We start from the raw sequence: 56,361 nt of genomic DNA on the forward strand, positions 1-56,361 counted from the left end.
CCGGAACCGCTCCAGTCTCCTTAGGTGCTCAACGAGACTTGGCATTGCCCGGGCACGTTGCGCACCGGGCTCGGGTTCGGGTGGACATCGACGCGCTGGACGGCGTGTTGCGCGCTGCCCTGGACGAGCTCGAGTGGGATCGCTGGCCGCTGCGGCGGAATCCGTTGGCGCGGGTGGAGGGCGACAGCCTGCGCTACGCCAAATCCGGTGACGGCAGCTCGGACGTGGTCACGGTGCGGCTCACCCCGCTGATCACCGAGGTCCTGCGGCTGCTGGCCGGGCCGCCGCTGCTGGGCGCGGAACTGCTGATGGCGCTGCGGAAGTGGAACTCTTCCCTGCCTGAGGACAAACTGCGCCCATTCCTGGCGCGATTGGTCGACAGCGGGCTGTTGCTGCGGGCCGTGGACCTGATCGAGCCCGGGGTGGAACCCGCCGAGCGCGCGGCCGCGATACTCGAGCAAGCGGGTGCCACGGCGCGTGCCGACGCGCTGCGCAAGCTGCACCACGAGGGCTGCGGGGTGCACGAGCTGCGTCCGGATCTGCTCGGCCGGTTGGATTCCGCCTGGCAGGCCGCGGGGGAACACATCCCGGCGCTGGCCGGGACCAAGCAGGCCCAGCGGTTCGATGTCCAACTGGCACTGGGCATGACCGCGGCCACCCTGGACCACCGCACCGTCGATGAGCTGCGGGACACCGTCCTGCGACTGGCGAAGCTGTCCGGTGCGAATGATGGGGACGGGCTGGAGGCGGTGCCGGAAGCCTTCCACATGAACGAGTTCCGAGCCGCGTTCCAGGCCCGTTACGGCGACGCCGAGGTCCCGCTGCTGGCCGCGTGCGACCTGGAATCCGGTGTGCTGAAGTCCTGGCACCGCACGGTGTCCGGGCTCGCCACCGAAGCCGGAGTGCGCGCTGAAGGTGATCCCACGCCATCGCCGGTGAACCCGAAGCTGCTCAGCGTGCTGGACCGATGGCTGCAGGACGGAGCCGAGGGGTCTGGTGTGGACATCGCTGACTTCCCGACGGCCGGACGTTCCGGCAGCCGGGCCGTGCTGGCGCTGCTGCTCGACGACTACCGGGGCCGGTACCGAAGCATGCTCGTCGGCGGCGTCGGCCGGTCTCCGCTGGCCCTGATGGCCCGGTTCGCCCTGGGAAATCCCGAACTCCAGCGGCGCTTCCGGGAGTGGATGTCCACAGATGACACCGATGACACAGATGACACAGATGACACCGAAGACACAGATGACACCGAAGACGGCTCCCGGCCGATCCACGCCGAGCTCGTCTACCACCCCGGCGGCCGGATCGGCAACGTCCTGGTGCGGCCCCGCATCCTGGACGACGCGATCGCACTGACCGGCGGCACCGGCGGCACCATCGGGCTGGACCGGTTGCTGATCCAGTTGCGGGGCACCGAGTTCCGGCTGCGGGACTCGGTCACCGGCCGACCGGTGCTGGTCGAGTTGAACACCGCGCACAACGTCGACTTCTTCGGCCTCGACCCGGTGTACGCGGTCCTGGGCCACCTGGCCTCCGCTGGCGGGGTCGGCTGGGCCTGGGGCGCACTCGCCGCGCTGTCGCACCTGCCGAGGGTGACCAGCGGCGCGGTCATCGTGGCGCCCGAGCAGTGGCGGCTGACCTGGGCTCGGCTGCGCGCGGCGCGCGGCGCGGAGGATCCCGCCGCGGCCGTGCGCGACCTGCTGCCCGGCATCGGCGACCGCCGGTGGGTGGGCATCGGCCAGTACGACCAGGTGCTTCCCGTGGACCTCACCCACGCCGCGTCGGTGCGGGCCGCTCTGGCGCGGGAAACCGAGGCCGAGCACGTGCAACTGGTGGAGATGCCGCAGATGGAGGCGCCGGCGGTGCGCGGACCGGACGGTCGGCACGTGGCCGAAGTGGTCGTCCCGCTCGGGCCGATGCGGCGCACCCCGCCGTCCGCGGGCTCCGGGCAGGACCGGTTCACCGCGGACCACGGGAAGTCCTGGGGGTACGCGAAATACCACTGTGGACAGTCCGCAGCCGATGTGATCATCCAGCGGGCTCGGCGGCTGGCCGCCCAGCTGGACGAGGCCGGCACCATCACCGACTGGTTCTTCCTACGCTACGCCGAGGGCGGCTACCACCTCCGGCTGCGGATGCGGCCGGCACGGCAGGAGCTGCGGGCCACCGTGCTCGCGGCCCTCGATGAGCTCGGCGCCATCCTGCAGCGGGAAGGCCTGGTCGGCCGGGTCGAGATGGACGACTACGTCCCGGAAATCGCGCGCTATGGCGGGGCGGAGGGCCTGCCGCTCGCCGAGCGGCTGTTCACCGCGAGCAGCGATCGGGTGGCCGGGTTCCTCGCCACCGGGCCGAGCGAGGAACAGCGGCTGTACCAGGCCGTGGCCGACATCCTGCACTGGACCTCGGTGCTGTTCGACTCGGCCGACGGCGAGCACGAGTTCCTGAAGCTCTGCCGCGGCGGGCTCGGCGCGACCTTCGCCAGGACCGGCAACGCGCACGGCAAGTTCGCCAGGGCGCACGACGCGGCCCTGACGGAGCACCTGAGCCGGGCCGAACCCGACGAGGACGTCGCCAAGGCGCTGACCGAACTCGCGGTGTCCGCCCGGGCACGGCTGCCCGAGCGTCGGGCGTGGCCGGTGCTCGGCTCCGCGCTGCACCTGCACTGCAACCGGATGTTCGCCTTCGACGCGGTGCGGCTGGAATACCTGGCCTACGAATTGGCGCTGCGAAAGGTCCGGCAGCACAAGGCACGGGCGCAACGGCCCGGGAAAGGGGAGTGAGCAGGTGCGAGCCGCCGAGCTTCTGCGACTGGCCAGGACGCTGTACGACGACGCCACCGAGCGCGTCGAGGCCGAACCGAGCTTCCCGTTGCTGCTGGACCAGGCACTGCTGGCCGTGGAGTTCAGCCGCGCGCTCGACGAGGACTTTGAACCGAGGCGCTGGCTCAGTCGGGCGCTGGGCATGCTGCGTTCGGCGGGCGGCACCGGGCCGTGGCTGTACCGCGGGGCCGCTCAGGCGGGGTGGACGGCGATCCAGGTCGCGGACTTCTGCGGCACCGAGGTCGCCGGCCTGGCGCCGATCGACGAGATCGCGCTGCGGTGGATCGTGGACTACCCCGAGACCATGGACGTCGACCTGCCGATGGGCCTGCTCGGCCTGGGCGTCTACGGGCTGGCCCACCCCGACGCGGCGGCGCGGGAAAAGCTGACCAGCGGCGTGCTCGACGTGATCGACCGCCGGGCCGAACGGGACGAGGACGCGCTGTTCTTCCGCGTCAACGACACCGAGCCGCGGCAGCGGGAGGGCTCGGTCGGCTGCCGGTTGCTTGGGATGGCGCACGGAGCCGCAGGGATCGTGTCCTACTTGGCCTCCGCCGCGTTGTCCGACACGGGCGCGGCCGCGCGGGCCCGCATGCTGCTCGACGAGGCCGTGGCCTGGCTGCTGCGCTGGCGCAGCGACGACTTTCCGCACGGGGCGTTCCCGCACCGGGTGGAAACCCGCTACCAGCCGGCCCGACCGACCTGGTGTTCGGGCGATCCCGGGGTCGCGCTGGCGCTGTCCGTGGCGGCACGGGCCACCGGATCCGCGGAGCTCACCGAGCTGGTGCGCGCCGTGGCCGCGAAGGTCGTCAGCCAGCCCCCGGAGCACTGCCGGGTGCTGGACGGCTGCATATGCCACGGCGCGGCCGGCATGTGCTGGTTCGGCACCAGGATGCACGCCGACTTCGGCGTCCCCGGGGCGGCGGAGTTCGCCGCGCACTGGGCCCGGCATCTGGACCGGGAGCGCGCGGCCGGGCCGCTGCGGTACTTCTGCCCCGCGGGCATGATGCCCAACGCGTCCTTCCTGGAGGGCGATGCGGGCGCGGCGCTGGCCCTGCTGCACGCGGCGACCGGCGTGCCTCCCCGTTGGGAGGAACTTCTGCTGGCTACCCCGATCTCGCCGCGGAACCGATAGCCGGCATGCCGAGATCACATCAGTGGGCCGTGCGGTTGCTGCGCGATTGCCGGCAGCACCGTCGGCTGACCGTCGTCGTCGTGGCCTCGGCCGCGCTGGGCACCGGGCTGGCCGGGCTGCTGCCGCTGATCACGCGGGCCGGAGTGGACGCGGCCATGGCCGGACAGACCGGGACCGTCGGCCCGTTGGTCACCGCGCTGCTCGGAATCGCCGTGGTCCAGTTCGCGGCCTCGTTCGTCCGCCAGTTCTCCGCCGGCAAGCTCGCGCTGGACGTGCAACACGACCTGCGCATCGCCGTCTTCGGCTCGTTGCAGCGACTGGACGGACAAAAGCACGACGCGCTGCGCACCGGCCAGGTGATGTCCCGGGCGAACCTGGACCTGCAGCTGGTGCAAGGGCTGCTGGCGATGGCGCCGCAAGCACTGGGCAGCCTGGTGCTCATCGTGGTTTCGCTGGCCGCCATGCTCTGGCTCTCGCCGTCGCTGGCGATGATCGCGCTCGCGTTGCTGGCTGCCTCCGCCGGGGTCACCGCCCGGGCAAGCCGACGGCTGTATCCGGCGACATGGGCGGTGCAGCAGCGTAGCGCGGAGATCTCCCAGCATGTCGAGGAAACCGTGACGGGCGTCCGAGTCGTCCGGGGATTCGCCCAGGAACAGCGGGAGACCGGCACGCTGCGCGCGCTCAGCGAGCGGCTGTTCGGCGAGCGCATGCGGGTGGCCCGGATGCAGTCCGGCCCCGGGGCCTGGCTCGGCATCCTGCCCCCGCTGGGGCAGGTGGCAGTGCTGCTGCTGGGCGGCTGGCTGGCCGTCCGCGGCGGGGTCAGCGTCGGTTCCTTCCTGGCGTTCTCCAGTTATCTGATCATGCTGACCGCGCCCGCCGGAACACTGTCCAATGTGGTCCTCGTAGCTCAGCAGGCGCGCCCGGCGGTGGTACGGGTGTACGAGCTGATCGACACCCACGCGGAGGTGCGGGACGCGCCCGACGCCCGCGATCTGCCGGACGGACCGCTCGGCGTGACGCTGGAGGACGTCGAGTTCGGCTACACCCGCGACGAGCCGGTGCTCGCGGGCCTTTCGCTGCGGGTGCGTCCCGGTGAAACCGTCGCCCTGGTGGGCGGTTCCGGGTCCGGGAAGTCGACCGTGGCGCTGCTGCTGTCCCGGTTCTACGACGCCACCGGCGGCCGCATCCGGATCGGCCCGCCGGGAGCCGAGACGGATGTCCGCGCGGTGCGGTTGGACGCGCTGCGGCGCGCGGTCGGCGTCGTGTTCGAGGAGCCCTTCCTGTTCTCCCGCAGCATCGCGGAGAATATCGGCTACGGCGTGCCCGATGCCGGCCTGCCCGCGATCCGCGCCGCGGCCAGGGCCGCCGGAGCCGACGAGTTCATTCGCGCGCTGCCCCAGGGCTACGACACCGTGGTCGGCGAGCGCGGGCTGACACTGTCCGGCGGGCAACGGCAGCGCATCGCGCTGGCCCGCACCCTGCTGACCGACCCGCGCGTGCTCGTGCTCGACGACGCGACCTCCGCGGTGGACACTGCCACCGAGGCGCGGATCAATGCCAAGCTGCGCTCGGTAACGGCCGAGCGCACCACTCTCGTGGTCGCACACCGCCGTGCGACCCTCGCGCTGGCCGACCGCATCGCCGTGCTGGATCGCGGCCGGGTGGTGGACGTCGGCACCGAGCGGGAACTGCGGGCCCGCTGCCCGCTGTTCACCGAATTTCTGGCCGCATCAGCCGACCGGATCGACGAGTCACCGGCGACCGGTGACCTGTGGCCGCACCCCGAACTGGTCCGCAGCGTCCTGGACGACCCGGCCGCGGTCGACGCCGCCGAGCACGACCCGGACCTGGTCGCCCAGGCGCACCGGCTACGCCCCGCCGCCGACCGGCCAACCGCCGCCGCCGCCGATCCGCCGGACGACGACCGCACCGGTTTCTGGCGCATCCTGCGTCCCGCGCGCTGGCTGCTGGCGCTGGCCTTTGTCCTGATCGCCGCGGACGCGGTGGCCACCACCGCGCTGCCCGCGCTGATCCGGTTCGGCGTCGACCACGGCGTGCTGACCAGGCAGCTGCTCGTGGTGTGGGCGGTCGCCGGGGTGGCGCTGGTGGTCGTGGCGCTGAACTGGCTGGTGCTGTTGCACCAGCTCAGGGCGACCACGCGCGGCGGGGAGAGCGTGCTGCTGGCAATGCGGATGCGCAGCTACCGCAAGCTGCAACGGCTCGGTCTGGACTACTACGAGCGCGAGCCCGGCGGCCGGATCATGACCAGGATGACCGAGGACCTTGCGGCGCTGTCGTCCTTTGTGGAGGGTGGGCTCACCGTAGGCGTGGTGAACCTGGCGACCGTGCTGGTCATGCTCGTCGCCATGCTGCTGATCGACGTCGGGTTGGCGTTGACCGGCATGGTGGTGCTACCGGTTGTGCTGGTGGCCACCCTGGTGTTCCGGCACTACTCGAACCTGATCTACCACCGGTCGCGGGAACGGGTCGGCGAGGTCAACGCCGACCTGCAGGAGAACGTGGCCGGCCTGCGCACCTCGCAGGCCAACGGCAGGCAGCAGCGGGCGACCAGCCGGTTCGCCGGGCTGTCCAACCGGTACCGGCAGACCAGGGTCGGCGCGCAGCGGTACATCGCGCTGTACTTCCCGTTCGTCACGCTCATGGCCGAGACGGCGACCGCCCTGGTGCTCGGATCCGGCGTGCACCGCGTCGTCGCCGGCACGCTGACGCCGGGGGTGCTGATCGCGTTCCTGCTCTACCTCACGCTGTTCTTCGCGCCGTTCCAACAGCTGTCCATGGTGTTCGACAGCTATCAGCGGGCCAAGGTCGGCGTGCGGCGGGTCGGCGAGCTGCTGGACACGCCGATCTCGGTGCCGCAGGCGCCGGAGGCCGTCCCGGTGCCACGGCGGTTGCGCGGCGAGATCGAACTGCGCGGCGTGGGCTACCGCTATCCCGGTTCGGCCGCCCCGGCCGTGTCCGGGCTGGACCTCCGGATGCGGCCGGGGGAGCGGATCGCGCTGGTCGGCGCGACCGGATCGGGGAAGTCCACAGTGGTGAAGCTACTGGCCAGGATGTACGACCCGAGCGAGGGCTCGATCACCGTCGATGGGATCGAACTGCGGGAGTACGACATGACCGGCTACCGGGGCCGCCTCGGTCTCGTCCCGCAGGAGCCGCACCTGTTCAGCGGGGACGTGGCGGCCAACGTGCGCTACGGCCGCCCCGGCGCCAGCGACGCCGAGGTGACCGCGGCGGTGCGGGAGGTCGGCGCGCTGGACGTGATCGCCGCGCTGCCCGGCGGATTCCGGTTCCAGGTCGGCGAACGCGGCCAGCGCCTGTCCACCGGGCAGCGCCAGCTCATCGCGCTGGCCCGCGCCGCCCTGGTGCGGCCGGACATCCTGCTGCTGGACGAACCCACCGCCGCGCTGGACCAGGCGACCGAGGCCGCAGTGCTCGCCGCGTACGACCGGCTCTCGCTGGGCCGCACCACGGTCCTGGTCACCCACCGGTTGTCCACCGCGGCCCAGGCAGACCGGATCGTGGTGCTGGAACAAGGCCGGATCGTGGAGACCGGTACGCACGAACGACTGCTGGGCAGGAGCGGTGCGTACGAACGGCTATTGAGGTTCCCCCCGAGTGGTGGACAGGGGGTTTACGGGGATTCAGGCAGCTGCTCGGAGTGAGCTCTCGTAGTCCTCGGGACTGAGCATCCCGATTGCGGAGTGCCTCCGGCCAGCATTGTAGAAGCGAACCCAATTGTCAACTGCGACAACGAGTTCCGTCTGTGTGGCGTAGGTATGCCGGTAGTAGTGCTCGTGTTTGAACGTGGACCAGAACGATTCCGCAGGGCTGTTGTCCCAGCAGACCCCAGTCGCGCCCATCGACCGGCGCAGCCCGTGCCGGAAACACGCTTTCACCGTTAGATGACCGGTGTACTCACCGCCACGATCGGAATGCAGGATCGTGCCACGGCACCGGCCGCCCCGGGTAGCGACGGCGGCGTCGATGGCCTCGGTGACCATCTCCGAGCCGATGTGCTCGGAGATGCTGTAGCCGAGCACCTTCCGGGAATGCCCGTCCCGGACCGCGCACAGATACATCTCACTCTCACCGCAGGACAGGTAGGTGATATCGGTCAGCCACACCGCGTCCACGCGGCCCTGGTCGAACTCCCGATCGACGAGGTCCGGCGGGAACGACGCCTTCGGGTCGGCCACGGTGGTTTTCACCTTGAACGTGCGCGGGCTGATGCCCTCGATCCCGATGCCGGCCATGATCTTGGCGACGGTCTTCTCGCTGACCACCTCGCCCCGCGCACGCAGTTCGGCGGTGATGCGGGGTGACCCATAGGTGCCGCCGGATTCTTTGTGTACTCCGGTGATTTTCACCTCGAGGTCAGCCCGGCGCTGCTTGCGTGGTGTCAACCTCCGCGCCGCCGCGCGTTTGACATACGCGTAGTAGCCCGACGCGGACACGTCCAGAAGTCGCGCCATACGACGCACCGAGAACGGCCTGGCGGCGTCTTTACTGCCGTCGGTGTCGGTGTCGGTGTCGGTGTCGGTGCGGGTCTCGGCGAGCGTGTCGGGGCCGGCGTACTTCACCATCAGATCGAACCGTTCGGTTTCTTCTGCATCGCGGCAAAGTACGCCGAGGCTTTTACCAGGAACGCGTTGTCCTTCTCCAGCTCGGCGACCTGTCTACGCAACCGTAGCAACTCGGCGCGTTCCGCAGCCTCCAAAGGCTTTTCCCCGTGAGCCTCGGCCGCGGCGATCCTGCGCCGCTCATCCTTGACCCAGTTACTCAGCAACCCGTCGTTGAGACCCAACTCACGAGCCACTTCAGCGATCGTGCGGCCGGAATCGATCACACGATGCGCAGCCTCGACCTTGTACTCGGCCGTGAACGACCGACGCTTACGAGGAGGCATGAGGACATCCTTCCAGCAGGAACCAATCCTGCCAACGTGGTGTCCACTACCCCGGGGGAACCTCATATGGCGGCACGGCATCGAAAACGGCGCCGTCAAGGCATAAGCCTCAGAGGCCATCGCAGCACAGCTTGCGCGGCGGTGCCGTTCGGGGCCGTGCGTACTTTGGGCTGCTGTAGCAAGTGGGTTTTGTGTCCCTGCTATTGGATCTAAGGGGCTGTCACTGAGCCGGTACGCACAAATACGGTCAGGTCACCTCTCCGCGACGGGAGGACGCTCCCAGACGCGGAGAGGCACCGGAGAGGAACGGGTAGCGGGCTTTGACGAGACTTGGCTGCGGGTGGCCGGCACGCTGCACTGGGTGCACTGCGCCCGCACCGACTTTCCACTGCGGCAAAACACGGCAAGCACTTTTTCGAAGTTGTCGTCACGCTTGCCGGGGGCCAACCCTGGCTCCCCACAACTGCCTGATCGCAGTTCGGCGACCCGACCACCGGGGTCAGCCGAACGGTGTGGCCAGAAGCGGGATTCGACGCAAGTCTTCGACAGTGCAGTACAGGCCAGCGAGAGCGCAGACAGCGCGCATACAGATATCGTAGTCGGGTTCGCCAGGATCGAGATAGTCGTGTTCAACGGTGCCGGCTGCGTCGAACGCTACACGCAGCTCAGGCGGCAAACCGGGCAGATCCGCCTCAAGATTGAGGTCATCGACGTTGACCCACGCAAGCTGCTGCCCGTCAACGGTGTAGGTGAGGCTCGCGTCTGCGTTGATGGAGAACATGCTTGTGGCCGCTACGCGACCGTTGGCAGACAGTGACATCGTGTCATCGTGGGATGTGAACCCTGCGGCGTCGTAGACGAATGTCCACGCACCGATGCGTCCTGCCAGCAGCGTCGCACAGGTGCCCTGAGGTTCCCCCCGAGCGGTGGACAGGGGGTTTACGGGGATTCAGGCAGTTGCTCGGAGTGAGCTCTCGTAGTCCTCGGGACTGAGCATCCCGATCGCGGAGTGCCTCCGGACAGCATTGTAGAAGCGAACCCAATTGTCAACTGCGACAACGAGTTCCGTCTGTGTGGCGTAGGTATGCCGGTAGTAGTGCTCGTGTTTGAACGTGGACCAGAACGATTCCGCAGGGCTGTTGTCCCAGCAGACCCCAGTCGCGCCCATCGACCGGCGCAGCCCGTGCCGGAAACACGCTTTCACCGTTAGATGACCGGTGTACTCACCGCCACGATCGGAATGCAGGATCGTGCCACGGCACCGGCCGCCCCGGGTAGCGACGGCGGCGTCGATGGCCTCGGTGACCATCTCCGAGCCGATGTGCTCGGAGATGGTGTAGCCGAGCACCTTCCGGGAATGCCCGTCCCGGACCGCGCACAGATACATCTCACTCTCACCGCAGGACAGGTAGGTGATATCGGTCAGCCACACCGCGTCCACGCGGCCCTGGTCGAATTCCCGATCGACGAGGTCCGGCGGGAACGACGCCTTCGGGTCGGCCACGGTGGTTTTCACCTTGAACGTGCGCGGGCTGATGCCCTCGATCCCGATGCCGGCCATGATCTTGGCGACGGTCTTCTCGCTGACCACCTCGCCCCGCGCACGCAGTTCGGCGGTGATGCGGGGTGACCCATAGGTGCCGCCGGATTCTTTGTGTACTTCGGTGATTTTCACTTCGAGGTCAGCCCGGCGCTGCTTGCGTGGTGTCAACCTCCGCGCCGCCGCGCGTTTGACATACGCGTAGTAGCCCGACGCGGACACGTCCAGAAGTCGCGCCATACGACGCACCGAGAACGGCCCGGCGGCGTCTTCACTGCCGTCGGTGTCGGTGCCGGTCTCGGCGAGCGTGTCGGGGCCGGCGTACTTCACCATCAGATCGAACCGTTCGGTTTCTTCTGCATCGCGGCAAAGTACGCCGAGGCTTTTACCAGGAACGCGTTGTCCTTCTCCAGCTCGGCGACCTGTCTACGCAACCGTAGCAACTCGGCGCGTTCCGCAGCCTCCAAAGGCTTTTCGCCGTGAGCCTCGGCCGCGGCGATCCTGCGCCGCTCATCCTTGACCCAGTTACTCAGCAACCCGTCGTTGAGACCCAACTCACGAGCCACTTCAGCGATCGTGCGGCCGGAATCGATCACACGATGCGCAGCCTCGACCTTGTACTCGGCCGTGAACGACCGACGCTTACGAGGTGGCATGAGGACATCCTTCCAGCAGGAACCAATCCTGCCAACGTGGTGTCCACTACCCCGGGGGAACCTCACCCGGTTCGATGCCGAGGGCCGCGGCCGGCAGGGAGGTCCACTTGTCTGGCTTGCTTCGGGGCAGCTCGCACGGCCGGAACAACCGGGGCTTGGCGCCTAGCGCTTCCAACGCGTCGGCAGGTTCGAGGTCGCGGACCACGTGCACGGCGTGGTTCGGGTCGTCGCTGGCCAACTCGCTGATCCAGATGGGGCCTCCCCCGGCATCCAGCGTGCTCGGCGGAAATCCGGGCGTTGGCATGATGACCTCGTTTCCGGGCTCGTGCGTGCTACCGCCAGGTATTGTGCACTGCCGGAACCACCAAGAGTCAAAGGGGAGAGACGGACGCTCGGGGACTCCCTCTGCCGACGCGCGACTCCCGCCCTCCGCCCTCCGCCCTCCGATCAGCTTATCGAAAGTTCTGGTGACTGTTCGTGGTGGTCGTCGGGTGGAGCAGGTGGTCGCGTAGCGCAGTCGGCGGCGTTGGTTGACGGGGTTGCGGAACCCGTAGGCTTTGGGGTCGGAACCACCACAATCCGGCCACCCTCAGCTCATCCTGACAAAGAGGGGCTGGCCGACACCAGCCCCGCGAAACACGCACCGTGATCACCCGCCCATGACACAACGTCACCGATGATCACTCAACCCCGATTAACTTCGAAGAGCCGATAACGAGGGCTGATGCTTCCCGCCGCGTAGCGCTGGTGCGGGGAGCCCCGGCGATTTCGTGCGAAATCGACACCTCGCCTGAAGGGGGAACGCCGATTTCGCGTACACGGTTACCGGTTTTACACGCAACCCGGGGTAGGTTTCCGCAGGTCACCACACAGACAGAGGCCCCGGACCATGATGGTCCGGGGCCTCTGTCAGTGTCGAGTAACTGTGGGATCTTCGGCGCGACCGCTTCCGCAACCTTCGTCGCGTCAGCACACGGATCGTTGGTCTTTCCGGTTTCCGGGTCGGTGTAGGTGACCTGCACTGTCACCGACCCGCCGCCAGCTTCGAGGATCTGGCGACAGACACCCTTGTCCGTCGATCCGTTCGTGATACCTACGAGACCCTTGCGACCCGTGACCGTGTTCGGCTCAAGCTTGTCGAAGTTGCTTCGGCGCTGCTCCCAAGCCGCAAGATCGTCCTTCTCGGACTTGGTGAGCCCCGGCACGAACGGGTGTCCCATGAACTTGCAGCCCACCTCCCCCAAGCCCTTGTCCGCGTCCTTCTTCACGTCCGGATCAACACCGAACGAACGCAACTCTTCGGGCGTTAGGACCGCGCACGGGTCGAAGCTCGCCAGTGCAGAAGACTTCGGGGCCTCGCCCGTCGAAGTTGCTTCGGAGCTGCCTCCTGCGCCACCACATCCAGCAAGAAGGAGCCCACCTGCCGCGAACAGGCCGAAGGCAACGGCGGATCGTGTCCTACGCATGGTCCTCATCAGATCAGAATCCCCTACTTGCGGAGGTTGCGGGCGTGCTCTTCGTCGGTGTTCTGCATGTCGCGGGCAGAGTCACGGTAAGCCTGCGCCATGCCCTTGAGGATCTCCTGCATCTTCCGCGCCATCGCGATGAGTCCGGTTTCTGGATGCTCGACCTTCAACCGGAATTTCTCTTCCAGCTGACGGCCGATGTAGCAGTCGCCGTAGGCACCATGCGCGATGAGATCATCTGTATCCGCGACCAGAAAGGCCAAGTTGTCTGCCTTCTCGTCGTAGACCTTCGCAACCCGCTCGGCCGCCTCGGGGTCCATCACCAACTGGCCAGCGTCCACCGCCGCGCGTAGCCCTTGTGCCTGCTGCTGTAAGCCGCCGAGTTGACCTGCCATTAGATTCGAACCCGATTGGTCCTGTCATGGCGTAAGCGTCTCTCCCCTCCGTTTTCACCGCACCGTGAGCGACCGTATCGAGACCTAAGGCCACAAATAGGCGTTTATTGAACGCCGAGGGGGAATGCGTTCAATCGCGCTGTTGCTGCATTTGGCGTGCTACGTCATCCCACAACCAGCGGTGGTGACCTGTCGGCAGCGTCAGCGACGGCTGTAGCAGACCCTCACGCACGTACCGGGCCAGCGTGCTCGGCGTGATGCCCAGCCGCTTAGCCACCTGGCCGGTTGTCAGGTACCGGTCTGCCTCGCTTGCCACGGTTCGAAGGTATGCACCCGTTCAGGTGGCCGCTTGCCATCTAACACGTTTGCCACGATCACGGGTTATACTCACGTCTAGCACGATTGTCCGATTTAAGGATGGTTGGCGATGGCAGCACCGATCGAGCGCGCCAGCGCGCACCGGCCAACTGAGAGGTACCCAACGGCCCTAGTCGAGGGGCGTAGGTGGCTGGTCTGCCCTCTCGGCGGGCCGAAGTGCGGCCGGGTGCTTGCCGACATGGGGCAAATAGCGGTCGACGCTATGGACGTCCACGTTCAGATTCACGGCATACCCCACCGCTGCCCGAGCTGTGGTTGGTGATCAACGGTAAAACGTCCTTGCGCCTGGCTTTACCTCGGTGGCTTCACTTTCCGTTGGGGACGCAAAGACCCTGCGATCGATGTCCTATGCGAGGAACCCGATACCGTCCCTATTCATGAGAGCCATCATCGAGCTCACGATCCCGTGGCAGCGTCACCAGGTGACTGGAAGGCGGTGCAGGCCGTAGATGGACATGGCCTCCCGGCGTGGCACTTCCTTGGGCGGCACAGCAAGTCGCAGCTCGGGAAAGCGCCGGAGCAGTGCGGTGTAAGCAATGCGCAGCTCGATCCGGGCCAGCTGGTGGCCGAGGCAGAAGTGCGCGCCGTGGCCGAAGGACAGCTGCCCGGGCTGGTTGCGGGTGATGTCCAGGGCGTCCGGGGCCGGGAACTGGGCCGGGTCGCGGTTGGCTGCGGGCAGCGAGAGCATCACCGCCTCACCGGCGGCGATCCGGTAGCCGTGCAGGTCGATATCCTCCCTGACCACCCGAAGCATGCCGAACTGCATGATCGTCAGGTAGCGCAGCAGCTCCTCGACCGCGCCGTCGGCCCGTTCCGGACCCGCCTTCAGGGCGGCCAGTTGCGCCGGATGGCAGAGCAGGGCGAACACCCCGAGCGAGAGCATGTTCGCGGTGGTCTCGTGCCCGGCGACGAGCAGCAGGAACGCGATGGAGGTCAGTTCGGCGTCGGTGAGGTCGCCGGCGCCGATCAAGCCGCTGAGCAGGTCGTCGGCGGGGCAGCGGCGCTTCCGCTGGACCAGGTCGGCGAGGAAGCGGCTGATCTCCGCCGACGCTGCGGCCACGCGCTCCTGGCCGGACGCCAGATCCACCATGGTGGCGGTGTTGCGCTGGAAGACCTCGCGGTCGGCGTAGGGCACGCCAAGCAGCTCGCTGATCACGAGGGAGGGAACGGGCAGCGCGAAGTGCTGGACCAGGTCCACCGGACGCGGCCGATTTTCCAGCGCGTCCAGGCATTCCTCGGTGATCGCCTCGATCCTCGGGGTCAGCTGGATCATCCTGCGCTGGGTGAACTGCCCGATCAGCAGCTTGCGGTACCGGGTGTGCCGAGGTGCGTCCATGCGGACGAAGAACCCCGGTGCCGCCGGTTCCGGCCGAGGCTGCCCCGGCGGAAGCTTGCGCAGCTCGTGCCGCGCGCTGAAGCGGTTGTCCGTGAGCACCTCGCGCACCACCGAATAGCCGGTGATCAACCAGCCGGTGGTGCCGTCCGGAAAGCGCAGCGGGCTGATCGGCGCCCGCTCGCGCAGCGACCCCAACTCCTCCGGCGGGTTGAATACGTGCCGCCGCCGGATCGGCAGGGCCACCGGTTCCGGCTCGATCGCGGTCACCTTCCGGCTCCGCGACGACGCCGCTGGCGTTCCACCGCCGCCAGCGCGGTGACCAGCGTGGGATGGTAGCAGGTGCGGAAGACGTAGGTGACAGCCCGGTCCTCGGTCCGCTGCGCCAGCACCTCGGGCCGAAACGGTGGCCCGGGAATCGCGCCGCCATCCAACTGCGCGGCCGCCAGCCCGCGCCAGCCTTCCAGGACCGCCGGGGCGCCGGAGATGCCCACGATCTCCGCGCACAGCAACAACTCGGCCGTCAGGTCGAAGTGCTCCGCGGCCAGGAAACCGGCCAGCATGCTGTGCACCGCCGCGGCCAGCTTGTCCCGCTCGGCGGCGTCACGGAAGGGCAAGCTCCGCGCGGCCATGTCGGTGGCGTAGAACAGGATGTGGGTGAATTCGTAGGCGTCTTCCTCGGTGGCGGACGCCGGATCGAGATCGGCCACGCCGCACGCGCCGTAGAGCTCGGCCCGTTCCGGCATGGCATGGCGGAGTTCGCACAGCTCCAGGGCGTAACCCACTTCGAGACGACCGCGCGCCGAACCGATGTCGCTGCCGGGATCGCCGTACAGGGCATCGACCAGCTTTTGCGCCGCGGCGAGCGGCTCCCGCGGGCTTCGGCCCAGCCGATGCATCAGGCCGAGTAGCCAGAGCCGGTACGGAAACTGGATGTCCACTTCGGACAGATCGGTGCGGAACTCCTCGTGGTGCACGACCCGATCCGCGATGTCCAGTGCCGCCTCGACGAACTCGTCGTGGTGCGCGGCCTGCGGCCCTCGACGCAACGACCGGCACAGCAACAGCAGTTCCAGGATCGTGGTGCCGGGAAACGCGCGGGGCGGGAAATACGCGTCCCAGGTGTCCGGTTCGAACCACACCAGATGCACGCCGAGCCAGTCCAACGCTCCGTCGAGGACCGCGGACTCGTCGAAATCCTGGGCGATGGGCGCATGCCGCACCACGACCGCGTCCCGCATCCGACAGCCTCCCAACCCGCCACCAACGACAATCCCAGCAACCACGCTAGCCGTGCACCGCTGCCGGAACATCGGTCTGGAGAACGAGCCAACCTCCTCCCCGAGAACGATTCCGCTGGCGGCAGGAGTCCGCATCGCAGCATCCGTCACCCGGGGTGGGTGCAATTTCGCGAGAAATTGCGCCCACCCCGGGTGACCACCGATCGTGGGTGATGCCGTGTCCGGAAGGCACTGGGTGATCGTGTGGCTTCCGGTCAGTCGTTGAGCAGGCCGATTGCCACCTCGGCCATGAGCTGTGCGCCGAGGGTGCAGTCCTCGGGCAGTGACCACTCGTCAGGGGAGTGCGAGACACCGTCACGTTGGCTACGGACGAACACCATCGCGGTCGGGCAGATCGTGGCGAGTTGCTGCGCGTCGTGCCCGGCGCCGGACCAGAGCCTGCGCCCTGGCAGGCCGTGAACCTCGATCCGGCCGAGCCACCCGGTCCACCACGGCCGGATCGAAGGTCGCGGGCGCGGTTCGGGACATTCGCTCGCAGGTGGTCAGCTCGCAGCCGTAGGTCAGGGCGACGTCTTCGGCGAGATGGCGGATTGCGCTTTCGGCCTTCGCGAGCACCGCCTCCTCCGGGGCGCGCAGGTCGACTGTCAGGGTTGCCGCTGCCGGCACGACGTTGACCTGTTGCGGGAGGGTGCTCACGTTGTTCCCGCCCGCAACAGGGACTCGGACGCTGGCGACGTACCGGTCCAGCAGGGCCAGGATGTCGGCGGCCGGACTTTCCGCTACCGACCCCACGCGCCGCCGCGGCGAAGGTCGCCACCTGGCCGTGAGTGATTTTGGGCGCCGTAGCACCGAAAAACGCTCACGGTCCTGCACCGCTTCGGCTTGCTGACGACCATGTGGGCGGCAGGCAACACGATCGCGTACCTGGTCGGCGAGGCGCTTCTCCAGCTCGGCCCGGACGCCTGGCGGTGGATGCTGCTGTCTCCCGCGATCCCCGCAGCCGTGCTGATGGTGGCCCGCTTCGGCACACCCGGGTCGCTCCGCTGGCTGCTGTCCAAGGGGCGCACCGAGGAAGCCAAGGTCGCGTTGCGCAAAGCACCGCCATAGGCGTGTTCTTCGCGGTCGGCTGCATGATCGCAACACTGGTGGCCAACCGGCTCAACCGGCTCAACCGGCGAACATTGCTGATCTGGCCGTTCGCTGTGGCCACCGTCGCGCTGCTGCTCCTCGGCCTGATGCCCACCGCTCCGACCCCGATGATCGTGACGCTGTTCGTGCTCTACGCGCTCGCCATCGGCGGTCCGACGATCCTGCAATGGATCTATCCCAACGAGCTCTTTCCCACCGCAATCCGGGCCACCGCCGTGGGCCTGGGCACCACGGTCACCTACCCTGCCACATACCAGCCCGGTGCGAACACCACGTTCGCTGCCGACCGGGACCTCTACGGGCGCATCGGCAACGCCTCACCGGATCAGCGGATCCAGGTCGAGTCGTTCATCATTCCGCCGCGCTCCGGGCGGGCCTGGGAAGTACCGGCCGACGCTGTCTGCCGGATCGTTGCCGTCGACGGCCCGCGGGTCGGCGACCTCAACGTGTGGCACCGGCACAACCCGCGTGAGCGGATGTGGGCGTACGAGGACCGCTACTTCATGAAGGCAAGCCCAGCACAGCGTGGCGACTTCCTGGAGTTCTTCGATCGCGCTGGCAGCAACACAGAAAAACGACAACACACTGGTCATCTCCGACACCGCATGGCCGGGCTACGAACAAGTGCCCCGTACGGTGATCGACGGCTACGCCACATTGTTCGGTGAGATCGAAGCACAGCTCCCGGACGGAGAGCTGCCCGAGAACCCACCGACGCGGCTTGCCTGCTGCGCTCGCTGCGGGCAGGCGCGCCGACGGAGGCCCCGGCACGTCTCGGCGAACACTCGAGTGCCTGCTCTGGTCACCGAGGGGGCTACCGCGGCAGGGTGACCATGAGGTCAATTCCGCCCCTCGGTACTAGCTTGTTTTATAAGCGGCGGCAGCCGCTTGCGGTGTGGGACTCAACGGGTACAGCCGCGGGTTCTCAGGGGCTGTACCCGCCGAAGGGCTCTCGGCGAGGACAGCCCCGACGCGGTGAATTGGCATTCATGATGTCGGGGAACATGCGCGAGAAGGCCTCTGAGGTTCCGCTACCCACACCGCTACGCAAACCACTTTCGAAACGGCCTTAGCTGGCGTGCGAAGTGTTGTCGTGCTCGGTGGCCCAGGCTGCGATTTGGGAGCGTGAGGTGAAGCCGAGTTTGACGAGAATGTTCTCGACGTGGGCTTCGGCGGTGCGCTGGGAGATGACCAGATTGCTGGCGATTTGCTTGTTGCTCATGCCTTGGCGCACGAGTTCGGCGATTTCCCGCTCGCGTCGGCTAAGGCGTGCGCGCGCCTCTTGCCGGGGAGCGGGCTCGGTGCGTGGCGGTTTGCCGCGGGCGTAGGCGATGGCTTGTTCGAGGCTGACGTCCGCGCCTTGGGCGTAGCGGTGACGGTACTGGTCGTCGCCGAGAGCGTGGCGGGTCCGTTGTTCGCATTCGTCGTGGTAGTGGCTGAAGAAGGTCAGCAGTGGTGCGCCGGCTTCGCGGCGGATGGTTTCGGCGGTGCCGAACAGCTGGGCGGCGTCGTCGTGGCGGTTTTCGCTTGTGGCTACCCATGCGAGCGTTTCGGCGCACAGTCCGGTGCAGTGGTGGTCGTTGAATTCCTGCAGGAGGTCGAGGCTTTCGCGGGCGAGTGTGGCGGCTTGTTGTGGCTGGCCTTGCCGCCAGGCTTCGACGCCGAGGCCCCAGAGGGCGTAGGAGCAGCGCCAGCTTTCGCCGTATTTGCGTGAGAGCGCGAGAAGTTCCTCATATGCGGCGGTGACGCGTTCTGAGTCGCCGTGCAGCGAGGCGCTGGTGCCGAGGACGACTAGGTCGGTGGAAAACCAGGGCAGGTTCCCAAAAAACCGCAGCCGGGGGATCACTTCTTCACAGAGCTTAATCGAATTTGAGAAATCGCCTTGCAGTGCCGCCCTGAGGGCTTCGGTAACCCGGAGCAGTGCGGCCGTATCCGCGTCGTGATCGGCAGTGAGCGTGCGGGCCTCGCTGATGAGAGTGGATGCTGCGGGAACATCGCTTTGCAGAAGGGCGAGGTAGCTGGCACTAATGAGCAAACGCAGCCGGTAGCCGTCTTTCTGGTTGCCATGCTGAAGGATTCGGTCGCACCAGCGGCGGCCTTCACTGGTGAGTCCGCTCACGCGCCAGTAGTCGTGGAGGGCGTCGGCGATGCGCGTTCCGGCGACGGTACCTGTCGGCTCGTTCAGGCAGAATTCGAGTGCGGTGCGAATGTTGGCGTGTTCGGTTCGCAGGCGTGCAAACCAACGGGCTTGATCGGGACCGAACCAGTGCTGCTGCATCTGCTCGGCCAGGTTCAGGCACCAGTCCCGGTGCCGTTGGCGAACCGGCGTCTCCTGGCCGGAATGTCGCAGCATGTCGCGGCCATACTGCCGGATCGTCTCCAGCAGCCGGTACCGGGCCTGGCCGCCACGGTCATCGCGGAAGAGGATCGACTTGTCCACCAGTCCTGCCAGTGCGTCTAGAACCTCGGCTTGGGTCAGGTTTTCGTCCGCGCAGACCGCCTCGGCACCGTCGAGATCGAAGCTGTCGGCGAAGACAGAGGTACGTGCCCACAGCTCCTTCTCGTTGCCGGAGCACAGATCGCAACTCCATTCGATCAGGGCGCGCAGTGTCTGATGTCGCGGCAGCGCGGCCCTGTTGCCGGTAGTGAGCAGGCTGAACCGGTCGTCCAGCCGTCGCAGGACCTGCTCGGGGGACAGCACTTTCAGGCTCACCGCCGCCAGTTCGATTGCCAGGGGAATGCCGTCCAGTCGTCGGCAGATGCCGGAGGCGACATGTCCGTTGCGGTCATCGAGGACGAAGTCCGGCACGACCGCTTTCGCACGATCCGAAAACAGCGCGATAGCTTCGTAACCGGCCAACGCACTGGGCCTAACATCGCTGTCGGCATCCGGGCATTGCAGGGCGGAGACCGGCAGGATGGACTCGCCGGCGATGCCGAGCGCCTGACGGCTGGTGACCAGGATCCGCAGTTCAGGACACCGTTCGAGCAGGGCCGCCACGGTGAGCGCGCAGGTGTGAAGCACATGTTCGCAGTTATCGAGCACCAGCAGCAGACGCCGGTCCGCGACATGATCGGCTACTGTCTCGGCGGTCCAGCGTGTGGACTGATCGTGAATGCCCAGTGCGGACACGATCGCTTGTGGAACGAGCCCCTCGTCTTCCAGGCCCGCGAGTTCGACCAGCCAGACACCGTCGGGGAAGGCTCGCCGCATGTTCCACGCGGCGCGCGAGGCCAGCCTGGTCTTGCCCACGCCGCCCACGCCGGTCAGGCTGACCAGCCGGGAGGAGGACAGCGCCTGCCTGACCTGGCTCAGCTCTTTGCGCCGGCCGACGAAGCTGGTGAGCTCCGTCGGCCATTTTCCCTGCAAGCGCGGCGCGGACACGTCGGTCATAGCTGTTCCAGGCTAGCTCGGCGGCTCGTGAGAAACCGGCCGCAAGTACGCAGGTGATCTACGGGCTGGTCAGCCGTGCGCGTGCAGCGGTTTGCCAGGGCGAGGTGGGCCTCGCCGAGGGCTTCGGGCTGGTGGGGGCGGGCGTGCACGAATTGTAGATTAGCTGGGCTTCGCCGACGCGCTCGCCGACCAGGTGCGGTCCAAGGACCGGGCCGTCGGCGGCGCGCACGAGCCGCAAACGAACCCTGCCGAGGTGTGACGGCGTTGTTTCAGCCGTCGGACTTGGACTCGGCCCGGCCTGCCCAGAGCCCACGCGCATGCTCTGAGTGTCGCATCATGACTTCGACCGCGTCTTCGGTCCGGCCCGTTTCGACGGCGTCGAGGAGTTCGTCGGGTTCCCGGATGGATGCCACCGATACCTGTGTGCCGACCAAACGGTCGAGACCGTAGAGCCGTGTCTGGTCGCGGAGTTGGCCGACGATATCCACCAGCCGAGGGTTGCCGAGTTGCGCCAGCAGGGCCAGGTGGAGCTGTCGGTCGATGCCGAGGTAGCCGATCAAATCGTCGGCGAGAACGGCTTTCCGAGCCCGATCGGCGAGGTCACGCAGGGCCGTGAAGCCTCGACGAGGCCGTGCGCGGTGATCTCGCGGACGGCGATGGATCGAGTCGAACGGGCAACCATTCTGCCTTTTTCCCTCGTTCGCCCCGCTGTGGTGTACTGCCGAAGTACCAGGCAAGTTTAAGATTTCAACCCTATCGGTCGGCGAGTCACCTAATGCTAATGGGGGCGCTATTCGGAAGTGGGAAATCGATCTTTGCCGCTGGGTGGCGGCGTAGGCGTCGAGGCGAGTTCTGCGTAAACATATGAGAATACGCTGGACCAAACTTCCTGCGGCAACTGGCTGATTGTCGGCGAAGGTGGGTACGGCGGGATTCTCGGGAGTCCGAAAGGCGACTCCTTCTTAGTTGCTCCAATCACAGAAAGATCCTGATATGATCACGGACACTATTCCTTACGGGCATCTTCTTTTTGCGCACGGCCATGCCGCGGAGGCGGAACGGTTGACTGCATTGGCGGCCGCGTTCGACCCTGACACCATTCACCGGCTCGAGAGGCTCGGTATCCAGCCCGACTGGAATTGTTTGGAGATCGGTGCGGGCGTCGGTACGATTGCCGGCTGGCTGGCAACCCAATGCCCTAGCGGCCGTGTCGTTGCCACGGATCTCGACACCAGTCTGATTTCAGACGAAGGGTGTCCCCCGAATTTGCAAATTATCGAGCACGATGCGTCTGTCGATGATTTCCCCGAGGGCAGCTTCAATCTGATTCACTCCAGGTTTGTGTTCGAGCACCTCGAAGAGCGTGACGCCGTGCTCGCCAAGGCCGTCCGCTGGCTGGCCCCAGGTGGCTGGCTCCTGCTGGAGGACACCGGGCCGTTCCCGTTCGATTCATCGCCGAATGAGTTGTACCGCAGGGTCAGCAAGGCCGTGCTGTCGATCGCCACCAAGCGAATGGGAAGCGACTACGAATGGTCGCGAGCGTTCCCGTCTCAGTTGCGCGCGAACGGGCTGGTCCACACTGGTGTCCACGCCTCGAGTCACGGTGTTGGAGCCACTCCGATGGGCCGTGCGTGGCGGCTGACTGCCGAACACATCGCGGCCGACCTGGATACAGACTTCGGGATCACCGCAACCGAGCTCGCGGCTTTTGCCGACCAGATCGAGAGCCCCTCGTTCGATGACCTGTGCATCGCGAGCATCGCAGCCTGGGGCCAGAAACCTCCCGTGGCAGGTTTGCCCAGCCAGCGATCCTCTGGGTGAGCGGGGTGCTGGTCTCCGCGCTCGTGGACACCGCGCAGACACTGTGCCGAATCCGGTCCTCGCGGAACCATCCACCCACGTTCCTGTCTCGTCTCATCTTGAGAGTAGGCAAATGGACCTTGAACTGAAGGATCGAGTAATACTCGTGACTGGGGCATCTGCCGGCATCGGACGGGCAACTGCCGAACTGCTCGCGGTGGAGGGAGCCACGGTTGTTGGCGTGAGCCGCAACCCGGGGCCGAGCGACCCGGATCGACAGATCGATCACGTCATCGCCGATGTGACCGACCCGCAAGCAAGTGATCGCATCGTCGAAACAGTACTGGAACGCCACGGCCGCCTCGATGGACTGGTCAACAACGCCGGTGGGTTGGACCTCCGAAGCGGCTTCCTCGACATCACCGAGGAACAGTGGCTAGACATGTTCGACTTGAACTTCCATGCCGCGCGGCGCATGAGCAGAGCCGCACTACCGGCACTCCTCACATCTGGTAACAGCGCGATCGTCAATGTCTCCAGCTCTTCTGCGCATTTGGGGACAATGCTGAATCCCGACTACGCGGCTGCCAAGCTGGCACTGTTGTCCCTGTCAAAAACCTTGGCCGCCGAGTTCACCGGCAAAGGAGTCAGATCAAACGTGGTCACTCCTGGATTGACCAGGACGGCTATCTATGAGAGCCCCGGCGGTTTCGGGGAGAAAGTGGCAAAACTCCGCGGTATCGAATTTGCTGGCATTGTCGACTACATGGCCACTTCGGTTCGTCCGCAACTGACGAAACGGGTAAGCGAACCCGAGGACGTCGCTCGCGTGATTGCCTACCTTGTCTCTCCATTGGCAAGCCAAGTTACAGGTGCGGAATGGGTAATTGATTCCGGCGTACTCATGCAGGTCTGAGCAGGCGGCAAGGTCGTCGCGGGGTTTCTCTTTGGCAGCCCGGCCAGCAGGATCTGCTGGCCGGGCTGGTCGCCTTCCAACCGGCCCGGCTGTGCGATCCAGGTTATGCGCCGTCCATCCCGGCGTGGGCCATGGTCGAGGCGCGTTCGATAACGACGGGCTGGGTGTCGATGGTGCGGTCGGCGGTTGGCCGGCCGGCGAGTTGGTCGAGGACGGCGTCGACGGCGGCGGCGCCGAGGGCTTGCAGGGGCATGCCGATGGTGGTCAGTGGGGGCGCGAGGTAGTCAGCGAGGGGTAAGTCATCGTAGGCGATGATCGACAGGTCCTCGGGCATCCGCCGTCCGGAGGTGCGCACCGCGTGCATGGCGCCAACGGCCTGGCTGAGGGTGCTGGTGTAGAGCGCGGTGATACCGGGGTGCGCCTTAAGTAGCCGGGCGGCGGCGTCGGCGCCGCCCGACTCACTGAATTCGCCCCGCTCGACCAGACCGGGGTCGAGACCAAGTGCGCGCGTCTGATCGACGAATCCCGCGTAGCGGGCCCGGGCCGGCTCGAGGTCGACAGGCCCGCTGACCATGCCAATGGCGTGGTGGCCGAGCTGGTGTAGGTGGCGTACCGCGGTGGCACTGGCCGCGGCGAGGTCCATGCCCACGTTACGACCAGATCCGGGAACTTCGCGGTTGACGAAAACGTGCGGAACCCGCGCCAGGGATCCGATCAGCGGGTGGTGAGGGCGGGCGGAGGCGATGAGCAACCCGTCGACGCGGCCGGTCTCGACCAGTTCGGTGAACGACTTGCCGGCCTGATCGTCGGTGGTGTCCTCGGCGAGCAGGACGACATATCCGTGCCGGCGAGCCTGCCGGTAGGCGCCGCGGATGATTCGCGAGTAGACGGGGTTGGTCAGGTCGGGGATGAGCAGGGCCAGTGCGCGGGCCTCGGCGCCGGCCAGGGCCCGGGCTCCGGCGTGAGGGCGGTAGCCGAGCTTGGCGGCGGTGTCCCAGACTCGCTGATGGGTCTCGGGGCGCACGTTGAGGGTGGGGTCATTGTTGAGTACCCGCGAGGCCACCGACTTGGTCACTCCGGAGGCGGTCGCGACGTCGATCAGCCGCACTCGCTGGTCGCGTCCGCTGGCTCCATCTTGTGCCGGCAAAAGAACCCCCCCGGATGTCGTCTGCGGTCACCCTAGCAGGAAACCGGTTTCCGGTGGGAATTTTTCGATATGAGGGGTTGACTCGACGTCGGGAAGGAGGCACTGTCTGCGTCAGAAAACCGATTTTCTAAACGGGAGTGGCGCATGGCGAAGGTGACTGCGATCCGGACAGACTTCTACCGGGTGCCGCTGCCGGTGGTGCTGACCGATGCCAAGCACGGGGAGATGACCCATTTCGAGCTGGTGACGGTGCGGGTCGAGGACTCCGACGGAGCGTCCGGGGTGGGTTACACCTACGCGGTCAACTCGGGTGCCGAGGCGTTCGCGGTGCTGGTGGACCGTTATCTGGCGCCGCTGGTGCGTGGCGCGGACGTAGACCGTACCGAGCAGATCTGGCAGCGGATGTGGTGGGCGCTGCACTACGCGGGCCGCGGCGGGCACGCTACCTCCGCGATTTCCGCGGTGGACATCGCGCTGTGGGACCTGCGGGCCCGGCGGGCAAAGCAGCCGCTGTGGCGGTACCTGGGCGGCTACGACCCGCGGGTACCCGTGTATGCCGGGGGCATCGACCTGGAGTTCCCGGTCGAGGAGCTGCTCGCGCAGGCCGATCGGTTCTGCAAGGCCGGGTTTCGCGCTATCAAGATGAAGGTTGGTCGGCCGCACTGGCGTGAGGACGTCGAGCGGGTGGCGCGGATGCGCGAGCACCTCGGCGACGAATTCCCGCTAATGGTCGACGCCAACATGGGCTGGACCGTGGACCAGGCGATCAAGGTCGCCCGCGCGCTAGCGGAATTCGACCTGGTCTGGCTGGAGGAGCCGACCATTCCCGACGACGTGGCCGGCAACGCCCGGGTGTTGCGCGACGGCGGGCTGGCGGTGGCCAACGGGGAGAACCTGCACACGCTCTACGAGTTCGCGCAGCTGATCGACGCGGGGGCGGTGAGCTTCCCGGAACCGGACGTGTGCAACATCGGCGGGGTGACGGTGTTCCGCAAGGTCGCGGCGCTGGCGGAAGCGCACAACCTGCCGCTGACCTCGCACGGCGCGCATGACCTGACCGTGCATTTGATGGCCGCCACGCCGAACCGCAGCTACATGGAGGCCCACGGGTTCGGACTCGACAGCTACCTGGCCGAGCCGCTGGAGGTCGTCGACGGGGTGGCTGTTGCGCCGGATCGGCCCGGACACGGGCTGACCCTCGACTTCGACGCGCTGCGTCCGCACCGGATTGGCGGGAGCCAGGCATGACCGACCAGAACCTCAGCGCGCCAGTGGTGGTCACCGACTCCGACCACCCCAACCTCGACCCAGAGCACAGCGTGCTCGACCCCGCCGGAATCGGGCTGCGCCGCGCGCAGTGCCGCACCGCCGAGGACGTGATCGCACAATGTGGCGGGGCCCAAGTCCTGGTCAACCAGTACGCCCCGATCACCGCCGAGGTGCTCGACGCTCTGCCCGACGTACGCCTCGTGGTCCGCTACGGCGTCGGCGTGGAGACCGTCGACGTGGACGCCGCCACCAGCCGTGGGGTGTGGGTGGCGAACGTGCCCGACTACGGCACCACGGAGGTCGCCGACCACACGATGGCCCTGGCCATGGCGCTGCTGCGCGGCGTCGCCGGCTACGACCGCTCGGTCCGCGCCGGCGTCTGGGATTACCAGGTCGCCCGGCCGCTGCATCGGCTGGACACCCGCACCTTCGGCGTCGTCGGATGCGGCACGATCGGCCAGGCCGTAGCCGCCCGCGCCGCCGCGTTCGGGATGCGGGTGCTCGGCTTCGAGGCCATGCAGGACCGGTCCCTGGCCGGTACGCCGATCACCCGGGTCGGCCTGGACGAGTTGCTCGCGTCCAGCGATGTGATTTCGCTGCACGCCACCCTGGACTCCCGCTCCGCGCGGCTTATAGACGCCCGGGCGCTGGCGTCCATGCGGGACTCCGCGGTGCTGGTGAACACCGCCCGCGGCGGCCTGGTCGACACACCGGCGCTGCTGGCCGCGCTTGATGCCGGCCAGATCGCCGGGGCCGCACTGGACGTGCTCGACAGCGAACCCATCGACGTGGCCGTCCGCGACGCGTTGGCCCGGCACGAGCGGGTGGTGCTGTCCCCGCATGCCGCCTGGTACTCCGAGGAGTCGTTCGTGCGGCTCAAGTCGGAGGTTGCCCGTGAGGCGGTACGGGTGCTGGCCGGCCGGTCACCGCGCTGCCCAGTGAATAGCCCCGTGGTCGGCGGCGTGACCGAGGCGAGTCCGACGGAGGTGCCCCGATGATGGCACTGACCTGGGCTGGCGGCAGCGAGGTCGCCATCGCCGACGTTCCCGAACCCACGCCCGGCCCAGGCCAGGCGCTCGTCGAGGTCGGCTATACCGGGCTGTGCGGGACCGACCTGCACATCTGCGCCGGCGAGCATCCCCGAGCCAAGCCCGGGCTGGTGATCGGCCACGAGATCGCCGGCACCGTGGCGGAGCCTGTTGCCGGGCTGGCGGCCGGCACCGCGGTGGTGGTCGATCCGCTGATCGCCTGTGGGGCGTGCCGTGCCTGCCGGGCCGGGCGCTCGCAGACCTGTGAGCGGCTGCGGCTGGTGGGGATCGATGTCCCCGGCGGGGCGACCCGCCTGGTCGCGGTCGACGCCGACCGGCTGATCCCGGTCACCTCTCCGGTCGATCTGCGGCACCTCGCCTTCGCCGAGCCGCTCGCGGTCGCGGTGCGCGCCGTGCGTCGCTCCGGGCTGCAGCTGGGCCAGGACGTGGTGGTTATCGGTGGCGGCCCGATCGGCGTCGCGGTCGCGCTGTGCGCGCGCAACGCCGGCGCCGGGCAGGTCGTGCTCGCCGAGCCGGTCCCCACCCGCCGCGAGTTCGCCGCCTCGCTGGGTATTCAGACGGTCGCGGACGCGGTCGGGCTGCGCGCCGAGGTGGTGTTTGACGCCGCCGCGCACCCCGCCGTGGCCGCTGCGGTCACCGACGTGGCCGTGCCCGGCGGGACCGTGGTCGTCGTGGGGGTTTACGGCAACCCACCCGCACTCGACCTGCAGGCGGTCACCTTCGCTGAGCTGTCCGTGGTGGGAACCCGGGTGTATTCCCGTCAGGACATCGCGGTGGCCACCGAGCTGGTCGTCTCCGGCCGGTTCGATCCCGAACCATTCCTGACCCGCACGGTCACCCTCGACCAGGCGCCGGGGGCGTTAGCCGAGCTGCGGCGCGGTGTCGGGGTGAAGGTCCTTGTGCAGGGCATGTCATGAGCGCCGGCCCGAAGACCGCGCAGACGATGAGAGCGCTGCGCAAGCCTGCGAGGGGCGTCCACGCTCTGGTCCTCGAGCGGGTGCCCACGCCGCGGCCGCGGCCCGGCTGGGTGGTGCTGGACGTGCGGCTAGCCGGGATTTGCGGCACCGACCTGCACATCGTGGCCGACGAGTTCGCCAGTTGGCCGCCGGTCACACTGGGGCACGAATTCACCGGGACGATCCGCGAACTCGGTGACGGAGTCGCCGGTTGGACGGTGGGCCAGCGGGTGGTGTGCGAGCCTCATTCGCTGGCGTGCGGGCGGTGCCACCTGTGCCGGCGTGGCCTGGCGCACCTGTGCTCGGAAAAACGGTCCCCGGGCTGGGGCATCGACGGCGGGTTCGCCGAGCAGGTCACGGTCCCGGCGGACCTGCTGCACCGGGTGCCCGAGACCGTCGACGACGTCGCCGCTGGGCTGGTCGAGCCGCTGTCGATCGTGATTACCGCGTTCGAGCGCACCCCGGTGCCCCCCGGCGGGACCGTGCTGGTGCTCGGGCCGGGCCCGATCGGCATCCTGGCCGCGCTCACCGCCACCGCGGTCGGCGCGGGCCAGGTCGTGCTTGTCGGCCGCCCGTCCTCGGCCGGCCGACTCGCGCTGGCCGCCGATCTCGGTGTTGAGGTCTGGGACTCCAGCCGCTGCGACGTTCCCGACACCGCCTACGCCCGCACCGATGGGCGCGGAATGGACCTGGTGGTGGAGACCAGCGGGGCGGCCGAGGCCATCGCTGAGGGCATCGGTGCGCTGCGCCGCCAGGGCCGGATGTGTGTGCTCGGGGTCCCCGGCCCCGAGCCGATAAGCGTCCCGTGGGGGCTGGCGATGAACCGGGCCGCCGACATCGCGTTCTCCCTGTCGTCGTCGTGGTCCAGCTGGGACGCCGCGCTGGCGCTGCTGGCCCGCGGCGCATTCGACCCTCGCCCGCTGGCGAGCGTGTTCGCCCTGACCGAGTGGGAGCAGGCCTTCGCCGCGACCCGCACTCGCGCCGTGGTCAAGGCCATGCTCGACCCCACCGACAACACGACCCCGAGTAAGGCGGTGACACCAGTGGCCCCACCGACGTAGCTCCTGAATATCCGGCCGGAGCCCTGATGGTGCATGAGAAAGAGCCCAGGCTGAATCTTCATCGAAACTTGAAAAGGATGCTCGCTCAACGAGATCGTTAATCCGAAGTATCATCAACGTTCGCGTCTCGATACAACGCGATGACCTACCTGTGGAGCTCAAAGATGAGCCAAGTGAACAGTCCCACGAAATCAGCTTCGAGCAGTAAGGGCAGCTCGCCAGCGAGAGTGGCTCTTGCGGCGCTTATCGGATCTGTCGTCGAGTACTATGACTATTTTCTGTACGCGACCGCGGCGCCGCTGGTTTTTAGCAAGATCATGTTCCCGTCGCATGATCCGTTCGTCGGAACGCTCCTCGCATTCGCGACATTTGCAACCGGCTACTTCGCTCGCCCGTTCGGCGGCATCTTCTTCGGCGTCCTCGGCGACAAACTGGGCCGAAAACGAGTCTTGACTATCACCATCTTCGTCATGGGTCTCTCGACGATCGGAATCGGCCTCACGCCCTCCTATTCGAGCGTCGGAATCCTCGCGCCCATACTGCTGGTTCTCTTTCGGATCGTTCAAGGCGCTGCGGCAGGGGGCGAGTTCAGCGGCGCATCAATCCTGTCGATGGAGTCGGCACCGCGAGAACGCCGCGGCTTCCAGGGTGCGTGGCCCGCATCGGGGGTCTTCATCGGCATCGCGCTCGCATCCGGACTTTTCGCGTTGTTCGTCAATCTCCTCAGCCCGGACCAGTTTCTGTCGTGGGGATGGCGGATCCCGTTCCTCCTGAGTGCCGTCGCCATCGTTGTTGCTGTCATTGTCAGAAACAAGATTGAGGACAGCGCGATCTACCGGGAAGCCAAGGAGACCGGGGTCGTGTCAAAGACACCTTTCCGGCATATCCTGAAGCACGAAAAGAAGGCCGCTCTCACCGTAATCGGTGGTCAGGTTGCTCAGCAGATCAACTCGTATGTCTATCTGACCTTTGCGACGACCTACATTGCGGGCACGCTGAATCTTAGTGCCAGTATCGGGCCGCTCGGTGTCGGTATTGGATGTGTCGCGACGGCCGCCACAGTGCCGCTGTTTGGCTGGCTTTCAGACCGATACGGCCGGAAGCCGATCCTCCTGTTCGGCGCCGCATCAGGAGCCGCATTTGCCTTTCCGTTCTTCATACTGTTGAACACGCGTGTCAACGCGGTGATCATCATCGCCCTGATCATCGGGCTCTCGGTCGGAAATGCCGCGCTCATCGCGCCCCAAGGTGCCTACTTCAGCGAGCTATTCACCATGCGCGGCCGATTTGCCGGCTTCTCGGCAAGCCGGGAGATCGCCTCCTCGCTGTTTGGTGGCCCATTCCCGCTCATCGCCGTCGCGCTTGTTGGCGTGACCGGGAGCTATTGGCCGGTCGCCGCGATCGCGATCTTCGTGTGCGGAGTGGGCGCGTTGGCGTTTTCCCTCAGCCCGGATACGAATCGCCCGAAGAAACTACCGGGCACGGCCAACTCGGCTCCGGAACCCGCAGCGAAGGTTGAAATTCCATGAAACGCACAGCATCAATTGGAGCATCTGAATGGACCGCGGTATCGGGTTACCAGATTGGGCGGCTTCGAACTCCCACCAGAAAGGCTTGGAGGCAGTGATGGGGCAGCCTGAGTACTTCCCGCCCGAACATGCGCGACCTCCGGCAGGTCCGGTGACCGTGGTGCCTAGCGAAAGAAGCGCTGCGCTAGGGCGTGCCACCGACTTCACCGAAGACATCTCCTCCGCGGCAGGCTTGATCTGGATGGACGGGTCGCCGCAACGGCTGCGGGACACCCTCAACCGTTACCCGAACCTCCGATGGGTGCAGCTGCCGGTTGCCGGGGTGGACGCCTACCACGATGTCCTTCGCGACTTCGGAGGCAAGGATGTCGTGTTCACGAGCGCGAAAGGCAGCTTCGCGCAACCGGTGGCTGAACACGCGCTGATGCTGGTGCTCGCGTTACTGCGGTACCTACCGGAACGTGTACGTGCCGCCACGTGGAGGCAGCCGAAGGGCCGTTCGCTCTACGGCGCAACTGTCGTCATCGTGGGTGCCGGCGGCATTGCATTGGCGCTAACCCAGCTGCTCGCCCCCTTCTCCGTGCGCGTTGTATCGGTACGCCGCAAGCCGATTCCGATGAAGGGTGCCGTGGCGACCGTTACCCCCAAGGAACTCCGCGACGTGCTCCCGCACGCCGACGTAGTCGTTGTCGCCGCGGCCCTCACCGAGGAGACGCACCACATGTTCGCCGCCGAAGAGTTCCGTGCCATGCGAGACTCCGCGATCTTCGTCAACGTCGGGCGGGGCGCGCTCGTCCACACTCCGGACCTGGTGAAAGCGCTCGAGTGCGGTGAGATCGCAGCCGCCGGCCTCGACGTGGTCGAGCCCGAGCCCCTGCCGGACGAAAGCCCGCTGTGGACCTGCGACCGTTGCATCATCACACCGCACTCGGCAGATCCCGCAGAACTGGTCGCACCACTTCTCGCGGAGCGGGTGACGCACAATATCAACGCGCTCAACAATGGCGACCAACTCGTCGGCGTGGTTGACACCACCGCGGGATACTAGCTGGCTCCCCGAGAAACACACCGGCAAGCAGAAGTCGATCGTACAGGCAGAGCGACAAGCGTTTGATGCCAACAGCGAGGAGTGGGCGACAAGTGAAGATCATAGAAGTTGAGACGATCCGGCCGCAGATCCAGTCGAACCTGGTCTTCGTCCGGCTCCGAACGGACGAAGGATTGACGGGATTGGGCGAGGCGTTCTTCGGCCCGAAAGCCGTTGAAGCCTATATCCACGAAAGCGCGGCGCCAATACTATTCTCCATGGATAGCGCCAATCCTGAGCATGTCATGATGGCGCTGAGGCCATACGTCGGGTACCAAGGATCCGGCGCCGAGACCCGAGGTAACGCGGCTGTCGACCTGGCGCTGTGGGACATTCTCGGAAAGTCCACGGGACGACCTCTCGCTGAGCTTTTTGGCGGCCCGGTCCGCGACAGCATTCGTTGCTACAACACATGTGGCGGCACGCAATACATGACCACACTGACCGAGATGTCCTCAAAAAACTGGGGCCTGCCGGCTGACGCAACAAAGCCAAACGACCTGGAGGACCTCGACGCGTTCCTGCACCGGCCGGGCCAATTGGCAAAAGACCTGGTCGCCGAGGGCTTTACCGGAATGAAAATATGGCCTTTCGACCAGGCCGCAGAAGCCTGTAACGGGAACGACATCAGCAGCGACGAACTGAAGGCAGGCATCAAGGTCCTGTCGGACATTCGCGAGGCGGTTGGCGACAAGATCGACATCATGGTCGAGATGCATGGTCTATGGCGCCGGCCCGCCGCGACACGGATTCTGAAGGGGATCGCGGAGTTTCAGCCACTGTGGGTCGAGGACCCGCTGCGACCGGACGCGATCGATGCGTTGGTACGTCTCCGGCAGTCGGTGGACATGCCGATTGCAATCGGCGAAACGTCCGTCGGCCGGCGAGGATTCCAGCCGTTGCTCGCCGCCGGCATTGTCGACTATGCAACGGTCGACATCCAATGGACAGGTGGAATCGGGGAAGCCCGAAAAATCGCCGCCTTGGCTGACGCGTTCGCCGTGCCGCTCGCACCCCACGACTGCACGGGCCCAGTCTCACTGGCTGCGTCCACGCACCTGGTGATGAGCGAAATGAACGGGTTCATCCAAGAGGTCTCCCGCGCCTACCTCCGCACCTGGTACCCGCAACTGGTGACTGGCGTTCCGCAGGTGGTCAATGGAATCCTGTCCGCACCAGAGGGACCAGGGCACGGGGTAGAACTCCGCGAAGACATCGACAGCGTCGGAGTTGAACGGCAACTCACAAAGCGTTGACCGATGGGCTGGTGTGCCAGGGACGCGCCGAGCGTGGCGACCACGAGCGGTGACAGCACACCGTTCGGGAAACGTGTAAAAACGTTCATCGAGTCAGCGACTTGCGCCGCTGGCGTTGACCCGAGCTAGAGCAGCGAGAGCTGTACTGGCTCGGGTCTTTCCATGGCGGTACCCGCAGCGCCGCAAGCGGTCGCCTTACCTGGGTTTCCATCGGGCCCGGTTAGCCTGGCTGCCCCGTGGGCGCGCGAGCAGCACTTTATGCGGGGCGGTCGCCGTCGGGTGGGCGTTCCCGTCGCTCGTCCGATGTCGCGGCGATTACGATGTCGCGCACGGCGTGCAGCGCGGGGTTCTCGTCGTTCGCCCGCCAGACGGCGACCAGCTCGACCGGTTCTCCGGCGATGCCCTCCACCGGTCGCAGGACGACGCCGTCGAGGCCGAGTGCGGTCGCCGCCTGCGGGACCAGGGCGAGCCCCAGCCCGGCTCGTACCAGCGCCAGGATCGTGTGCACCTGGCTGAGGTGGTGGACGTAGCGCGGCGCGATCCCGGCACCGCGGAAGACGCCGACGAGCACCTCGTGGAAGTACCGGGCTTCGGTGGGCGAATACATGACGAACGGCTGGCCGTCGAGATCGTGCAGGTGCAGGGCCCGGGCGGGATCCGCGAGCCGGTGGCCCGCCGGGACAGCTGCCAGCAAGGCCTCCCGATGCAGCAGGTGCCCGGACAGGCCGACGGGCACCGGCGGGCGGACGAGGGCGAGGTTCAGCTCGCCGGAGCGAAGCTCCTCCAGTTGCGTGCTGGAGACCCGCTCGCGGAGCACCAGGTCGACGCCGGGGAGGTGCGAATGTACGGCCTCCACCACGGCGTCCAGCACGGAGTGGGCGGCCGAGGCGGTGAATCCGAGCGCCACCGTCCCGACCTCGCCGGTCGGCACCCGGCGGACCGCGAGCGCTGCCTGGGTGGACAGGCCGAGGATTCGCCGCGCGTCGGCCAGGAACGCGCGTCCGGCCGCCGTGAGCCGCACCGTCCGCCCGGCCCGGTCGAACAGCTCGACACCTAGCTCGCGCTCCAGGAGCTGGATCCGCCGGGTCAGCGGCGGCTGGGTCATGGAGAGCCGCTCGGCGGCCCGTCCGAAGTGGAGCGTCTCGGCGACCGCGACGAAGCTCTCCAGTTGACTGAAGGTAAACACCGATTCAGTCTAAGCATCAGTTAATACGAAAGAAGTGTTGGACAGGCATCCTTGCTGCTTCTTAGGCTCGTCGCCGGTTGCTGTCGCCTACCGCCTAGGAGGAACCCGCCCATGCCCGCCATCGCTCCCACCGAGCTCGCGCAGCGTCTCGGCTCGGGGCTGTTGTCCTTCCCCGTCACTCACTTCACCCGCGATCTCGCGTTCGACGAGACCGCGTACCGGGACAACATCGTCCGCCTCGCCAAGTACGAGGTGGCCGGCCTGTTCGCCGCCGGTGGGACCGGTGAGTTCTTCTCGCTGACGCCCGCGGAGGTGGGCGATGTCGTCCGCGCCGCCGTCGAGAGCGCGCCGGAGGACACCCCGATCCTGGCCCCGGCGGGGCACGGGACCGCCCAGGCGGTCGGCTTCGCCCGGGACGCCGAGGCGGCCGGGGCGGACGGGGTGCTGCTCTTCCCGCCCTACCTGACCGAGGCCTCGACGGACGGTCTCGTCTCGCACGTTCGCGCGGTTTGCGAGGCCACCTCGCTGGGTGTCGTGATCTACAGCCGGGCCAACGCGGTGTACAGCGCGGAGGCCGTCGCCCAGCTAGCCGAGACCTGCCCGAACCTGATCGGCTTCAAGGACGGGGTCGGTGACCTCGAGACGATCACCCGGATCCACTCCCGGCTCGGCGATCGCCTCGTCTACATCGGCGGGCTGCCGACGGCGGAGACCTACGCGCTGCCCTACCTCGAACTCGGTGTGACGACCTACAGCTCGGCGATCTTCAACTTCCTGCCCGAGTTCGCACTGACCTTCTACACCGCCGTCCGGGCAGGAGACCGGGCGACCGTGCAGCGGCTGCTCGACGAGGTCGTGCTGCCCTACACCGCCATCCGCGACCGGAAGCCGGGCTACGCGGTGAGCATCGTCAAGGCGGGCCTGGACCTGACAGGGCACTCGGCCGGTCCGGTGCGGCCGCCGCTGACCGATCTCGACGATCGCGAGCGCGCCCTGCTTTCCGAGGTGATCGCGGTGTCGCGGTCGGTCACCGCCTGATCACGGCTCACGACGACGACGCGGAAGGACGCGCATGTCTGCTCCCCTCATGACCGGCCCGACCGGCGCAATGATCATCGGTGGCGAGCCGGTGACCGGCACCGGCGAGGACGTCCGATCCACCGACCCCCGTACGGGGGCCGCGCTCGAGCCCGGGTACCCGGCCGCGGCGGGCGAGCAGGTCGAGCAGGCCTGCGCGCTGGCCGCAGCGGCGTTCGGTGTCTACCGGGAGATCCCCGCCGCCCGGCGAGCCGGTTTCCTCGAGCGCATCGCGGATCTGCTCGACGAGCGCCGGGACGACCTGGTCGAACGGGCCCACGCCGAGACCGCGTTGCCCGTCCCGCGGCTCACCGGCGAGGTCGGCCGCACCAGCGGGCAGTTGCGGTTGTTCGCGACCGAGCTGCGTGCGGGAACGTGGCAGGGCGCCCGGATCGACCCCGCACGGCCCGACCGTTCCCCGCTGCCGCGGGCCGACATTCGGCAGCGCCGGATCCCGTTGGGCCCGGTCGCCGTGTTCGGCGCGAGCAACTTCCCGCTCGCGTTCTCCACGGCCGGCGGCGACACCGCCTCCGCTCTCGCGGCGGGATGCCCGGTCGTCGTCAAGGCCCACTCCGCGCATCTCGGGACGGCGGAGCTCGCGGCGCGGGTGATCGCCGACGCGGCCGCCGACACCGGGATGCCGAAGGGCGTCTTCGCCCAGTTGGTCGGCAGCGGGACGGAGATCGGTGCGCAGCTCGTGGCCGATCCGCGGATCAAGGCGGTCGGCTTCACCGGTTCCCGTGCCGGCGGGCTCGCGATCGCCGCGACGGCCGCCGCGCGGCCGGTGCCGATCCCGGTGTACGCCGAGATGAGCAGCATCAACCCGGTGCTGCTGCTGCCCGCCGCACTGGCCACTCGGGGTGCCGAGCTGGGCACCGCCTTCGCCGGGTCGCTCACCCTCGGCGCCGGGCAGTTCTGCACCAACCCCGGCCTCCTGCTGGCGGTCGAGGGCCCGGGGCTCGACGCGTTCGCCGACTCCGCCGCGGAGGCCGTGGCCGCCGACACCGGCGCCACCATGCTGACCACCGGGATCGCCGAGAACTACGCCGCCGCCGGTGACGCGGTGGCCGCCCTGCCCGGGGTGGTGGAACTCGCCCGTGGCGGTGGGGACGGCACCGCTGCGGCCGGTCGTGCCCGGCTGCTGACCGTGGCCGGCGACCGGTTCCTCGCCGACCCGAAGCTGCAGACCGAGGTCTTCGGCGCGACGTCGCTGCTCGTCCGGTGTGCGGACGTCACCGAGCTGACCGCAGCCGTCGCCGCGCTGGAGGGCCAGCTGACCGCGACGGTGCACGCCGACGCCCCCGACCACGAACTCGCCCACAGGCTCCTACCGTTGCTGGAGGAGCGGGCCGGGCGGATCCTGTTCGACGGATGGCCCACCGGGGTCGAGGTCGGCTACGCGATGGTGCACGGCGGCCCGTTCCCCGCCACGACCGATCCACGCAGCACGTCGGTGGGCACCCTCGCGATCGAACGGTTCCTGCGGCCCGTCGCCTACCAGGACGTCCCGGCCGCGCTGCTCCCCGCCGACCTAGCCGACGGCAACCCGGACCGTCTGTGGCGGCGGACCGACGGCGAGACCGGACGGGAGCCGCTCGCCGCCGGCTGAGACGCGGGCCAACCCGGAACCACTCCCGCTGCGGCCACGGCCGCGCACCTTTCACAACCGCGCATCTTTCACAACGCTGTGAGGAACGCATGACACCATCCCCGCCATCGAGGACGCTCCAGGCCGTGCCGGGCGATCCCACCCGTTCCGGCGGCCGCGGGCACGAGCCCGACGCCGTTCACTACCCCGAAGGGAGCATTCGACGTGGTCACTCCTGACATCAAGGCGAAGGACCGCGGGCGATCCGCCCCGGCTCCGGCCACCCCGGCCGGACCCGGTGAGCAGCGCCCGCGCCGGCGGGGACCGCGTCGCGACTCGGTCGCCGCCGCGGTCAAGGCCATCGCGGGCATCATCGGCCTGTTCGCGCTGTGGGAGCTCGTCGTCGCGCTGTTCGACCCGCCGGAGTACCTGCTGGTCGGGCCGATCTCGGCGTTCGTCGAGCTGGCCGAGCGCCCCGGCTACTTCGCGGAGAACACGTTCATCACGCTGCAGGAGTCGCTCGCCGGGTTCGCGCTCGGCACCGCGCTCGGCGTGCTCTGCGGCGCCGCGCTGCATTACTCGACGATGATCCGGAGCTTTCTCTACCCGGCGCTCATCGCCATCGACACCATCCCGAAGGTCGCGCTGGCACCGCTGTTCATCGTCTGGTTCGGGTTCGGCTTCGAGTCCAAGGCGTTCGTGGCGATGGCCATCGCCTTCTTCCCGCTGGTCATCAACACCTATGACGGGCTCCGCTCGGTGCCGCACGAGCTGCAGGAGCTGGCGCGGATCAACAAGGCCTCGCAGTGGAAGAAGATGACGAAGATTGAGTTCATCCACGCGATCCCGTCGATCCTCTCCGGGGCCAAGATCTCGATCTCGCTGGCCGTTGGCGGCGCGGTGGTCGGTGAGTTCATCGCCGGTTCGAAGGGCCTCGGCTACGTGATCATGCTGGCGAACAGCCAGGTCGACCTCGCGTCGATGTTCGCGGCGTTCATCGTGCTCGCCGCGATCGCGCTGGCGCTGTTCTTCATCGTCGACGTCGCGGGACGCAAGCTCGTGCCGTGGAAGCAGCACACCAAGTGAGGGCGGGGACTCGCATGCGTCACTCGATCCGCACGACCGCCGTCGCGCTCGGGGCCGTCCTCCTGCTGACCCTCGCCGGCTGCGGCGGCGGCACTGGCCGGGACCAGATGTCGCTGATGCTCGACGTCAGCTGGCTGCCCAAGCACGCGCCGTTCATCTCGGCTGTCGAGCGTGGCTTCTTCAAGGCGGAGGGCATCGACCTCACCGTCATGCCTGGCTCGGGCTCCGGCAACACCGTCACCGCGGTGGACACCGGCAAGGTCGACGTCGGCTGGGCCGACTTCGGCGTCACCGTCACGAGCCGGGCCCGCGGCGCCGACATCAAGCAGGTCAATCTGGTGCAGGCCCGCTCCGCCTACGCCGTCGTCGCGCTGGCCGGTACCGGCATCGACGGCTGGGAGGACCTGCGCGGCAAGACGGTCGCGACCGAGGCGGCCGGCGCGATGCCCGCGATGTGGCCGTACGCGCTGAACAAGTTGGGGCTGTCCAAGGATGACGTGAACGTCGTGCACGCCACCGGTGCCGCCAAGATCCCGGGGCTGCTGGCCGGACAATGGGACGCGAACCTCGCCCTCTACGTGTCCGACCAGCCGGCGATCGACGCGCTCGGTCGCAAGGCCGTCGTGCTTAAGTGGTCGGACCTGGGGATCGATCTCTACGGGAACGGGATCATCGTCTCCGGCGAGAAGCTGCGGACGAACCCCGGCCAGGTGGAGCGGTTCAACCGGGCGATGCAGAAGGGGTTCCTCTGGGCCTGCGGGCACCCGCAGGAGGCGGCGCACGACTTCCAGAAGGAAGTCAGCGGCTACGAGGACAGGACCGTTGTCCTAGCGATCAACGAGCAATGCGACCTGAACTGGGGCACCGGCGCGGCGGCGGACGAGTACGGCGTGATGGACGACGCGGGCGTCCAGAAAATGATCGACGTCGCGCACCAGTTCCTCGGGCTGAAACCGGACGCCCGCCTCACCCCCGCAGACGTGTACAGCAACGCCTACCTCGCACCGCTGCACCGCGGCGATGCCATCCAGGCGCCGTGACGGCAGGACGGAGAGTCAGATGAACCACGAGCACGCCATCTCGGTGAACAACGTCGGGAAGACCTATCGCTCCCGGGACGGGGAGGACAACACCGTCCTGCAGGGCCTGGACTTCCACGTGAAGCCTGGACAGTTCGTCTCGATCGTGGGGCAGTCCGGCAGCGGCAAGACGACGCTGCTGAAGACGATCTCCGGTCTCCAGGACCCGACCGAGGGCGAAATCCTGGTCAAGGGCCGGCCGATCAAGGAGGGGCTCGAGGACATCGCGATGGTGTTCCAGAGCCCGGTGCTGCTGCCCTGGCGCAACAACCTGGACAACGTGCTGCTGCCGCTGGAGTTCCGCGGCACCCGCACGGGCGAGGCCGAGCGCTACGCCCGGGAGCTGCTCGACATGGTCGGGCTGGGAGACCGGACGACCCGCTACTCCTACGAGCTCAGCGGCGGCATGCAGCAGCGGGTCGCGATCTGCCGGGCGCTGGTGTCGCACCCCGAGCTGCTCCTGATGGACGAGCCGTTCGGCGCGCTCGACGCCATGACCCGGGACTCGATGAACTTCGAGATCCAGCGGATCTGGCGCACCACCGGCTGCAGCGTCCTTTTCGTCACGCACAGCATTCCGGAGGCGGTGTGGCTGGCCGACCGCGTCGTCGTGCTCGGGGACCGGCCGGGTCGCATCGTCGCCGACATCGAGATCGACCTGCCGCGCCCCCGCGACAAGGAGCACCGCTTCTCCCCGGCTTTCTCCGAGTACGCGACCGAGATCGAGTCGCACATCGGCGTCATCGCCGGCATCAGCTGACCACACCGACACCGGGAGGAACGTCATGTTGCACCTCACCGCCGACGCCGCACAGGTCGAGCAGCGCTACGGCCTCGACGCTCGCCGGAGCCTGCTGTTCTCCGCGATCCGCCTCGACTCTCACCCGCTGGTCGCGCCATTGATCGCGCAGCGGGGCGACGAATGCTTCCTGCTGGTCCGTCAGCAGGAGCAGGGCAACGCACTCTCGGCCGGCGTCCCAGCGGACCAGATCCGGTTCTACGCGCCGTGGGTCACGATCGACCCGCGGATCATTGCGGACTCCCCAGCCGCGGAATCGTTGACCAGCCTGGTTGCGGACCTGGCGGCGGACGGCCGGGTGCACCTGGCCGCGGACGTCGTCCTCGCACACCACCGTGTCTTCTCCGACGCCGGGACGCTGGAGGTGACCGCCGACGACCAGGACCCGGTTCCGGTGGTCGCATACGAGATCGACACCGCGTCGGTGCTCGCCCGGTTCGCCGACTGGCGGGCCGAGGGCGTGCAGGTCGCACGCCGGCTGATCGAGGGGGTCGAGCACCTCGACGGGCTCGCGGACGAGCTCTCCGCTGCCGAGGACACCCGGTTCTCGGCGCTGACCGCGCTGGCTCACGAGCGTGCCCTGGACGCGGTTCTCCTCGCCGCCACCCCCAACTACACCGAGGTGACCGGACATGCCCAGCCGCCGGGCGCCGTCGCGGTGTGGCTGCCCGCGGCCGAGCGGCTGGTCGTGCTCGCGCCCAGCGGCACCCCGGACGTTCCCGGGGCGCCGATCGGCGAGTACCCCTCGGTCGGGGCCGCCGTCGCGGAGTTGAGCCCGGGCACGCGGACCGGTGTCGAGGAGGAGTTCGTCGGCATCGGCCTCGCTCGCGAGCTGGAGCGCGCGGGGGCCGAACTGGTCGGGGTCTCGACCGACCTCGGCCACTGGCGCGACGTCCGGGACCACGAGGACCTCGCCTTCCAGGTCATCGCCGCGCGAGCCAGCGTGTCCGCCATCGAGGCCGCGCTCGCCTGGGCCGAGCACGGCATCGACGACGGCCGCGAGTTCACCGAGCTCGACATCCACGCCGTTTACCTCGACAAGATCACCGAGTTCCGCACGACCCACGACATCCCGTTCGCGATCGAGCCGTACTTCACGAACCTGCACTCGTCGAACCGGATGCTCTTCCCCGGGCCCCCGGTGGACTTCCCGATCAACCAGGACACGACCTGCATCCAGCTCGACGCCGGCGTTCGGGTCGTCGCCGACGGCGTCACCGTCGCCACCTCCGACATGGCTCGGTCGCTGCCCCGCACCGAGGGTGGGAAGGAGGCCTACGCGTTCTTCTTCGACGTCGTCCGGGAGGGCATCATCGGCCAGCTGCGACCGGGCGTGGTGTGCGAGGACGTGCACGAGGGAACCCTGCGCTACCTGGCGCCGCACCTGGACCGGATGCGCGAGATCGGGATGCTCGGCACCGAGATCGACTTCGACACCGAGTACCGGAAGCGCAACGTCGGCCACCTCATGGGCAAGCAGGAGTCGTTCGCGAACGAGTTGCGGCCCGGCTACAAGCATGTCCTGCAGGTCGGGTCGTACGGCGCCGCCGAGATCCCCTGGCGGTACGACAACGTTGCGATCGGCACCGAGGACCTCTGGTACGTCGGCCGCGACCGGACGTACGTGGTGAGCAAGCGATGAGCGCCGCCGGAACCGAAGTCCGCCGCCGGCTCGCCGAGCTGTCCCTGGAGCTCCCCGTGCTCGGCCCGCCGAAGTACGCCTACGAACCCGTCGTCCGGGCCGGCGAGCTGCTGTACGTCTCCGGGCAGATCTCCCGCACGGGCGGGGGCGAGATCCTCGGGGGTCGGTTGGGCGACGGTATCGGGGTGGCCGAGGGCATCGCCGCGGCCCGCGTCAGCGCCCTGAACCTGCTCGCCCGCATCGACGACGCGGTCGGCCTGGAGAACGTGGTGCGGGTGCTCAAGCTCAACGCCTGGGTGGCGAGCACGGCCGATGCCATCGACCAGCCCGAGGTGGTCGACGGAGCATCGCAACTGCTGATCGACGTTCTCGGTGACGCCGGCCGGCACGCCCGGACTGCGCTTCCGGCGCCCGGCCTGCCGCAGGGCGCGTTGGTCGAGCTCGACGCCACGGTCGCCGTACGCGCCTAAAGAGGTCCGGGCGAGGTCCGACCGCCTGGCTGCTGCGCGATGCACGGGATCGCGCAGCAGCCAGGCGCGGCCCGGCGAGCGGCCGGGGAGCTCCCCGCAGGCCGATTCCCATCGGTAGAAAATTCCGGAGCGCGGGATCGCCGATCTCGTGTCGGCGGCGGCCGGCGCGCTGGGGTACTCGGACATCACGGCCGGGCCGGTCGTGAACGACACCTCCTACGTCGGCCCGGCGTACGGGATCCCGTCCGAGGCGTCGCAGGAGGCGATCGAGCTGCTCGCCCGGAGGGAGGGGCTTCTCGTGGATCCGATCTACTCCGGCAAGGGATTCGCCGGCCTACTCGACCATGTGCGGTCGGGCCTGAGGGGCCCGGACGGCCGCATTGTCTTCGTGCACACCGGTGGGCTGCCTGCCCTTTTCGCGGAGTTCGGCGACGGCTGAGGCTCGACTGTCAGCGCGCCGACAGTCACGCGGCGAGGGGCCGGCCGAACGATGTCCTGGACCGGCCATAGGTCTGGTCATCGATGTCGATGCCGGTCATCGTTGGTCCTTTCGGGAGACTGGTCGCCCGTCGAGATCGCGCGCGATGCGCGCGGCCGCCTCCTGTACAGCGGGGGGCAGAGAGGTCCACATGCCCTCGTTGTCGTCGAACAGCAGGAACGCGGCGGAAATCCCGATGGGCTCGGGAGTGGTGGTGCTGGGCACGAGCGCACCCACCGAGGCAACCCCGGTGGTGAACTCGCCGCGGTTGACTGCGGTTCCGACGGCGCGGCTCTCCGCGATCTTGGCGAGCAGCCGCTCCTGGTCGGCAGGGGCCACGCGGCCGTCGATACGCCTGTGGAGTTCGGCGTCGTCAAGCTCGGCAAGCAGGGCCCGGCCAACCGCTGTCGTGGTGGCGGGAACCCGGCCGCCGACCTCCTGCACGATCCGGATGGGCCCGGGACTGTCGATCAAGGCAAGGTAGACGATCTCCAGGTCGTCGAGGCGCCCAAGGTAGCAGGTGACCTGATGTTCCTTGCTGAGTTCCTCCAGCACCGGCGTGGCCAGGGCGACGACCCGGTCGGCGCCGCCGTAGCCACGACCGATTTCCCAGGCCCGGAGTCCAACGCTGTAACTCCGGGTCTGAGGATTCTGGACGAGGACGCCGTGCGCGACCGCGCTGCGCACGATCCGGTGCACGACGCTCTTGTCAAGTCCGGTGCGCCGGTGGATGTCGCTGATGCCCAGCTCGGGGGCGTCGACGAACGCCAGGAGCACCGCGAAGACCCGGTCCGTCAACGACTCCGGGGACTTCTCGTCCTTGGCGCTCATGACACTGCTCCTCCTGTCGGGTGTTTCGATCAGGATTATGCCTCGGCGTGGGATGAGGCCCTTTCCCCGATCTGTTCGACGTCGTCGTCCGGGACGAACCGGACCAGCAGCGAGCAGATGATGCTGATCGCACAGGCGAGCGCGAGGTAGCTCGCGACGGCGTACGGGGGTGCCGAATCCCGCGTATAGCGCGACACCGATCGTGGGGGCGAATGCGCCACCGAGGATGCCGGCGAGCTGGAAGCTGAACGCGGTGCCGCTGTAGCGCACCCGGGCGGGGAACAGGCGCGAGAGGAAGGCCGCGAATGGCGCCCATCCCGCCATGATCCCAACCGCGTACGCCAGCACCAGTGCGATCCAGGTGACCACCGTGTTACGGACGCCCAGCATCGCGAAGAACGGGGAGGCGAACAACCCGATGAAGGCCAGGCCGAGCACATAGGTCTGACGCACCCCGAAGCGGTCGGCCAACCAACCAAACAGCGGGGCGGTGAAGATCCCGAGACCGGCGCCGATGAACAGGCCGATCTGCACCGTGCTCGACGGCAGGCCCAGTGCGGTCGCGCCATAGCTGATCGAGTAGACGGTGAACACGTAGAAGCTGATGTCCACGCCGAGCCGCGACAGCATGGAGAGCAGGAAGTTGCGTGGCTGCGAGCGGAGCACGGTGAGCAGGGGCAGGCGCTCCGGCCCGGCCCCGCTCTCCACGAGCTTCTCGAACTGCGGGGTCTCGGTCAGCGACGAGCGCAGCACCAGACCGACAACCAGCAGCACCACGCTGGCCAGGAACGGCAGCCGCCATGCCCAGCCGAGCAGCTGTTCCTGGGTGGACAGCGACGACACCAGGGTGAAACTCCCGGTCGCGAGCAGCAGGCCGACGGCGTTCCCGGCCTGCGGGAAGCTGCCCAGCAGCCCGGTTTTCTTCCCGCCCTTGGCCTGCTCGATGGCGAGCAGGATCGCGCCGCTCCACTCGCCGCCGATCGCCAGGCCCTGGGCCATCCGCATGATTACCAGAAGTACGGCTGCCCAGTACCCGATCTGGTTGTAGGTCGGCAGTAGACCGATGATGGTGGAACTGCCGCCCATCACCAGCACCGTGATCATGAGCATCTTCCGGCGCCCGACCCGGTCCCCGAAGTGCCCGGCGATGGCCCCGCCGATCGGCCGGACGAGGAACCCGGCGGCGAAGGTCGCGAACGCGGCGAGCGTGCCGGCGACCTCGGAGGACTCGGGGAAGAACAGGTGCGGGAAGACGAGCGCGGCTGCAGTGCCGTAGATGATGTAGTCGTACTTCTCACTGCTCCGGATCTGTGACCAGCGCGGATCGCCGGATATGGGCTCTGACCAGCCCGAACGGCGTCGGGATACGGCGGTCCGGATCGGCCCTGATCTGCCTCTGTTGTGTCCCCGGTATGTCCCCGCGTGTCCCCGACATGTCCCCGCTGAAGATCAAGAGCGCCCCCCGCCGTAGCCGCCGACGGGGGCGTTCGCATTCAGTTCAGAGCCGTTGCCGCCGCCATGCGTGCGAGCGCGGTATCCGCGTCGCTGAGCAAGTGGCGAACCGCGCTCAGACGTTCGCGGTCGAGCTCGATCGGATCGGACACCACCCCGGCCGGACCCTGGCGAGCGATCAACACAATGCGACCGGTCGTCGGCGAGTCCGAGTCGGAACAGAAGATCGTCCGAGCTCGTCGCGACGTACCCGAATTCGGCTTCACCGCCGGGTCCGCACTCTGTTTTCTCGGACGGCGGCGGCATGCTGGCCATAACGGCGATCCTCCCACTCGATCGATGACGTGACTCCCCAGCTATCCGTGACGGCGAGTCCATACCAACCAACGACGGTTGTCACCCATTGACCTTCGTGATCGAGTGGGAGGTTCGCCTCAGTTACCGACCGTGCACGCCTGTCCGACTAGTGTGCGTGGGTTGACTCTGAACCGTCCCTTTTGGCGGTACTTTCGTTGGTCTGAGCGGTCCATCCGGCAGACGCCAGAGCGACGACAAGGTCATTAATTTGATCTTGGGATAGCCTTGCTGGCCTGCGCTCTCGGGTGTCCACTTTGTGCAAGTTCACCTGTTTGGCCGCCGTCTCCATTCGATTGATTACGAGGCGTAGGAGATCAACGGAATTCCAATTGTCAAGGCTCTGAATAGGTCCGACTTCATCCTCGGTTAGTGAGAACGCCCCCGGTCTCCCGTGTTGTTGCTCGCTTCGCGGGGAGACCGGGGGCGTTTTCTACGTCGTGTTAGCGCGCCGGAATCCACTCAACACACGTCGGGCGCTCACCAGTGCGTACGTACTCGGCGATGGCCCGTAGAACGAGCTCGATCGGTACCTCCGTGTGCGCGTCCATCGGCGTGTGGTGAAGCCCGCCCAGCCAGTAGTCAACGGGCTCCGTATTGGTGCCGTTCGCTCGACTATCCGGGCCCCGTCGGGCAGGCTCAGGGAACCGCGCCCAGCGCCCCGACCATGCTCCGTATCGGGTCGAACACCATGGGTGCGGCCGGGTGGGTCCGGCAGTTGCTCCCCGGCGGACGACGAAGGAGAACATGTTCTCACTGTTCCAGTTGAACGGCTTCGTAGCCGTGGCCGAGGAACTGCACTTCGGACGCGCCGCCGAACGACTTCGCATGACCCAGCCGCCGCTGAGCCGCCAGATCCAACTGCTGGAGAACGAGCTCGGCGTCGAGCTCGTCGACCGCAGCCACCGCGCCATCCGGTTGACCAGGGCAGGCCGAGCTTTCCTCCCGGAGGCGCGGCGCCTGCTCCGCCAGGCCGAGCAGGCCGCGCGGATGGCCCGCTCGGCGTCCACCGGGGAGATCGGCAGCCTGGCACTCGGTTTCACCGCGGCCAGCGCCTACCGCACCCTGGGTGCGGTGCTGGGCGTGGTCCGGAAGAACCTGCCGGGGGTCGAGATCATCCTGCGCGAAATGGTGAAGAACGAACAGCTGGAGGCGCTGTCCGACGGCAGCCTCGACCTCGGAATGATGGTCCGCCCTCCCGTCCGGCGGCACGATCTCGACTCGCGAATCTACTTGCGGGAACAGCTGGTCGCCGCTATTCCGGTGGGCCATGCGTTCGCGAAATCGCCGGAACCGCTCACCGTCGCCGATTTCGACGGAGAAAGCGTAATCATGTATCGACCAGCGGAATCCAGGTATTTCCACGACCTGCTCACCAGCATTTTTAGAAATGCTGGATGCGCCCCGGTCTTCTCGCACTACCTGAGCCAGATCCACTCCGTGTTGGCGCTGGTCAACGCCGGTTTTGGGCTGTCCCTGGTCCCAGCTGGGGCCACCCAGCTCCGCTATCCGGAGGTCGTCTTCAGATCTGTTGAGCTGCCCGAGTCGAGCCAGGTGGAACTCAGCCTCGTCTGGAGACGCGACAACGACAACCCCGCGCTTGCCGCGCTGCTCGATTATTTGAAGCACGGGTGATCGATTCAATCGTTGAATCGGAACTTCCAAACGAAGCATTGGACATTCCGAAACCGATTCGCCTAGCGTTGTGTCCGCATTGACCGGACGTCAGCAGTTCCACCTGGAACGGTTTCTGCGGCGCAAAATGAGGAGTGCCCGGTGCGGGTCATCAGCGATTGTGCGCAAATCGAGCGCGAATTCGGATTCGATCCGATCAAGCAGTTGCTCACCCCCCGGGTATCCGAATGGACGCGCCGAAGATGGTTGCGCCCGTGATCGCGGACCGGAACGGCAAGCGCTTCCTGCTGGCCCGCGAGCAGGAGTCCGGCAATCTCCGCGCCCACGGCGTACCAGCCGAGCGGATCCGCGCCATCAGCTCCTGATCGACTCACTCGACCTCGAACGCACAGGAATTCCCCATGACCGCAATGGCATTGCAGATGGAGCCAGGCCCGACCCTGGTCGACGACCGGGTTATCCAAGCACTCGCGGCCCCGCCGATGTACCACCAGAGCGCCGAGTTCGCCCAGTTGATGGACGAGACCTGCGAACTGCTCAAGCAGAGCTACGGCACCGGGGGCGAAGTCGTGGTGCTGCCGGCGAGCGGCCGGGGCGCCGTCGAGTCCGCGCTGGCCAGCGCGGACCCCGTCGACCGTCCTCTTGTGGTCCCGGCCAACGGCACGTTCGGCCGCATGATGGCCGCCATCGGCGGGTCGCTGGGCATGCGGGTCGTGGAGCTCAAGCACGATTCCGGCCAGCCGTTGGCGGTGCGCGACATCGAGGCCGAACTCGACCGGCACGACCGGCCCGTTCTCGGCGTCGTACACAACGAGACGTCCACCGGCATGGTCAACGACCTGGCCGAATACGCCGACCTGGTGCACCGGCGGAACGGGCTGCTGCTGGTCGACGCGGTGTCCTCACTCGGCGGGACCGCGATCGACTTCGACGACCTCGGCATCGACCTGTGCGCCTCAGCGGCCCAGAAGTCGGTCGGCGCGCCGCCCGGGCTGGCCTTCGTCGCGGTCAGCGAGCGCGCCCGCGGCGAGATCGAAGGCCGCAGACGGCCGCTCGGCTACTACCTCGACCTGCTCCGGTGGTGGGACCAGTGGGTTCCCGGGGAGCAGGGCGGCAGGTTGAAGTCCGGATACCGCAGACTGCCGTGGACCATGCCGACCAACCTGGTGGTCGCGCTGCGCCGCGCGCTCGAACTGACCGCGGAGGAAGGCATCGAGGAACGGTGGGAACGGCACCGCCGCACGGGTGCCGGCCTGCGCGCGGCGATGGCCGCACTCGGGATGCATCCGGTGGCGCCGCCGGGTGCGGAGTCGAGCACCGTCGGCGCGTTCCGGCTGCCGGGCAGCATCGACGCCCGGACCCTGCGCCGTCGGCTGGCGCAGCGGCACCGTGTGCACATCGCGGGCGGAATGGACGGCGACGCCGCCACCGTGATCCGGATCGCGCACATGGCGGAGTCGGCCCGACCGGGGCCGCAACTGCACACCATCGCCGCGATCGCCTACGAGCTCAACGCTCTCGGCGTGCGGGCCGCGACCGACCCCACGCGGGACTTCCTCGCGGCGTGGTGCGCCGAATAACCGGACGATTTGCTGCCGGTCCGTTTCCCCGGCCCGCCCGCCGCACCGGACGGCAGCCGTGGGTTGTTGGTGTGCGGCGAACGGACCGTTCGCGTCGGTAGGTGGCGCGAACGGTCCGTTCGCCTCATTCACCTGACGTTGGCCGGCGCGGTCGAAGGGAGGTGTGGCTCGGGAAAGGTATTGCGAGTCACTCAAGCCAAGCCTCCAACCAACTTGTGTGGACATTGCCCTTGCGCAGTTCCGGGCAGGCAAGCAGGCTGCCGTAAAGAGCACGGGCCGTGGGCACTCCCTGCACCTGGAGTTCGCCGAGCGCCTGCTCAGCGCGCGCGAACGCCTGTTCCCGATCGGTACCCCAGCAGATGAGCTTGGCGATCATGGAATCGTAGAACGGGCTGATGCGGTCTCCGGTGACGAAACCGGTGTCGATGCGGACTCCCGGCCCGCCGGGCAGGTCGAAACGGGTTAGCTCTCCAGGTGTGGGTGCGAAGTCGTTCTCAGCGTCTTCGGCATTGATCCGCAGCTCGACTGCGGCGCCTTGCAGGGAGATCTCGTCCTGCCGGACCGATAATGCTTCGCCTTGCGCGATGCGCAGTTGCTCGGCAACCAGGTCGATCCCGGTGACACATTCGGTGATGGGATGCTCGACCTGGATGCGCGTGTTCATTTCCATGAAGTAGAAGGAGCCGTCTTCGTCGAGGAGGAACTCGACGGTGCCTGCGCCGCGGTATCCGACGTGGGCGGCAAGACGTACGGCGGCAGCGCAGATTTCCGGCCGGGTGGCCGCATCGAGATCGGGTGCGGGTGCTTCCTCGATGAGCTTCTGCCTGCGACACTGGACCGAGCAGTCCCGTTCGTAGGCGTGCACGACGTTTCCCCGGTCGTCGGCCAAGACCTGCACTTCGATGTGCCGGGCCCGGGCAAGAGCGCGTTCCAAGTACATCGTGTCGTCGCCGAAGGCCGCATTGGCCTCCGCTTTTGCGGTGGCGAACACGTCGGCGAGCCGGTCCGGCGACTCGACTGGGCGGCCGGTGACCCGCCAATGTATACGGACGCATCAGCGAGCTGGACCCAGCGCGAGTTCGCGTCGGACTTGGAGTACACGGCAACGGCTTCGATACCGGCCTCGTGGCACGCCCGGATGACGCGCAGCGCGATCTCACCTCGGTTGGCGACGAGAACGCGAGTCAGGGCGCTCATGCGGATTCCACCTCCGCGATGTCGTCGCCGATCGAGACCTCGTCACCGTCCTCGATGAGGAACCGCGAGAAGGTACCCTGCTCGTCGGCCTTGACCTCGTTGAAGGTCTTCATCACCTCGATGAGCGCGATGGTTTGACCGGGAGCGATCGAGTTTCCCTCGGCGACATAGGCGTCGGCGTCGGGGGACGGGCGTCGGTAAAACACGCCGGGCATCGGGGCCTTGATGGTAGGCATGACTCTCCTGTGCGGGTTGGTCGGGCTTCGTCAGGGGGTGAGCGTGGCGCGGAGGCGTTCGAGGCGCTCCCGGCGTTGGCTCCGTGCGGCGAGTGCCGTTTCCAGGTCCACGGAGACGAAACGAACTCGGTCTCCTGTCTTGGCTTGGCCGAAGATGTCCCGGTCGGCCGAGATGACCGTGGCGATTGTCGCGTAGCCTCCACCGGTCACGGCGTCGTTGAGCAGCACGATCGGCTCGTCGCCACCGGGAACCTGGATCGACCCGATCGGATAACCGAGGTCGACGACGTTCGCCGGGTCGCTTCCGGCGCCGGCGGGTTGCTCTCGTTCGACGAAGTCGATGACCGCGTCCGGGTCCGCGAGGAACTCGGCCGGCTTGAACTCGAACTCCCGTATCCGGTACCGGAACGTGCCCCTTTCCACTTCGGTGCGGACCTGGTCGAACTCCGTCTGGTCGATCGCGCGGTAGCGCAGCACGTCGCCAGGCTTGGGGAAGACGATGCTGTCGGCGAAGTCCGGCAGTGTCTGAGACAGGTCGAACACAGGGGCGGGCGCGAGTCCGAACAGCTGGTATCCGCCGGCGCCGCGCACCGGGTAGATCACGGCGAATGCGCCACCGAAGCCGAATGCGCGTTCGGGAGTGTCGGTGCGGGGCCGCACGTACTTCGGTACCTCGATCTGGCGATCCGGTGACACGAGCTGGTAGCAGAACGGCAGGCCGGGAACGAAGCCGATCATGGTCACGATGTAGGGCGCTCCGGAAAGCGCCGAGATGAACCGCTGGACGTCTTCGAAGCCGTTGATGCGCGCCGCGTATTCCAGGTCGGTGGCATCCGGGTCCTGGTGACGGTCCCGGAAGCGCAGCAGCGTCTCCCGGGTCCACGGGTCGTCGAAGAGTACGGGGACGTCGACCACCCGCGTGTGCAGGACGTGGTCCCCGTGGTGGATCGCTCCAAGCCCTGGAGATGCTCGACCAGTTCGGCGGGGTGGAGACGGTCGGGGTCGACCCGGATCATGTACGACGCGTTCGACGGACAGATGTCGACGATTCCGTCGAGGTGCTGATCGCGCAACGCGGCGGTGATGGTCATGGCCTTGAAGTTCGCCTCCAGGCTCATCGCCTGGGCGATCTCAACGAAGACGAACTCGTCCGCGCCGAAATGGTAGTGCGCAGGCGGCAGCTCCAGCGATGCCGTTGCCACAGCTTCTCTCCAATCAGTCACGCCCGCTGCCTGATCGGCTCACGGGGCATGGGGGTCACTGTGAACCCGCACCGCAGTCGTCGGCCACTGGCCGACTTGGACAAAAGCATGGGGCAAATGTGGCCGAACCGCTGATTCTGCTGGGCGGTGCGCGTGCCAACACTGTGCTCAAAGTGTCGATGCGGCACTGTGGCCACAGGAGTGGCTCTGCTTTCAGGTAGACCGGTGGGCTTTGACGAAACGGAGTGGGCATGAAGAAATTGATCGATCTCAATGCCGATGCGGGGGAGAGCTTCGGCCGCTGGCGGCTCGGCGACGATGCGCGCCTGATGCCGCTGGTGTCGTCGGTCAACGTGGCCTGCGGGTGGCATGCGGGCGACCCGGCGACCATGCGCCGCTCGGCCGGGCTGGCCAAGTCGCACGGAACCGCACTCGGGGCGCATCCGGGATTTCCCGACCTGGTCGGGTTCGGTCGGCGAGCGCTCGCGATGACCCCGCAACAAGCCGCTGATGCATGTCTGTACCAGCTCGGCGCCCTGCGAAGCTTCGCCGACTCGCTCGGGATCGCCCTGACGCATGTCAAACCGCACGGTGCCTTCTACGGGTTGACCATCCGGGAGCCGGAAGTGACCGATGCCATTGCCGAGGTGCTTACCGCGGTCGACCCGGAGCTGATCCTGGTCCTGCTCGCGGGCCCGACCGCCGAGAAGGTTGCAGCACGTGGCGTGCGGGTGGCTCGGGAAGCTTTTGCCGACCTGGACTACGACGATGACGGCCACATCATCATCGAGCCCGATCCGGTCGCGAAGTCTCCCGAGCACTGCGCCGAGAAGGCCATGGCCATCCTTGCGGGCGAAGTGGTCTCGACCAGTGGGAAGACTCTGCCAGTGGACGCCGACACCATCTGCTTGCACGGCGACCGGCCGAACGCGATCGAGATCGCCCAGGCAGTCCGGCAGCGATTCAGCGCGGCTGACGTCACGGTGGCGCCCATGGCCGAGGTGATCGCAAATCGTCCCTGAGAGCCTGCTTTCAGGCTCGGTGAGAGTGGCGAGGGTGGGCTAAGTGCTAGGACGTGTTTTATAAGCGGCGGCAGCCGCTTGCGGTGTGGGACTCAACTGGCACCGCCGCGGGTTCTCAGGGGTCCTTCTCGCGAGGACAGCCCCGACGCGGTGAATTGGGCATTCATGATGTCGGGGATCCCGCAGTGAGAAGGCCTCTGAGGTTCCGCTACCCGCACCGCCACGCAAACCACTTTCGAGCCGCAACATTTAAGACAGCCTCGTGAGCAGGTCATAGCGTTTCGAGATGCCGCGGGTCCAGGGCGTACTCGGTGTGAGCGGCATGGGCATGTGCCTCCTCGATCCCGACCTCCCGGAACCGTACGGTGTCGCGGCCCGGTCGGAGCTGGCCGGTTTTCCAGAGCGCGGCGTGGACCCACGGTGGCGATCACGACGAAGCCGCCCGAAGACGGCCCGTCGGGGCCGAGGATCATCGGCGTGTCGCCGTTGATGTGGATACCACCTAGATGATTGATTCCGTGAAGTTGGTGTTAGTGATCGAATGCGATGAGTGATCGTTTGCTGGTCGCGCCGGTTGTCCAGTTGTGCCAGATGGCGGCGGTCATGGCCAGTAGGCGTTGGGCGATGCGGGTGAACACGCCTGCTGGGGTGCGTCCGCCGTGTTGTTCGAGGCCGAGTTGGGCTTTGAGGGTCTGGTTGACCGACTCGATCCACTGGCGCACTCCGCCGAGGTTGCCGTTGCGGTAGGTCTCGTCCTTGCGGTCCGGGCGTAGCAAACGCAGCGTCATCTGCTCGGTGAGATTCTTGAACTCCTTGCCGGAGAATCCCTTGTCAGCCAGCAGGATCTGGCCGTCGCGGATGAGGTGGTGGTTGTGGTCGAGCAGCGCGGCCAGCACCTCGCGTTCGCCGATCTTGGGGTTGGCCAGGCACCACATGATGGGTACCCCATCCCCGCTGCACACCAGGTACAGCTTGAGCCCCCAATACCAGCGGGCGTGTGACGCGCAGTACCCGTAGCCGGCGTGTCCGGCGAGGTCGGAGCGCTTGACGGTCTCGCGGGACATCCCGCAGGGCACAGGGGTGGCGTCGGTGATCCACAGGTCGTCGAACCAGGACGGGCAGCACGCAGCCACGGTCCAGACTGCCTACGCGGCAACGGTTCCGCCGCACGTAAACGCTTGTTGTAGCCGGACTGTTTCGGCAGATACGGGAACATGGCGCGCCACTGCGGATCACTATGGATGTGCCGGATCCAGCGACGCTCCCCGTGGTAGCGCAGCAGGACCTGGGCCACGGCCAGCGTAATGAGCTCACTGTCCGTGAGTAGCGGTTGACGACCTCGCCCTGTGCGGGCGGGAACAACGTGGTCGTCGACGAGCACGTAGAGTGCGGTCAGGAGGGTGTTTAGTTCTTTGCTCACACATTGATCTTGAACACCCTCCTCCTCTACCCGCTCACCGGCCCTCCCTTCACGTGATCTTCACGGAATCAATCATCTAGCGGATAGCTGAAGTCGGGCACGTTCGATGGATGGCCGCCCGCAGCCCCTCCGTCCGTCCGTGACCACTGGAAATGGTGGGTGTTGAGGCGGGTGGCCGATCTGTCCGAGTTCATGCTCACCCGCCATGCTGCCGAGACGAAATCCGCCCAGTCCTGCTCGGTCACGAACTCGGGGTCAGTGTGCGGGCCCCGCATGACGTCGATCTCCCAGTGCTCGGGATAGGTCGGGCGCAACGACTGCGGAAGCCTGGCCCTGCGGATCGCCCGGGCCTTCGGCGTGCCGGTGGTGAGTACGTCGCCCCGGATGAGCGCTCGGCCATCGATCCCGCCCACGCCGGCGACGAGGTGAGTCGAACGGGACCCGAATACCTCGGGAACCGCGAAACCACCAGAGAAAGCCAGATTGAGCCGGAACCCAGGGCCTTTGGCGCGTGAACAGCTCACCAAGTCGCCGGGGCAAACCTCGAAAGACTCCCACAGGGGAACCTCGATGCCGTTGAGCGACGGGGTTGCTCCTTCGGCTCCGCAGAGGGCGACCAGCCCGGGGGCACCCACGCGCGCGCTGAACCTCCCGACCGGGATCTCCAGCACCGCGGCACCGCCGGCGTTGCCGACGAGGACGTTGGCCACTCGCGCGGCGAAGTGGTCCATAGGACCCGAGGGGAAGAAACCCCGAGGCCGCATCCCGCGCCGTCCGGGCCAGTCCTGGACGGTCGTCTGGATCCCGGCATCGAGCACTTCCAACGCATGCTCGTCAGGAGACCGGCGGATGATTTCGTGGCTCACGATGGCCTCGCGGGCCGTCCGAGCGCCGATGCGGTGCCCGTTGATGTCGTTTCCGCCAGGTTCCCGAGCCCCCGATGCCGACCGCGCCCTCCGCGGTCCAGGCCCGCGGCGGGTTGTACTTGGGGGCGAACAGCTCCTTGCCGGGATGCAGCGGGAATAGGAACGGCAGGCCGGGGAAGAACCCCGTGAACGCGGTCCACCAGGACAGGACACCCCGGTAACGGTGGAGTAGAGCTCCTCCGGGCCGGACAAGCTGCTGTTCTCCACGATGTAGTCGATGTTGCTGCCGCCGCGCGTGTACGGTGCGTCGTGCCGGATCGTGGCGACGTAGCGTTCCACCGCCTCACGTGATGTCGAGTCGTCGAATGCGGCCGTTCCGAATACCCATCCGGGACCGGCAACTTGCACCGGCTGTGATGGCACGGCGTGCAACCAGTCAGCGCTGAATCCATACTGCGACCCGGCCCACGCCACGGCGCCCACCAAGCCGAGCACGTAGAACGGCAGCAGGACGCCATTGAACTTGTCCAGCCAAACGCGGACGCCCCCAAAGACCAAGGGGATGCTGTAGAGCACGACGATCAGGTACCACCATCGGAGGGCCAGCCCACCGAAGTAGTGCTCGAGGGCCACGGCGACGACGGAACCTTCGAAGACGGCGTAGTAGATCGCGGTCGCGGCGAAGATCAGTGGAGCCAGCGCGGCACCGAAATAGCCGAACAGGCGCCGCGACATCAGCGCGACCGTCAGTCCTGTCCGGTTCGCGTACCGGGACAGCACGAAGTTCACACCACCATGGGTCAGAACCGCCAATGCGATTCCAATCAGCGCGTCCCGCGTGCCCACCGTCCGCGCCACCGACGCCGCGACGACCAACCAGAACATCGCGCTGAACAAGGCAGCCCACGTCATGGACAGCGATAGACGTCCACTTCGCCACGAGCGGGGAACCACATGCATTGAGTAGTCCTCGGTCGCGGCTTCCCGCACCACGCGGGGATCATCTTCGTAGGAGATGTCGAGCTCGGCTCGCCCCTGCGCCCTTGTCATGAAAGGCCTCCTCGGTCTGACGGAAGGTGGAGAAAGAGTCCGATCTATGAGGAGGCGTAACCATGCGCGCCAGGGCGAAAATCCGATCGGGAGTTGTCCCGATTGGCCAGTAGCGGCGACGCCGGCTTAGCTGAGCTCGCGCATGCGCAGCGCTAGCCACAGCTCGGCGCGAGCTGTGGGATCATCTAGCGAACAGTCGAGCAGTTCCGTGATTCGCCTGAGCCGGTAGCGCAGCGTGTGCCGGTGGATACCGAGCTCCGTGGCCGAGACATCGACGAGGCCGTTGTTCGCCAGGAAGACCCGCAGAGTCGAGATCAAATCCAGCTTGGACCGTTGTGCGTGGCGATCAAGGGGCTCCAGTAGCGCGGCGGCCCAGCCCTGGGCCCCGGGTTGTCCAACTGGGCCAACAGACCTGCGGTCGCGACATCCCTGGCGAGCAGGAGCCACTCCGTTTTCGAGGTCCCGAAGTAAACCGAGCGTGCGCGCCGCAACGCGTCGGGGACGTCGGCAAGCTGCACTCCTTCGCTGGCTACCCCTCGCGCCCCAGGAACGCGATGAAGCACTTCCTCCAAAGCCTGGAGATCCCCCTCCGCGACGGAAAGCAAGATCAGTACGCTCCGCCGGTCGTACTGCGCGACCAACGCTCCCGACTGCATGAGGCCATGCTGCTCCTCAGCCGCCGCGAGGAGATCACCAAGCGCTTCGCGGGAACAGCCGAGCACCGCGATCCGCGCGGGGCCGGGCGGGAGAGTTACCGCGAGCGTGTCCGCCGCCTCTTCAGCGAGAGCGGCGTGACCTCCTAGCACCAGCTGTAGCACCGCGCGCCGGTCTCGTCGTTCAGCCTCGTTCGCCTCCTGCTCACTCACCAGGTCCAGGGACAGCAAGCCCATCGCCCCGGTAAGCACCGAACGCTCGACCGGCGTTAAGGGCGTGGTCCGACCGGCCACCACGTAGCCCTGGACCCGCCCGCGCACATCGATCGGCAGCACCGCAGCCTGGTCCCCGCCGACCGAAAGCGATGCCGCGCCAGTACGAACGTCCAACCCGAGTGAATCCAAATCCATCCGGATTCGCGCAGCGCGCCTGCGTGCCGCGGTGGGCACCGCGTAACGGATCCTCGTCTCCGTGTCCAGGAGCAGCACCCACGAATCAAGTGCCTCAGCAAGCTCAACAAGCACTGCTCTTGGGCCTCGCGCGGACAACGCGGCACGAATCAGGTCGCTTTGCGCCTCCAACGCGCTGTTGAGCGCCCGTTCCTGCAGGCGGGCGATCTCCTCCGCAATAGCCTCGCTGATCGCGATGAACGGAGTCTCCTCGGGAACCGACAGCAGCGGCAGTCCCCGGCGAGACGCGGCTTCGATCAACGGCGGGGGCACGTGCGTATGGGCCACGCCGATCCCGAACCCCAGACCTACCACATCGCGTTCCACGAGGCATCGGACGTAGGCGTCCCATTCGACGTCTGCCATGCCTTTTCCGGTTGTGAGGAGAAGCTCACCGCCGGATAAGAAACGCGCCGGGTCTTCCAGCTCACTGATGTGAACCCACCGGTTGGGCCGGTCGACATCGGCATCCACTAACGACCGAAGCCGTAATCCGCGCAGCCCCAGC

The 56,361-nt window shown here is 67.3% G+C and carries 50 protein-coding genes and 4 pseudogenes (2 of these 54 only partly in view); 25 read left to right on the plus strand and 29 right to left on the minus strand.

Going from position 1 to position 56,361, the window contains the following annotated elements; genetic code table 11:
- The 3 genes in view from ACRXBZ_RS37460 to ACRXBZ_RS37470 are tightly spaced (at most 5 nt apart) and all read left to right on the plus strand, a layout consistent with a single transcriptional unit that may run on beyond the window.
- Positions 1-2,777, plus strand: the 3' portion of a protein-coding gene (locus ACRXBZ_RS37460; RefSeq protein ID WP_433883113.1) for a lantibiotic dehydratase. Its footprint begins 247 nt before the window's first position; 2,777 of the gene's 3,024 nt are visible here — the last part of the coding sequence; the start codon falls outside the window, past its left edge; the stop codon is at positions 2,775-2,777.
- A gap of 4 nt (positions 2,778-2,781) precedes the next feature.
- The gene (locus ACRXBZ_RS37465) at positions 2,782-3,951 is read left to right on the plus strand and encodes a lanthionine synthetase LanC family protein (protein WP_433883114.1); all 1,170 of its coding nucleotides are present in this window, start codon (positions 2,782-2,784) and stop codon (positions 3,949-3,951) included.
- Between the two features lie 5 nt (positions 3,952-3,956).
- Entirely contained in the window at positions 3,957-7,634 is a 3,678-nt protein-coding gene (locus ACRXBZ_RS37470) for an ABC transporter ATP-binding protein (RefSeq protein WP_433883115.1), read from the plus strand.
- On the opposite strand, the gene ACRXBZ_RS37475 is transcribed toward ACRXBZ_RS37470, so the two are convergent.
- From ACRXBZ_RS37475 to ACRXBZ_RS37535, 13 genes are all read right to left on the minus strand, one after another.
- Positions 7,614-8,555: an IS3 family transposase gene (locus tag ACRXBZ_RS37475; RefSeq protein WP_433881121.1), complete on the minus strand. Its 942-nt coding sequence runs from the start codon at positions 8,553-8,555 to the stop codon at positions 7,614-7,616. The two genes, ACRXBZ_RS37470 and ACRXBZ_RS37475, sit on opposite strands and share 21 nt — an antisense overlap.
- Positions 8,555-8,878: a transposase gene (locus ACRXBZ_RS37480; protein ID WP_433878664.1), complete on the minus strand. Its 324-nt coding sequence runs from the start codon at positions 8,876-8,878 to the stop codon at positions 8,555-8,557. The genes ACRXBZ_RS37475 and ACRXBZ_RS37480 overlap by 1 nt, the downstream gene beginning before the upstream one ends.
- A gap of 499 nt (positions 8,879-9,377) precedes the next feature.
- A complete protein-coding gene (locus ACRXBZ_RS37485; RefSeq protein ID WP_433883116.1) occupies positions 9,378-9,659 on the minus strand; it encodes a hypothetical protein in 282 nt (93 codons plus the stop codon).
- A gap of 168 nt (positions 9,660-9,827) precedes the next feature.
- Positions 9,828-10,751 carry an IS3 family transposase gene (locus ACRXBZ_RS37490; RefSeq protein ID WP_433881664.1) on the minus strand — a complete coding sequence of 308 codons (924 nt, stop codon included), beginning with the start codon at positions 10,749-10,751 and terminating at the stop codon, positions 9,828-9,830.
- A complete protein-coding gene (locus tag ACRXBZ_RS37495; RefSeq protein ID WP_433878664.1) occupies positions 10,751-11,074 on the minus strand; it encodes a transposase in 324 nt (107 codons plus the stop codon). The genes ACRXBZ_RS37490 and ACRXBZ_RS37495 overlap by 1 nt, the downstream gene beginning before the upstream one ends.
- A 46-nt stretch (positions 11,075-11,120) precedes the next feature.
- Positions 11,121-11,378, minus strand: a complete 258-nt coding sequence (locus ACRXBZ_RS37500) for a hypothetical protein (protein ID WP_433883117.1) — start codon at positions 11,376-11,378, stop codon at positions 11,121-11,123.
- Positions 11,379-11,754: 376 nt separating this feature from the next.
- Positions 11,755-12,549 carry a DUF3558 domain-containing protein gene (locus ACRXBZ_RS37505; protein WP_433883118.1) on the minus strand — a complete coding sequence of 265 codons (795 nt, stop codon included), beginning with the start codon at positions 12,547-12,549 and terminating at the stop codon, positions 11,755-11,757.
- 14 nt (positions 12,550-12,563) lie between these two features.
- Positions 12,564-12,935, minus strand: coding sequence for a hypothetical protein (locus ACRXBZ_RS37510; protein ID WP_433883119.1), 372 nt, complete (start codon positions 12,933-12,935; stop codon positions 12,564-12,566).
- A gap of 130 nt (positions 12,936-13,065) precedes the next feature.
- The gene (locus tag ACRXBZ_RS37515; RefSeq protein ID WP_433883120.1) at positions 13,066-13,251 is read right to left on the minus strand and encodes a helix-turn-helix transcriptional regulator; all 186 of its coding nucleotides are present in this window, start codon (positions 13,249-13,251) and stop codon (positions 13,066-13,068) included.
- A gap of 477 nt (positions 13,252-13,728) precedes the next feature.
- Positions 13,729-14,916, minus strand: coding sequence for a cytochrome P450 (locus tag ACRXBZ_RS37520; RefSeq protein ID WP_433883121.1), 1,188 nt, complete (start codon positions 14,914-14,916; stop codon positions 13,729-13,731).
- Complete coding sequence (locus ACRXBZ_RS37525) at positions 14,913-15,887, minus strand: DUF6895 family protein (protein WP_433883122.1); 975 nt, start codon at positions 15,885-15,887, stop codon at positions 14,913-14,915. The genes ACRXBZ_RS37520 and ACRXBZ_RS37525 overlap by 4 nt, the downstream gene beginning before the upstream one ends.
- Positions 15,888-16,141: 254 nt before the next feature.
- Positions 16,142-16,354 carry a M20/M25/M40 family metallo-hydrolase gene (locus ACRXBZ_RS37530; RefSeq protein ID WP_433884091.1) on the minus strand — a complete coding sequence of 71 codons (213 nt, stop codon included), beginning with the start codon at positions 16,352-16,354 and terminating at the stop codon, positions 16,142-16,144.
- Positions 16,251-16,679, minus strand: a complete 429-nt coding sequence (locus tag ACRXBZ_RS37535; RefSeq protein WP_433883123.1) for a hypothetical protein — start codon at positions 16,677-16,679, stop codon at positions 16,251-16,253. The genes ACRXBZ_RS37530 and ACRXBZ_RS37535 overlap by 104 nt, the downstream gene beginning before the upstream one ends.
- Positions 16,680-16,769: 90 nt before the next feature.
- Between ACRXBZ_RS37535 and ACRXBZ_RS37540 the strand changes: the two genes are divergently transcribed.
- The gene (locus ACRXBZ_RS37540) at positions 16,770-16,994 is read left to right on the plus strand and encodes an MFS transporter (protein ID WP_433883124.1); all 225 of its coding nucleotides are present in this window, start codon (positions 16,770-16,772) and stop codon (positions 16,992-16,994) included.
- Positions 16,995-17,017: 23 nt separating this feature from the next.
- The gene (locus ACRXBZ_RS37545; RefSeq protein ID WP_433883125.1) at positions 17,018-17,704 is read left to right on the plus strand and encodes a DUF1989 domain-containing protein; all 687 of its coding nucleotides are present in this window, start codon (positions 17,018-17,020) and stop codon (positions 17,702-17,704) included.
- A gap of 401 nt (positions 17,705-18,105) precedes the next feature.
- On the opposite strand, the gene ACRXBZ_RS37550 is transcribed toward ACRXBZ_RS37545, so the two are convergent.
- From ACRXBZ_RS37550 to ACRXBZ_RS37560, 3 genes and pseudogenes are all read right to left on the minus strand, one after another.
- Positions 18,106-20,430: an ATP-binding protein gene (locus ACRXBZ_RS37550; protein WP_433883126.1), complete on the minus strand. Its 2,325-nt coding sequence runs from the start codon at positions 20,428-20,430 to the stop codon at positions 18,106-18,108.
- A gap of 86 nt (positions 20,431-20,516) precedes the next feature.
- A pseudogene (locus tag ACRXBZ_RS37555) lies at positions 20,517-20,668 on the minus strand (dihydrolipoyl dehydrogenase); the annotation flags it as partial.
- Positions 20,669-20,699: 31 nt separating this feature from the next.
- On the minus strand, positions 20,700-21,314 hold the full coding sequence (locus ACRXBZ_RS37560) for an FCD domain-containing protein (protein ID WP_433883127.1): 615 nt from the start codon (positions 21,312-21,314) through the stop codon (positions 20,700-20,702).
- A gap of 109 nt (positions 21,315-21,423) precedes the next feature.
- On the opposite strand from ACRXBZ_RS37560, the gene ACRXBZ_RS37565 reads away from it, so the two are divergent.
- Positions 21,424-22,251 carry a class I SAM-dependent methyltransferase gene (locus tag ACRXBZ_RS37565; protein WP_433883128.1) on the plus strand — a complete coding sequence of 276 codons (828 nt, stop codon included), beginning with the start codon at positions 21,424-21,426 and terminating at the stop codon, positions 22,249-22,251.
- 112 nt (positions 22,252-22,363) lie between these two features.
- Positions 22,364-23,146: an SDR family NAD(P)-dependent oxidoreductase gene (locus ACRXBZ_RS37570; protein WP_433883129.1), complete on the plus strand. Its 783-nt coding sequence runs from the start codon at positions 22,364-22,366 to the stop codon at positions 23,144-23,146.
- 103 nt (positions 23,147-23,249) lie between these two features.
- On the opposite strand, the gene ACRXBZ_RS37575 is transcribed toward ACRXBZ_RS37570, so the two are convergent.
- Positions 23,250-24,254: a LacI family DNA-binding transcriptional regulator gene (locus tag ACRXBZ_RS37575; protein WP_433883130.1), complete on the minus strand. Its 1,005-nt coding sequence runs from the start codon at positions 24,252-24,254 to the stop codon at positions 23,250-23,252.
- Between the two features lie 183 nt (positions 24,255-24,437).
- Here ACRXBZ_RS37575 and ACRXBZ_RS37580 point away from each other — a divergent pair, with 183 nt between their 5' ends.
- From ACRXBZ_RS37580 to ACRXBZ_RS37610, 7 genes are all read left to right on the plus strand, one after another.
- Positions 24,438-25,541 (plus strand): mandelate racemase/muconate lactonizing enzyme family protein, encoded by a 1,104-nt coding sequence (locus ACRXBZ_RS37580; protein WP_433883131.1) that lies wholly within the window; start codon positions 24,438-24,440, stop codon positions 25,539-25,541.
- Complete coding sequence (locus tag ACRXBZ_RS37585; protein WP_433883132.1) at positions 25,538-26,560, plus strand: C-terminal binding protein; 1,023 nt, start codon at positions 25,538-25,540, stop codon at positions 26,558-26,560. The genes ACRXBZ_RS37580 and ACRXBZ_RS37585 overlap by 4 nt, the downstream gene beginning before the upstream one ends.
- Positions 26,560-27,528 carry a zinc-dependent alcohol dehydrogenase gene (locus tag ACRXBZ_RS37590; RefSeq protein ID WP_433883133.1) on the plus strand — a complete coding sequence of 323 codons (969 nt, stop codon included), beginning with the start codon at positions 26,560-26,562 and terminating at the stop codon, positions 27,526-27,528. The genes ACRXBZ_RS37585 and ACRXBZ_RS37590 overlap by 1 nt, the downstream gene beginning before the upstream one ends.
- Positions 27,525-28,628, plus strand: a complete 1,104-nt coding sequence (locus ACRXBZ_RS37595) for a zinc-dependent alcohol dehydrogenase (protein ID WP_433883134.1) — start codon at positions 27,525-27,527, stop codon at positions 28,626-28,628. The genes ACRXBZ_RS37590 and ACRXBZ_RS37595 overlap by 4 nt, the downstream gene beginning before the upstream one ends.
- Before the next feature lie 164 nt (positions 28,629-28,792).
- Positions 28,793-30,157 carry an MFS transporter gene (locus ACRXBZ_RS37600; RefSeq protein ID WP_433883135.1) on the plus strand — a complete coding sequence of 455 codons (1,365 nt, stop codon included), beginning with the start codon at positions 28,793-28,795 and terminating at the stop codon, positions 30,155-30,157.
- Between the two features lie 322 nt (positions 30,158-30,479).
- On the plus strand, positions 30,480-31,205 hold the full coding sequence (locus tag ACRXBZ_RS37605) for an NAD(P)-dependent oxidoreductase (RefSeq protein WP_433883136.1): 726 nt from the start codon (positions 30,480-30,482) through the stop codon (positions 31,203-31,205).
- Between the two features lie 92 nt (positions 31,206-31,297).
- Positions 31,298-32,500: a mandelate racemase/muconate lactonizing enzyme family protein gene (locus ACRXBZ_RS37610; RefSeq protein WP_433883137.1), complete on the plus strand. Its 1,203-nt coding sequence runs from the start codon at positions 31,298-31,300 to the stop codon at positions 32,498-32,500.
- 256 nt (positions 32,501-32,756) lie between these two features.
- Here ACRXBZ_RS37610 and ACRXBZ_RS37615 read toward each other — a convergent pair whose 3' ends face one another.
- Positions 32,757-33,686, minus strand: a complete 930-nt coding sequence (locus tag ACRXBZ_RS37615) for a LysR family transcriptional regulator (protein WP_433883138.1) — start codon at positions 33,684-33,686, stop codon at positions 32,757-32,759.
- Positions 33,687-33,797: 111 nt separating this feature from the next.
- Between ACRXBZ_RS37615 and kdgD the strand changes: the two genes are divergently transcribed.
- The 8 genes from kdgD (at position 33,798) to ACRXBZ_RS37655 (ending at position 41,866) form a co-directional block, all read left to right on the plus strand.
- Positions 33,798-34,724: a 5-dehydro-4-deoxyglucarate dehydratase gene (gene kdgD, locus ACRXBZ_RS37620; protein WP_433883139.1), complete on the plus strand. Its 927-nt coding sequence runs from the start codon at positions 33,798-33,800 to the stop codon at positions 34,722-34,724.
- Positions 34,725-34,758: 34 nt separating this feature from the next.
- Positions 34,759-36,372: an aldehyde dehydrogenase (NADP(+)) gene (locus tag ACRXBZ_RS37625; RefSeq protein ID WP_433883140.1), complete on the plus strand. Its 1,614-nt coding sequence runs from the start codon at positions 34,759-34,761 to the stop codon at positions 36,370-36,372.
- A gap of 204 nt (positions 36,373-36,576) precedes the next feature.
- Positions 36,577-37,437, plus strand: coding sequence for an ABC transporter permease (locus tag ACRXBZ_RS37630; RefSeq protein ID WP_433883141.1), 861 nt, complete (start codon positions 36,577-36,579; stop codon positions 37,435-37,437).
- 14 nt (positions 37,438-37,451) lie between these two features.
- Complete coding sequence (locus ACRXBZ_RS37635) at positions 37,452-38,477, plus strand: ABC transporter substrate-binding protein (protein WP_433883142.1); 1,026 nt, start codon at positions 37,452-37,454, stop codon at positions 38,475-38,477.
- A gap of 19 nt (positions 38,478-38,496) precedes the next feature.
- A complete protein-coding gene (locus ACRXBZ_RS37640; protein ID WP_433883143.1) occupies positions 38,497-39,276 on the plus strand; it encodes an ABC transporter ATP-binding protein in 780 nt (259 codons plus the stop codon).
- Positions 39,277-39,301: 25 nt separating this feature from the next.
- Positions 39,302-40,957, plus strand: coding sequence for a M24 family metallopeptidase (locus ACRXBZ_RS37645; RefSeq protein WP_433883144.1), 1,656 nt, complete (start codon positions 39,302-39,304; stop codon positions 40,955-40,957).
- Positions 40,954-41,427, plus strand: a complete 474-nt coding sequence (locus ACRXBZ_RS37650; RefSeq protein WP_433883145.1) for a RidA family protein — start codon at positions 40,954-40,956, stop codon at positions 41,425-41,427. Before ACRXBZ_RS37645 ends, ACRXBZ_RS37650 begins: the two co-directional genes overlap by 4 nt.
- A gap of 148 nt (positions 41,428-41,575) precedes the next feature.
- Entirely contained in the window at positions 41,576-41,866 is a 291-nt protein-coding gene (locus ACRXBZ_RS37655; RefSeq protein ID WP_433883146.1) for a pyridoxal-phosphate dependent enzyme, read from the plus strand.
- A 96-nt stretch (positions 41,867-41,962) separates the two neighbouring features.
- On the opposite strand, the gene ACRXBZ_RS37660 is transcribed toward ACRXBZ_RS37655, so the two are convergent.
- Both ACRXBZ_RS37660 and ACRXBZ_RS37665 read right to left on the minus strand, forming a co-directional pair.
- Positions 41,963-44,116, minus strand: coding sequence for an MFS transporter (locus tag ACRXBZ_RS37660; protein ID WP_433884092.1), 2,154 nt, complete (start codon positions 44,114-44,116; stop codon positions 41,963-41,965).
- Between the two features lie 869 nt (positions 44,117-44,985).
- Entirely contained in the window at positions 44,986-45,372 is a 387-nt protein-coding gene (locus ACRXBZ_RS37665; protein ID WP_433883147.1) for an Imm1 family immunity protein, read from the minus strand.
- On the opposite strand from ACRXBZ_RS37665, the gene ACRXBZ_RS37670 reads away from it, so the two are divergent.
- Together ACRXBZ_RS37670 and ACRXBZ_RS37675 are read left to right on the plus strand one after the other, a co-directional pair.
- Positions 45,290-46,177 carry a LysR substrate-binding domain-containing protein gene (locus ACRXBZ_RS37670; RefSeq protein ID WP_433883148.1) on the plus strand — a complete coding sequence of 296 codons (888 nt, stop codon included), beginning with the start codon at positions 45,290-45,292 and terminating at the stop codon, positions 46,175-46,177. The genes ACRXBZ_RS37665 and ACRXBZ_RS37670 overlap by 83 nt on opposite strands.
- Positions 46,178-46,578: 401 nt before the next feature.
- The gene (locus tag ACRXBZ_RS37675; RefSeq protein ID WP_433883149.1) at positions 46,579-47,757 is read left to right on the plus strand and encodes a pyridoxal-phosphate-dependent aminotransferase family protein; all 1,179 of its coding nucleotides are present in this window, start codon (positions 46,579-46,581) and stop codon (positions 47,755-47,757) included.
- 187 nt (positions 47,758-47,944) lie between these two features.
- On the opposite strand, the gene ACRXBZ_RS37680 is transcribed toward ACRXBZ_RS37675, so the two are convergent.
- The 5 genes and pseudogenes from ACRXBZ_RS37680 to ACRXBZ_RS37700 all read right to left on the minus strand — a co-directional run.
- Positions 47,945-48,748: an ATP-binding protein gene (locus ACRXBZ_RS37680; RefSeq protein ID WP_433883150.1), complete on the minus strand. Its 804-nt coding sequence runs from the start codon at positions 48,746-48,748 to the stop codon at positions 47,945-47,947.
- An 83-nt stretch (positions 48,749-48,831) separates the two neighbouring features.
- A pseudogene (locus ACRXBZ_RS37685) lies at positions 48,832-48,954 on the minus strand (biotin carboxylase N-terminal domain-containing protein); the annotation flags it as partial.
- The gene (locus tag ACRXBZ_RS37690) at positions 48,951-49,190 is read right to left on the minus strand and encodes an acetyl-CoA carboxylase (protein WP_433883151.1); all 240 of its coding nucleotides are present in this window, start codon (positions 49,188-49,190) and stop codon (positions 48,951-48,953) included. The pseudogene ACRXBZ_RS37685 and the gene ACRXBZ_RS37690, both read right to left, overlap by 4 nt.
- 30 nt (positions 49,191-49,220) lie before the next feature.
- Complete coding sequence (locus ACRXBZ_RS37695) at positions 49,221-50,105, minus strand: carboxyltransferase domain-containing protein (protein WP_433883152.1); 885 nt, start codon at positions 50,103-50,105, stop codon at positions 49,221-49,223.
- An 83-nt stretch (positions 50,106-50,188) separates the two neighbouring features.
- A pseudogene (locus ACRXBZ_RS37700) lies at positions 50,189-50,308 on the minus strand (allophanate hydrolase); the annotation flags it as partial.
- Positions 50,309-50,643: 335 nt separating this feature from the next.
- Between ACRXBZ_RS37700 and ACRXBZ_RS37705 the strand changes: the two are divergent.
- Positions 50,644-51,414 (plus strand): LamB/YcsF family protein, encoded by a 771-nt coding sequence (locus tag ACRXBZ_RS37705; RefSeq protein WP_433883153.1) that lies wholly within the window; start codon positions 50,644-50,646, stop codon positions 51,412-51,414.
- A 530-nt stretch (positions 51,415-51,944) separates the two neighbouring features.
- On the opposite strand, the pseudogene ACRXBZ_RS37710 reads toward ACRXBZ_RS37705, so the two are convergent.
- The 4 genes and pseudogenes from ACRXBZ_RS37710 to ACRXBZ_RS37725 form a co-directional block, all read right to left on the minus strand.
- Positions 51,945-52,834 (minus strand): annotated as a pseudogene (locus tag ACRXBZ_RS37710) (IS982 family transposase).
- Positions 52,835-52,902: 68 nt separating this feature from the next.
- Positions 52,903-54,750, minus strand: a complete 1,848-nt coding sequence (locus ACRXBZ_RS37715) for a hypothetical protein (RefSeq protein ID WP_433883154.1) — start codon at positions 54,748-54,750, stop codon at positions 52,903-52,905.
- Positions 54,751-54,876: 126 nt separating this feature from the next.
- A complete protein-coding gene (locus ACRXBZ_RS37720) occupies positions 54,877-55,068 on the minus strand; it encodes a helix-turn-helix domain-containing protein (protein WP_433883155.1) in 192 nt (63 codons plus the stop codon).
- Positions 55,065-56,361: the 3' portion of a PucR family transcriptional regulator gene (locus tag ACRXBZ_RS37725; RefSeq protein WP_433883156.1), read on the minus strand. The gene runs 23 nt beyond the window's last position; the window shows 1,297 of its 1,320 coding nt (coding positions 24-1,320); its start codon lies beyond the right edge, outside the window; its stop codon occupies positions 55,065-55,067. The genes ACRXBZ_RS37720 and ACRXBZ_RS37725 overlap by 4 nt, the downstream gene beginning before the upstream one ends.

This window comes from Saccharopolyspora hattusasensis (assembly GCF_050972075.1).
GTDB lineage: Bacteria > Actinomycetota > Actinomycetes > Mycobacteriales > Pseudonocardiaceae > Saccharopolyspora > Saccharopolyspora hattusasensis.

What these genes read in the sequence shown, in the direction of transcription:
- ACRXBZ_RS37480 (WP_433878664.1), bottom strand. Translation starts at nt 8,878, where the DNA reads ATGCCTCCTCGTAAGCGTCGGTCGTTCACGGCCGAGTACAAGGTCGAG.
- ACRXBZ_RS37510 (WP_433883119.1), bottom strand. Translation starts at nt 12,935, where the DNA reads ATGGCAGGTCAACTCGGCGGCTTACAGCAGCAGGCACAAGGGCTACGC.
- ACRXBZ_RS37690 (WP_433883151.1), bottom strand. Translation starts at nt 49,190, where the DNA reads ATGCCTACCATCAAGGCCCCGATGCCCGGCGTGTTTTACCGACGCCCG.
- ACRXBZ_RS37645 (WP_433883144.1), top strand. Translation starts at nt 39,302, where the DNA reads ATGTTGCACCTCACCGCCGACGCCGCACAGGTCGAGCAGCGCTACGGC.
- ACRXBZ_RS37485 (WP_433883116.1), bottom strand. Translation starts at nt 9,659, where the DNA reads ATGTTCTCCATCAACGCAGACGCGAGCCTCACCTACACCGTTGACGGG.
- ACRXBZ_RS37470 (WP_433883115.1), top strand. Translation starts at nt 3,957, where the DNA reads ATGCCGAGATCACATCAGTGGGCCGTGCGGTTGCTGCGCGATTGCCGG.
- ACRXBZ_RS37705 (WP_433883153.1), top strand. Translation starts at nt 50,644, where the DNA reads ATGAAGAAATTGATCGATCTCAATGCCGATGCGGGGGAGAGCTTCGGC.
- ACRXBZ_RS37635 (WP_433883142.1), top strand. Translation starts at nt 37,452, where the DNA reads ATGCGTCACTCGATCCGCACGACCGCCGTCGCGCTCGGGGCCGTCCTC.
- ACRXBZ_RS37505 (WP_433883118.1), bottom strand. Translation starts at nt 12,549, where the DNA reads ATGAGGACCATGCGTAGGACACGATCCGCCGTTGCCTTCGGCCTGTTC.
- ACRXBZ_RS37570 (WP_433883129.1), top strand. Translation starts at nt 22,364, where the DNA reads ATGGACCTTGAACTGAAGGATCGAGTAATACTCGTGACTGGGGCATCT.
- ACRXBZ_RS37675 (WP_433883149.1), top strand. Translation starts at nt 46,579, where the DNA reads ATGACCGCAATGGCATTGCAGATGGAGCCAGGCCCGACCCTGGTCGAC.
- ACRXBZ_RS37595 (WP_433883134.1), top strand. Translation starts at nt 27,525, where the DNA reads ATGAGCGCCGGCCCGAAGACCGCGCAGACGATGAGAGCGCTGCGCAAG.
- ACRXBZ_RS37590 (WP_433883133.1), top strand. Translation starts at nt 26,560, where the DNA reads ATGGCACTGACCTGGGCTGGCGGCAGCGAGGTCGCCATCGCCGACGTT.
- ACRXBZ_RS37640 (WP_433883143.1), top strand. Translation starts at nt 38,497, where the DNA reads ATGAACCACGAGCACGCCATCTCGGTGAACAACGTCGGGAAGACCTAT.
- ACRXBZ_RS37565 (WP_433883128.1), top strand. Translation starts at nt 21,424, where the DNA reads ATGATCACGGACACTATTCCTTACGGGCATCTTCTTTTTGCGCACGGC.
- ACRXBZ_RS37715 (WP_433883154.1), bottom strand. Translation starts at nt 54,750, where the DNA reads ATGACAAGGGCGCAGGGGCGAGCCGAGCTCGACATCTCCTACGAAGAT.
- ACRXBZ_RS37500 (WP_433883117.1), bottom strand. Translation starts at nt 11,378, where the DNA reads ATGCCAACGCCCGGATTTCCGCCGAGCACGCTGGATGCCGGGGGAGGC.
- ACRXBZ_RS37495 (WP_433878664.1), bottom strand. Translation starts at nt 11,074, where the DNA reads ATGCCACCTCGTAAGCGTCGGTCGTTCACGGCCGAGTACAAGGTCGAG.
- ACRXBZ_RS37670 (WP_433883148.1), top strand. Translation starts at nt 45,290, where the DNA reads ATGTTCTCACTGTTCCAGTTGAACGGCTTCGTAGCCGTGGCCGAGGAA.
- ACRXBZ_RS37580 (WP_433883131.1), top strand. Translation starts at nt 24,438, where the DNA reads ATGGCGAAGGTGACTGCGATCCGGACAGACTTCTACCGGGTGCCGCTG.
- ACRXBZ_RS37525 (WP_433883122.1), bottom strand. Translation starts at nt 15,887, where the DNA reads ATGCGGGACGCGGTCGTGGTGCGGCATGCGCCCATCGCCCAGGATTTC.
- ACRXBZ_RS37490 (WP_433881664.1), bottom strand. Translation starts at nt 10,751, where the DNA reads ATGGTGAAGTACGCCGGCCCCGACACGCTCGCCGAGACCGGCACCGAC.
- ACRXBZ_RS37665 (WP_433883147.1), bottom strand. Translation starts at nt 45,372, where the DNA reads ATGCGAAGTCGTTCGGCGGCGCGTCCGAAGTGCAGTTCCTCGGCCACG.
- ACRXBZ_RS37625 (WP_433883140.1), top strand. Translation starts at nt 34,759, where the DNA reads ATGTCTGCTCCCCTCATGACCGGCCCGACCGGCGCAATGATCATCGGT.
- ACRXBZ_RS37650 (WP_433883145.1), top strand. Translation starts at nt 40,954, where the DNA reads ATGAGCGCCGCCGGAACCGAAGTCCGCCGCCGGCTCGCCGAGCTGTCC.
- ACRXBZ_RS37545 (WP_433883125.1), top strand. Translation starts at nt 17,018, where the DNA reads ATGATCGCAACACTGGTGGCCAACCGGCTCAACCGGCTCAACCGGCGA.
- kdgD (WP_433883139.1), top strand. Translation starts at nt 33,798, where the DNA reads ATGCCCGCCATCGCTCCCACCGAGCTCGCGCAGCGTCTCGGCTCGGGG.
- ACRXBZ_RS37585 (WP_433883132.1), top strand. Translation starts at nt 25,538, where the DNA reads ATGACCGACCAGAACCTCAGCGCGCCAGTGGTGGTCACCGACTCCGAC.
- ACRXBZ_RS37600 (WP_433883135.1), top strand. Translation starts at nt 28,793, where the DNA reads ATGAGCCAAGTGAACAGTCCCACGAAATCAGCTTCGAGCAGTAAGGGC.
- ACRXBZ_RS37475 (WP_433881121.1), bottom strand. Translation starts at nt 8,555, where the DNA reads ATGGTGAAGTACGCCGGCCCCGACACGCTCGCCGAGACCCGCACCGAC.
- ACRXBZ_RS37550 (WP_433883126.1), bottom strand. Translation starts at nt 20,430, where the DNA reads ATGACCGACGTGTCCGCGCCGCGCTTGCAGGGAAAATGGCCGACGGAG.